The following is a 42,250-nucleotide window of genomic DNA, read 5'->3' as shown; positions in this document are numbered from 1 at the left end:
TTAAGGCTCATATGTGTTAGGTAACAAATTACACCTTACCTAGCTTTGTGGCAAACTCTAAAGTACTTCTATCATTTGCCCACGTATTAAGTTTTACAAAAGACTCTTCAAGTAACTCATATAAATCCGTTTTGAAGTCATCAATTTTCAAAGCCTTTATGGGAGTTTCGTGCTTCCAGAAACGTTCATTAGCTGTATCTTCAGATGCACACAACCATAAATTAAAATATCCACCAGTTTCAGATGAAAGGTAAAGCTGAATTAAGCATCTAACGTTAGTGCCCCAAACAATTGAGCGCTCTGGACAATCTTTCTGATTTTTTGTAATTATTAAACTGTGTTTATTAGCAAATTTTTCGAAGATAGGATCTAGTTCTAAAAGAGGTTTTTCTAATTGATTAAAATCCATAATATAAATTAAACGCTATACGTTCCTTGTTACCTAACATGTTTATAGCGAGCTAATCGCGCGTATTTCTACCATAGCGTAGCTCGTTTTCTTATTGGTTTATTTTTAACAAACTTGCCAACTAATTGCCAGTGTTATTAAAATTCATACATGCGCGTTTTCTTCTCAGTATAAAACGAGCGACTGAGCTATAACTGTATATAAATACAGCACCAATTCAATGGATTGAAAATGAAAACTCGCTCTGCGTATTTAAATTACATTGCAGACTATATGCTCACTCGACAGTATTCACTAAGAACTATTAATGCTTATTTGAGTTGGATCGCAAACTTTATTCACTTTCACAACAAACGCCACCCAAGCTCAATGGGAAATTCAGAAGTCGAAGCGTTTTTGGACCATATTGTATTAAAACGTAACATTTCAGCTAAAACACAAAGTGCAGCTTTAAATGCACTAGCTTTTTTATATAAACATATTGTCAAAAATGAACTTTCGTTAAACTTGAAGTTTGCTCGAAGTAAACGACAACCCAAATTGCCTGTTGTAATGACACCCGATGAGGTCAAACAATTGATGATTCATCTATCTGAGCGATATTACTTAATCGTGGGGTTTATGTATGGTAGTGGCTTGCGAGTGATGGAAGCTGTGCAACTGCGAGTAAAAGACATTGATTTTGATTATAAATGTATTCAAATTTGGAACGGGAAAGGCAATAAACATCGTATCGTTACCCTTGCAACTGAGTTGCTCCCGTTACTTAGAAATCAAATAATGCAAGTTGAAGAATATTTGCGATTAGATTTACAAAACGAACAATACACTGGCGTATGGATGCCAAACGCTTTAGCTCGTAAATATTCGTCAGCTAACAAATCACTCGCGTGGCAATACTTATTTCCTTCTTATAAATTAAGAAGTGATCCAGAAACTGGCGAGATACGGCGTCATCACTTCCATCCAACATGTGTTAGGAAAGCGGTTAAAAAGGCATTAAAGCAAACCAATATTACAAAGATTGTGACCACTCATACCTTTCGCCATTCTTTTGCAACACACTTATTACAAAGTGGAGCAGATATAAGAACGGTGCAAGCTCAGTTAGGCCATACAGATGTTAAACCACGCAGATTTACACTCATGTCTTACAGCAAGGGGCAAACGGTGTTGTTAGCCCATTAAGCAAAATTTTCTAGCGTAAAACCCGCCATGAGGCAAACAAATGGACAAAGCACATATTTTCCAGTAGCAAGAATGTAAATCCATCAAAACCACAATATGCATAAAAACATATCACAAAGTATTTCAATATAGCCATTTAGAATACTGAAACAATATTTGGAGGATATCTATAAAACTTTTTTATATACCTCTTTTTGTTGCCGCGTACTTTTTCGTGCGTCATAATCTAACGCCTTATTTATTAGCGGACTTTTTATGAACTGGCTTGCGCAATTACCGACTCAACGAACACCTTGGCTTTTATTCACTGCGATTGTTTTTATGCTAGAAGTAACCGCATTGTTTTTTCAATATAAAATGGGGTTAGCGCCCTGCATTATGTGTATTTATCAACGTACCGCGGTGTTAGGATTACTTGGCGCGGGTATTGTTGGGTCAATTAATCCACAAAGTAAAATAATGCGTATAGTTGCTTACATTACTTGGGGTGTATCGAGCATTTGGGGGTATTTAATTGCCCGTGAGCACATAGATATGCAAACAACAACAGATCCGTTTGCGTTTAGCTGCGAGTTTGAGCCTAACTTTCCATCGTTTATGCCGCTGCATGAATGGATACCGAGCTTTTTTGAAGCCACTGGCGATTGCGGTAACATAGATTGGGAGTTTTTATCGCTCAGTATGCCGGCTTGGATGGAAATTATTTTTGGGCTATTCGCTCTAACATTTTTTATTGTATTAGGTAGTCGCTTAATACTAAAAAGAACGGTTTAATAATTATGTTTACCTTTTTTTCTAGTCAACTTAAACAGTTGCAACATTTAAAAATACGCGAGAGACAGCTTGTTATAGCACGGTCTTTATCAATGCTGTCACCTACCGACCGTGTATTACTGCGTATTATCAAAATATTGCTATTAAGCCCGTTGTTTTTAATATTTACACTTTTTGAAGGTTGGATAATCATTCCCTTTTTAATACTCGGTGGGCTTTTTTATCCGTTATTAACCTCTCCGGTCGATATAAATTTTGCCAGAAAAAACTTAGACGATGCACTACAACAACATGAAAAGGGCGCTTAGCGCCCTTTTGCTAAAGTTTAACTTTTCCTTCTAACTTAGCCATTACTTTTTTGCCAATCCCCTTCACTTTGGCCAAGTCCTCAAGGCTTGTAAATGAACCATTTTCATCTCGGTAATTTACTATTGCTTGTGCTTTCTTTTTACCAATTCCAGGAAGTTTAGCCAACATTTTTGCATCTGCATCATTAATACTTACCGCTTCGATGGGAGCCATAGATTTGCTCACTTCAGGTAATTGCGCGTAAGAGGTAGTAATGGGTAGGATACTTAGCAAACTTGCTATAAGTAAAAGTTTAAATATTTTCATTTATTCGTCCTTATTGTCCATTTTAGAACATATTTATTTTAATTATTAGGGAAGACCATAAATGACAAACGCGAGGCTAGCCACTTTGGAAGTACCTAAATGCATTATCACTTTTATCCGAAATCCTTAAAATGCAGCTGGTACAACCAAGTGATATATTAAATAAAGTTAAGTTACCGTTTTTTGTCAAATTTAAGACACTTAAAAATTACAACTCTGCGCTTGCATATTTACTTGTAAACCTTTACTGTATATAAAAACAGTAATCTTATGGTTTTTTATAAACCACAGTGCCAAGCAAGTTTGCAGGAGAAATCATGGCTGTTGTTGTTAAATATGTTGTAGAACGAAACGGAGTCGAGCGTATGACGTTTACTACTAAGAAAGAAGCTGATGCCTATGACAAAATGCTAGACATAGCAGAATCACTTGAGCTGATGCTAGAAAAAGTAGACGTGCCATTGAGTGAGCAACAAATAGAATCGCTTGCGTTAGAAATAGCAAAAAGTAAAGACGACTTTATGTCGGTACTTAAAGGTGCCAAAGAGCCTACTACTAAAGCGGCAAGTAAAAATAAAAAATCAGATAACGTTGCATCTATTGACGATAACAACGCTAAACAAGCAAGCTAAACATTTTGCAAATAAAAAGGGAGCAACTTAGTTGCTCCCTTTTTTATAGCTTTTATAAAAACGAATATTAATTAAAGCTCTTTTTCAACTTCATCAAATAACGTTGTTATATCTGAGTTAGGCTCATTGGTTGCTAAACTTACAACTACAATAGCAATACTTGCAAGTATAAAGCTTGGGACAATTTCGTACATTACGCTACTTAAACTTTCACCGTTGATTGTGAATGGGCCGTAAATCCATAGTAAAACAGTAACTGCACCCACAACCATACCTGAAAGCGCACCCGCAAAGTTCATACGTTTCCAGTAAAGGCTAAACAATACAAGCGGGCCAAATGCAGCACCAAAGCCAGCCCATGCATTACTCACTAAGTCTAAAATAGAACTGTCTCTATCGTATGCGAGGTAAATAGCAAGTATTGCCACAATAGACACACTAATGCGCCCTACTAGTACAAGCTCTGCGTCACTGGCTTCTTTACGTAAAAATGTTTTGTAAAAATCTTCAGTTAGTGAGCTTGAGCTTACTAATAGCTGAGATGAAATTGTACTCATTATTGCAGCTAATATTGCCGCAAGTAAAAAGCCAGCAATAAGTGGATGAAACAACAGCTCTGACAGGATCAAGAATATAGTTTCAGGATCATCCACAACTATATTGTTTTCATAAGTGTATGCTGCACCAAAAATACCCGTACCTACCGCACCAATTGCAGCGACAATCATCCAAGACATACCAATACGACGTGCTGTTGGCATATCTTTAACACTGCGCACCGACATAAAGCGAACAATAATATGTGGTTGACCAAAGTAACCCAAGCCCCACGCCATTGCTGAAATAATACCTAGCGCAGACCCTGCGCCTATCCAACTTAGCATGTCTGGATTAACACTGTTTAGGGTTGACTGCAGTGGTTGCTCTAGCAAAGAGTAAGCTACAGCGGGTACTAAAATAAGTGCAATAAACATAATACAGCCTTGCACGAAGTCAGTTAAGCTAACCGCTAAAAAGCCGCCAAAGAGTGTATACAAAACAACAACACCCGTTGTGATGTATAGCCCCATTTCGTAGCTTAAGCCAAATGAGCTTTCAAATAGTTTACCACCGGCAACAACACCTGAAGAGGTATACAGTGTGAAGAACACAATAATTACAACAGCCGACACAACACGGAGTAAATTTGATTCATCGTTAAATCGGTTAGAAAAGTAATCAGGGATGGTAATGGAGTCATTAGCTTTCTCAGTGTAAACCCTTAAACGCGGCGCGACTAAAAAGTAGTTTAACCATGCACCGGCAATTAAGCCAAATGCAATCCATGTGCTACTTAAGCCAGTAACAAACATGGCGCCAGGTAACCCCATTAAAATCCAGCCACTCATATCTGAAGCACCCGCTGAGAGTGCTGCAACACTTGGCGACAAGTTTCTACCACCCAGCATATAACCAGAAACATCACTTGTTGACTGCTTATAGGCATATAAACCAATACCTAACATAACAACAAAATATAGTGACAATGAAATGATCATTCCTGTTTCCAAATTCGCCTCCATAAAACAATTAAAAGTAGCAGGCTTTTGATCCGAATATTGACTCTTAAAATTTTATAATAAAGTCACTATTAGGATAAAAGCATTCCTTTGGACTATATCATGCTTGTAACAAAAATCTCTATTTGTTGCATTTTCTTAGTTTAAAAATAATCATGTTGAAAACAATTGCTAAAAAAACTTTTTTACACGCAAAAAAATAGCCAAACGCTTTTATTTAATAATGATATTTTATTATTTAGTAAAATATACAGCATGCTATTTTGTATGTTTTCTAATATATTATTACAATAGCGACTGACTCGACTGACACGGATTTTTTTATGTATTTTTATGCTGCGCGCCAACCTATTTTAAATCGTGATAAAGAGCTTATTGGTTATGAGCTTTTATTTCGTGATGGCGTGGATAATGTATTTCCCAATATAGATGGTGACGAAGCAACTACACGCTTAATTGAGGGCAGTCAGTTTAACTTTGGTTTAGAAGACTTAACCGATAACAAACCCGCTTATATTAACTTTACACTAGAAACCTTACTTAAGGGTTACCCTACCCTGTTGGGTAAAGACACCATTGTTGTAGAAATACTTGAAACAATTCAACCGGGTAAACGTTTACTTGCGATTGTTAAAAACCTCAAAGACAAAGGCTACACCATCGCGCTCGATGATTACATTCACCAGCCGGTGTGGCGCCACTTTTATCCGTTTATCGATATTATTAAAATCGACTTTTTAACATGTGATTTAGCAACAATAAAAACCATTATAAAAGAGCTAAAGGCGCACCCTCATATAAAGCTTTTAGCTGAAAAAGTAGAAACCTACGAAGCATATAGCTTAGCGTTAGAGCTTGGTTTTGATTATTTTCAAGGGTTTTTCTTTTCAAAACCAGAAATGGTGCAAAGTAAAGCGTTACCACCATCAGAAATGGCACTTGCAGAATTACTTTACCAAACGTCAAGTGTAGAGATGGACCTAAAAAAAATCACCGATGTATTTGAGCGCGACGTAAACCTATCTTACAAACTGCTCCGATACTCAAACTCAGCAGCCTTTACACGACGAGCTGAAATAAGCACTATAAAACAAGCACTTATTGTTTTAGGTGCCCAAGAGATCAAAAAACTTCTCTCTTTGTTATTTGCTGCACAAGTATCGGCTGATAAACCGGTAGAGTTAATTAGGCTATCACTTACACGCGCTCGCTTTTGTGAACTGTTAGCTATTTCACATGGCCAAATGAAAGACACCGGCATGGCATTTTTAACCGGTATGATGTCGTTAATGGACGCTATTTTAGATGAAAGTATGCAAAGTGTGATGCAAAAGCTTCCTTTGTCTAACGATATTAAGGCAGCTCTGTTAGATAACGAGGGGTTATTAGCGCAATACTTAAACCTTGTTAAACATTACGAAAAGGCTGATTGGTCACAAGCAAACGACATTTCAACAGCACTTAATATTGCAGATAAAGTACCTGATGCGTATCACGAGGCACTTAGTTGGGTGAACGAGCAAATGAGTTTGATGGTTAATACCTAATACTTGCCAAGCATTATTCTATAAAAACGCCAGCATTAAGCTGGCGTTTTTATTTTGATTTGGCTTATAAACTTTCTAAAAAGTCTTCATCAAAGTCGGCAGGCTCTTCTTTAATTGGCGGGTTGCCATCGTAAAGTTCGAATAACTGACGCTGAAAATAAATATCTTTTACAAATAAATACGGGTCAAGTGAGTCATTTAAAAGCCCTTCTTGCGCCATCAATGAAGCACGCGCTTCTACCGCTTTTAACGCAAATACTAGCACCGTTTGTGGCGTAGTTAAGGCAATTTCAGGCAGAACAAAGTTGTCTACTACGTCACCGGTTAAGTTTCTTGCTGTAGTAGGCCCCATTGCAGGTAGCATTAAGTATGCACCATCACCAATGCCCCACACACCCATTGTTTGGCCAAAATCTTCATCAACTCGATTTAAACCAAGCGAGCTAGCAACATCAAAAATACCAAAAATGCCCACGGTAGAATTCACTAAAAAGCGCGCAAGGCTTACACTTGCGTTACCCGGTTTACCCTGTAGCCCAGCATTTACTATATCAACCGGTGCAGTTAGGTTATCCGTAAAGTGAACAATGCTTTGACGCACAGGCACAGGAGTCACGGCAACATAACCAACCGCTGCTGGGCGAAGTATGTAAGCGTCTAAAACATCCATATTAAAGTCATACAACGGACGGTTAATACTTTGCAGTGGATCTCTTTCATCAACTTTGCTTTCTGGTACTTGCGCACAACCGGCCAGTATCAAAAAGCTTAAAAAAGCTAAACTTTGTCTTAACATTTTTCGTCCTTAAGGTATTAATGTATCTATTTTAAGTTGGTATTCACTTACACTTTCACGCTTTAATGAGCCAGAATGCCCTTCTAATTCACCTGAACTTGGCATAACAGAGTCATCAAGCGAAATACGCGCCGATATAATAATATCTTCTGCGCTAGACAAGTTCATACCTTCAACCATGGCAGTGCTATCGTTTAACTCAACTGTAACAGGGAATGAATATGAAGTGAGTTTTACAGCAGCAATCGGCATTGGCGAACCATTTGCCGCTTTTGCAAATACAAATAAAGTCCCCTTTTCAGGCAGTTTATTTATAAGCTCACTAGCAACATTAACGGTAACAGCAATGCTGTTGGCTTTAGTTACTGGCATTACCGAGCCTTCGCTTTGCATTTGCAGTTCTATATCTGCAATACGCTGAGATATTAAACCATAGCGAGAATCATTTTTTTCCATACTGGCTAGCAATACTTCAAAGGCGGCTTTAGCTTGAGGCCAGTCTTTTCGCTCGTAAGCAATGAGCGCTAATAACGAAATAGCATCTAAGTTAGTCGGTTCTGCGTTTAACACTTTAGACAACATACCCGCTGCACGCGTCATATTCGCTTCGCTACCCTCAAGTAGCAAGATTTGGCTGTAACTTATTAACACCTGTTTATTATCAGGGTTCATGCGCAGTGCTTTATCAAATGACTGCTGAGCCATATCAAATTCATTCAGTGACATGGCAACACGACCAAGTAACATCCATGCCATTTCATCATCGCCTGAACGGCTTAACTTGGTGCGTAACGCCAGTGCAAATGCTTGTAACTCATTTTGAGTAAGCTGCTCGCCTTTTTGCATCACAGCGCGCTCACCGTATTCGGTCAGGTTATCCATGGCATCGTGCCATGCTGAAATTTGCTGTTGACTACCCGTTAAACTATAAAAAATACCGCTTAGTGCAATAACAAATGCGCCCCCTGTCAGGGCAAAAATACGGTTGTTACCTTTGCTAATTAATGACTTTTCTGGAGAAAGCTCATTAAGCAAACGGCGTTTTAGTTCAACTATCGATTCAGAATAGTTAGCATCATCTATACGTTGATTATCTAAATCGGTTTTTAAATCAACCAAACGTTGTTCGTAAATACTTATAAGCTCGGCATTTGCGTTGTGAGTAATTGTTTTAACACGCTCTTTTTGTAAAAAAGGCAGCATAACAAACGCCAGTGCAATCAGTGTGAGTAAAGCAAAACACGCCCACATTAAAATCATTTAACTTTGCTCCTGACGTTTATTTTGTTCAATTAGCTTATTTAAAAGTACTTCATCTTGGTTGCTCCAAGTCTGCTTTACAGACGCTTTACGCTGACGAATGACAATAAAACCAAACCCAACAATAACAATTAATACCGGCAACACCCAAAGTACTAGTGTTGCAGGTGTAACAGGTGGGTCGTAATGAACAAAGTAACCATAGCGGTCAATCATGTAGTCAATTACTTCATCTTTGGTGTTGCCTTCTTTAACTAGCTCTACCACTCTTTCACGTAGGTCTTTGGCAACAATAGCGTCTGAATCAGCAATGTTTTGATTTTGACATTTAGGGCAACGAAGTTCTTTTGTAAGCTCTTCAAAACGAACCGCTTGCTCGTCGGTATCAAATACGTAGCGATCAGTTTGCGCTAATGCACTCGTAGTTAGTAAAAGGCTGAGTGAAAACAATAGCCACTTCATTATTTTAGCTCCTGCATCATAGGTGCAAATTTAGAACGCCATACTCGTGGATTTATATCACCGGTATGGTGTAGCAAAATAGTGCCGTTTTTATCGATTAAAAATGTTTCTGGCGCACCTGAAACACCCAAATCTAACGACAGCGTTCGATGTAAATCCAAAATATTAAACTGATAAGGGTTACCCGCACGCTCAAGCATATCTTGTACTTCAGTACGTAGTGCTTGCATGTCAAACGGGCCATCAAAGTCGGCGTCGTAGCCTTGCACATAATACAAGCCAATAATTTTAATGCCTTGCTCTCGCAGCTTTGTTAAGTAGCCCAGCTCAGCTAAACAAGTTGGGCACCAAGTGCCCCATACATTTAGTAAATATACCTCGCCTTTTAACGCTTCGTTAGTCCATTGCTTGTTGTCTTGCATTAAATCAGGAAGCGTAAAAGCAGGCATTTCATGGCCTATTCGCCCAGTTTGTATTTCGCGTGGGTTTGCAAATAAACCTTGGTATAAAAACACACATACAAAAGCAAATACTAAAAGAGGCGCTATAGCTAACAATTTACGGTTCATAACACACTCTCCGCTGCTGCTTTTCGAGCTGTTTTTGCAGATGTACGGTAACGTTTATCAAACAAAATCATAAACCCTGCAAGTGAAATTAATACACCACCAATCCATAACCAACGCACAAACGGCTTGTGGTATATGCGGAGCGACCAAGCCCCTTGGCTTAATTGCTCACCGAGAGCAAGGTATAAATCACGTGTAAAGCCAGCATCAATGGCGGCTTCTGTCATAAATTGCATGCCAATATCGTATTTACGTTTTTCAGCGTATAAACGAGTGACTACATCATTGTTTTTTAGCACCGTAACAACACCAGCATGGCCACTGTAATTAGGTCCACGGATTGTTTTAACGCCTTCAAAGCGGTAGTTGTATTGATTAAGCTGCACTATATCGCCTTTCTTCATCGATACATCACGCTCAACAGAGTACGCAGAGGTTAACGCAACGCCCGCAATAACAAATGCCATACCAATGTGGCCTAGCACCATTGCCCAATAACTAACACCTAAGCGTTTTAACCCTTCTTTTAATGTGCCATGCACTGCGGCTTTAGTGTAAATGTCAATCAAGGTTGAAACAGCAACCCACACACCCAGCGTTGTTGCTAATAGCGTAAGTGGTTTCACTTCGTCGTAAGCTGAGAACAACCAAACACAAGTAATCGCCACACTGGCCAAAATACCTACAACAATTTTATTTTGCAAAAACGCCCATTTGTTTTGCTTCCAGCGTAAAAAAGGACCAATGCCCATTAAAATAGCAAATGGCACAAGTAGTATTGCAAACATTTTATTAAAGAACGGTTCACCTATAGAAATACTGCCTAAGCCCATTTCTTTGTGTACCATAGGCAATAAAGTACCCAATAATACAATTAAGGTCGCCACAACTAAAAAGATATTGTTTAGCCACAGTGCCACTTCGCGCGATACAAATTTGTAGCGTCCTTCGCTATGAACTTGCGATACGCGTAATGCGTAAAGCGCCAAACCACCGCCAACAACTATTCCTAAAAAGGCGAGTATAAACAGGCCTCTGTCGGGATCAGTTGCAAACGCATGAACTGATACAATAATACCTGAACGCACAATAAACGTTCCCAGCAAGCTTAACGAAAATGCTGCAATTGCCAGTAATACGGTCCACGATTTAAAAATGCCGCGCTTTTCTGTCACGCTCAGCGAATGAAGTAAAGCGGTTGCAACAAGCCAAGGCATAAGGGACGCGTTTTCTACTGGATCCCAAAACCACCAGCCACCCCAGCCAAGCTCTGCATAAGCCCACCAACTGCCAATAGTAATACCTAAACTTAAAAAGCCCCACGCGGTCATTGTCCATGGACGTGACCATTTGGCCCACGTGTTATCAAGCTTACCTGTTAATAGTGCTGCAATAGCAAACGAAAAAGCAACCGATAGCCCAACATAACCCATGTAAAGTAATGGCGGGTGAATGATCATACCGGGGTCTTGTAAAAGCGGATTCAAATCTCGCCCTTCTACCGGAAAATAAGGAAGTAAACGTTCAAATGGGCTTGATAATAGTAAGGTATACATCATGAAACCAACACCTAAAAAACCAAGCACGCCTAAAACACGGGCACGTAGAACCCAAGGTAATGACTTTGAGCGAGCAGCAACGACGGCAGTCCATCCTGCTTGCATCACTAACCAAAGCAATATTGCTCCTTCATGACCGCCCCAAGTCGATGTTATTTTGTAATACCATGGCAGTGTGCTACTCGAATGATACGCCACATAAGATACGGTAAAGTCGTCAGTTAAACTTGCGTAAATAAGCGCAGCAAACGAAATTAATACAAACGCAAACTGGCCAATAGCTAAAGAGGGGGCAGCACGCATTAAGCGAAGATTTCCTGTATGCGCGCCCCAAAGTGGAAAAATACATAACAAAACGCTCAGCACCATGGCAAGCGTTAAAGAAAAATAACCAATTTCTGGGATCATAGCTAATTACCACTATCTAAGTTGTATTTTGGTTTTTCATGCTTAATACCTTTAACCGCTTCAGCAACTTCTGCAGGCATGTATTCTTCATCATGCTTGGCCAGTACTTCAAACGCTTCAATGACATTAGGCTCAATTAAAACACCTTGCGCAACAATACCCTGCCCCTCACGAAACAGATCAGGCAATATCCCCTGATATCTCACAGTCACTAATGGACCTGTATCAATTAATTTAAAACTCACTTCTAAGCTTTGCTCGTTTCTTTCAACAGTTCCAGGTACTACCATGCCGCCAATACGAAGCTTTTGACCAATAAAAGGTTTTTCTTTGTTTGGGCCTTTGCCATCAATCAATTCGCTTGGGGTATAAAATAGGTTTATGTTTTCTTGTAAAGCATAAAGCACTAAGCCTATGGCAGAACCCAAACCAAATAAAATAGCAACAATCACTAATAAGCGTTTTTTACGTCTAGGGTTCATGATGCTTTCTCCTGCTTGGCTTGTTTTATACGCTCTTCACGCACAATTTGTTGCTCTACTGAAGCCATAATATGCTTAGTATCTCTTAAAGAGCTCACTAAAATACCCAGTAAAATAAGTGCGCATGTGCCAAATGAAAGCCATACATAAAACCCATAGCCTCCCATTGCAATAAAATCAGAAAAAGAGTCAAACTGCATAATTACCCCCTATTAAGCAACTGGCGCACCCATGGGCGATGCTTTTCACGTTGCAAAATTTCATTTTTAAGACGAATTAAAGTGACTGTGCCAACAAACGCTGCAAAGGCTAAAATATTTACCATTAATGGCCAAAACATGCTTGGGTCAACCGCATTGGTATTAAATTTAGTGATGCTTGCTCCCTGATGGAGGGTGTTCCACCACTCAACCGAAAAGTGAATGATTGGTAAATTGATCACCCCTACAATCGCTAAGATAGATGCAGCACGGCCCGCTGATTTTTTATCTTCAAAAGCGTGGTATAACGAAATTACGCCCAAATATAAAAATAATAAAATAAGCTCCGATGTGAGTCGTGCATCCCACACCCACCAAGCGCCCCACATAGGTTTACCCCATGCAGCCCCGGTTATAAGTGCTATTGCAGTCATGCATGCGCCAACAGGTGCAATTGCTATAACGGCAAGTTCTGCGTTTCTGAGTTGCCATACAAGCGCAACAATGGCAGCAATGGCCATAGAGGAATATGCCCCCATTGATAAAATGGCAGAAGGAACGTGAATAAAAATGATACGGTAGCTGTCTTTTTGTTGGTAATCGGCAGGTGCAAAACCAAGCCCCCACACCCAACCAACGAGCATACTAACAACCGTAACTACGGCAAAATAAGGCAGTAACGTATTGCATAACTGGTATGCACGCTCTGCTTTAGCATAGGGATGTAACCACTTCCACATTAACTTATACTCACTTTTAAAGCTGACGATATGGCGATTGGTGCGCTAATAATCGCGATGACTAACATAGCACCAAGGATGGCAAGTTGCCCGCTATAATCCAGCGACATAACACTGGTATCGATAGCCGACGTTGCAAAAATTAGAACAGGAATATACAAAGGCAGTACGAGTAAACTCATCAAAATACCCCCTTTTTGTAGCCCAACAGTAAGCCCAGCACCTATTGCACCAATAAAACTTAATAACGGTGTACCCAATAATAACGTTAAAACAGTGGCCACCAGCGCATTACTATCTAAATTAAGTAATAACGCGAATAACGGTGTCATTAATACAAGGGGCAACCCCGTCACAACCCAATGTGCAGCCACTTTTGCAAGCACTGTAAGTGACAATGGGTACGATGAGGCAATTAACTGCTCAAGAGACCCATCATTAAAGTCATCTCTAAACAGTTTATCTAAGCCCAACATGGTAGAGAGTAAAGCTGCAACCCAAATAATACCGGGCGCCATTCTAGCAAGCAGACCGGGCTCAGGACCTATTGCTAACGGAAACAAAGAAATAACAATTAAAAAAAACAATATTGGGTTTACAATTTCAGCTCGCTGGCGAAAGGCAAGCTTTATATCTTTAGTAAAAACCGCACTGAATAGTAACCAATAAGAGTGTTGACGAGTCATCAGTGGCGGTACTCCAATGTGATTGTTTGTAAATCACTAAAGTGAGCAGTTAGGTCTTGGTGGGTAGTTAATAATATGGCGCCATTATTATTTAAATGTTGAGTAAATCGCTGCTGCAAAAACGCAACACCGCTTTTATCGAGCGCAGTAAATGGCTCGTCTAACACCCATAAATTTGCGTCGCTTAGCCAAAGTCTAACTAATGCAACTCGTCGTTGCTGGCCTGCCGACAGCATTCTAACAGGCACATCTTCAAGACCAACCAAGCCTAGTTTTGCTAAAATTGGGTGTAGGTCGGGCTCATTTGAATAACCGTTGATCCGTAACCAAAAGCGTACATTTTCAACAGCGCTCAACTGAATGTTAACACCCGTTTTGTGGCCTATAAAAAGTAAGTCGTGGGCGAACTCTTCATAGTATTTATTTATTGAGCGTTCTTGATACAAAACTTCGCCTTCATCAGGCGCAGAAAAGCCAGCGATGATACGCAATAACGATGTTTTACCAGCCCCATTAGGACCCGCTAATTGCATGATTTGACCGCTTTTAAGGCTAAAATTAAGGTCCGCAAACAAACAACGTTCTTGCTTGATGCAGGAGACGGACTTAATGTGTAACAAGATGACGATTCTCTCTGCCAAAAATTAGGCGTTAGTCTACCATAATGATAGGGTAATACGAATATTGCTTTAAAATCGATTCACTTAAAATAGAGAAAACTTGATTTAAAATAATGAATACGCCAACGCAAATAACATTATCCAATTCATTGGTTATCAATTCATCAACTAATAACCAAACCAATGAGTTACCACAAATACCAAGTGAAGTACTTGCGGCTAAAAACATTCAATTTTCAAAAGACTCTATCACGCTAGAAGTGCTGGTTAATAAGCAATGGCAAACGCTCAGACTAGGCACAAGCAATGCCCCTCAATCTTTAGATAAAATTGCTAGCGCGCGCATACAACTAAGCGAAGACGGAAAGCAGCTATCTATTTTGCCAAATGTAGCAACAATTAAACTTAACCAGCCTGCCCAATTACAACGCTTATTAAATTTCATTAGTACCGGCGCAGAGGTTGAAAGCAAGCCACTTTCAGTTCAGCTTGCTTTAGCGCCTGCACCAAAGCTAATTATTGATAAGCTCAATGCTAGTATTGCTATTAATAAAGAGGTTGCTCAGCTACTCAGCACAGAGCAACCTTTAAAACTAGTCATAAGTACCAACAGTAAAGGCGCGCAAATTGATGTTATTAACCGCTTTGCTGATACCGTTCATACCCAGCCGTTAAGCCAAACAAAGCTGGTTAAAATGCTAGCAAGCTTGTTACCCAATGCACAACTACAGGCAACGCCTAAATTAGCCATTTTAACGCATCCGCAAAAATCAGGCTCTTTCACCACGCAAGTATCAAACACGCAGCTTGCTGAACTGCCTAACTCGCCCGTGAAAGTGACTGTTGCAAATCAAGCCGATAAGCTTGTAATAACAACACAAGCTCAAAGCGTAAAAGTGATGCTGAGTAACTCTTTTACTAAACCCTTTAATGAATTACTTACTGCGCAACACGCTAATTTACAAACCGCGCCAGCGCAGATTAATAACACCGTTAAAGCAAGCCCGCTGGTGAGTACTCATAGCCCTATAAAGTCTTGGCTGCAAACTAGTTTTAGTGATTTAAAAACACGAATCAATGATGCAGTAAATTATTTTGAAAACAAATCGTTTGCAAACGAAAACAAATCTCAAATCGCACCATCACTCACTTTACAAAAACAGTTTATCGCCCCGTCCTCGCTAACAAGTAGAATTAATTTAATTGAAAATGCAGGTATACAAGTTGCTAATAGCGCGCAAAAGCCTAGTACTGAACTTGTTAATATTTTACCTAAGCACTTCTCTCAATTGCCCCCTATTGTGCAGTTAACACAGCTAATAAAAGCAAATGTTGCTATTTGGCAACCTCCTAGTGCCAAAGTTATCAGTAGTCATTTGCATATACCCAATGCTAATACGACAATTACACCAGAAAATAAGCAGCCACCAATCGAAAAAGTCTCAGCCCACAGTAAAACAGGGGTAGGTACACAATCAGGCGCACTGTTAAGTGCTCAAATAAAGGCAGAACCCGCAACCAAAAATACAGAGCAAGTATTAAAAAACCAAACAGTGCAAGTTCAATCCACCTTGAGTAACGACCTACAAAAACAAACGACAATTAAAGAGTTAAATTCTCTTCCTGTTACAAAAGTGGGGCTTAGCCATGCTCAACAATCTAATGCAGATAATAAACTGGCCACACTCCCTACCCTGAAAGCCAATAGCCCAGCAACCCAACAAACACATGCTGTACCTTCTACACCAGCAAGTAACACCCAATTTAATACAGTATTTAGTAACACAACAACTATTGCCTCACCAAGCCAAATGTTGCAACCTATTGAAGCTAAAATATTAACGCCGCTTTTAAAGCTGCCACCATCGCATGATTCAACTTACAAACTCACTGAAGAAAAAATTTCATTGAGCAGTCAAATAGCCGATATTCAAGTTAAAGCGACTAAGCAAACACCTGACCTTAACGCGCTGGTTAATCAAGCTTTTAATCGTATGGTATCAAGCAGCAACGTTAGCCCGACTGCCGTGCAAAGAGAGATATTAGCGACGCTGCAGCCTCACAGCCTCACGCATGACACCCTGCAAAGTAGCTTTACCAAAGGGCTTGAGCAGCTAGCGGTTAGTATTTTGGCGGCGCCTATTATTAACCAATCTGTAGCCCCAATTACCTTTGACTCAAAAACAGGCATTGATGCATTACTACAGGTGCTTATGCCTACGTTTAAAGCTGGCAAAGCAAGTTCAAAAATACTAGAGCAACTTCAGCAATCACAAGTGCAAGCGCTTGCTGGAGAGCTTACTCAGGTTAAAAACACGCTCACACAGGTAAGTGTTTCAACACCAAATCAGCAACCCGAAAGTAACCCGCTGGCACAGTTTTTACTTCCGATGAAATTACCGCCAGAAGCAGCCCAAACAGAAATAACACTAGGGCAATATAAAAAACCATCGGCCGATAAGCTAGAGCCTAAAAATGTCTGGTTTGTTAGATTAAATTTTGATTATGCTGATCTCGGTCAACTACAAATTACCGCCGAGCTAATGGACAAATCGCTCGATTGCCAATTATTAGCATCAAGCCAAGAAGTGAGTGCCATTGCCCACCCTCACCTTGATAACCTGCGCTCAAAACTAGCTAAACACGGCTTACAAGTTGCTGAACTAAACCTAAAACGAGGGGAGGCAACCCATGCTGCTTTTTATAAATCCCATGCAATTATTAATATTAAGGTGTAGCTATGAGTGATTCCCCTAAGAGCAAGTCGGCAATTGGCCTTTTATACGAAGCAGGAAGCACGCCTTCAGTGAGTGTTAAGGGGTTTGGGGAGTTGGCGGAAGAAATAATCGCTGCAGCAAAACAAAAAGGGATCATGATCCACGAAGATCCCGATTTAGCTAAAACCTTATCGCACCTCGAATTAGGTGAAGAGATTCCAAAAGAGCTTTATTTTGTGATTGCAGAACTGATTGCGTTTTCGTATGTATTACGTGGGCAGTTCCCACCAGGGTGGCAGGACTTTCAAGGTAAGCTAAATATAAAAGCTTAAAATTGAAAAAGGCGCAAAGCGCCTTTTCCATTTACTTTGGTAAATTAGTCATTTTTTTCTGTTCAAGCATTTCTTTCCAGTGCATTACTTCGCTGGGTAAAATAGGAGTTTTACCTTCAAAGCCAGCCACTTCAAGCATTTCTTCAATACTTATAACACCTTTTTTGCTTTTAAATACGCCACGTACGTACGCAATCGCATGCAAACCACGATCAGAATGAAATTTCTGCTCAATGTAAAAATACTTATGATCCCAGCCCACTAACTTAGTGCTAATAGTGTATTTTTGCATGGGTTTAATATCACGAATGTAAGTAATAGCTGTTGCATTAACAATAGGAAACCAACGTCGTTTCATTATTTGTTTTAGCAAACCTACTCGCTCAGTCATCCACGTACGCGACAAGTCCATCATGGCCAAATAGCGCGAATTAGTTAAATGTAAATTAATATCACAATCTGTAGGAAGTGCTTTGTAATCAATATCTACCGTATCGAGTAAATCTTGATAGTGTTTATTACGCTTAATTTTAAAAAATAATAATAGGAGTCGAATATATAAGTTCACAACAAAGGTCTTACCAGCAAAATTTTACTGAGTGTATCACAAGCACTTGCTAAGACGTATGTTCTCCCTTACTCTTTATTACTCATATATATAAAAATAAAATGCTTATGAAACCTCTACTACATATAATTACGTTTATTGGATTACTCGTACCAAGCTATTCAGCGCTCGCTGATTTTTCATTACCCGGCAAAGGCACTATTACCTACTCAACGGGTATACAAAAAGAATTTGACTTTGGTTTTGCTTGGCAACAAAAAGCTGAACAATTTAAAATTGGCGCTAAAAGCTACAATATGCAAAGTATTCCAAGTTCATACTCAGTTGCAATTACACTATCAAAAGATGAAAGCCAGGTATGGGTTCAAGAGTTTAACAATGGTTTTATTGAAGGGTTTAATTGGCAAATTGGTGAGCATACTGTGTCACTAAAAAAACAAAAGTTTAGCGACCGAGTAAAAGGCGACTATGTAATCGAGCTCAACAACCGTAGTTACTTTTTTACCCGTAACAATGCCAGTATTGTTATTAATTTTAATGAAGACGGTATAGAAACGATTGCTATTGATGGTGTTACAAAAAACATGGGGACTAAAAGCTAGTCCCCTGTTTTAATTTTAGAGTCATCTAAACCTTAACGGTTTTTCTGTTTATACCGTAGTCACGCAACTTATTTGCCACTGCGGTATGACTAAGCCCTAAGCGTTTAGCTAGTTGCCTTGAGCTTGGGTAAGCAGGGTAAAGTTTACGCAGCAACGTTGCCTCAAAACGCTTCACAGCTTGATCAAGCGAGCCTTCAAAGTCCGACTCCAAATACCCTAACTCATGTGTAAACGTAGGTAGTTGTAAATGCTCTAAACGCAACTCGCTATCATCTAACAATGAGACTGCGCGGTAAATAGCATTTTCAAGTTGGCGAACATTACCAGGCCATGGATATTCTTGTAAAAAACTCAGGCACTCTTGTGATAATAACGGAATAGCATGGCCATTTTGCTGGGCATATTTTTGGATAAAATGCTCTGCCAGAGGACCCACATCGGCTTTGCGGTCTCGTAATGGAGCAATTTCGAGAGTTAATACATTAATTCGGTAGTATAGGTCCTCTCTAAACACACCTTCTTGTACCATTGCGGGCAAGTCTTTTTGAGTAGCGGCTACAATACGAACATTAACCTTTACTTCGTTCTCATCGCCTACTTTTCTAAACGTTCCGTCTTGTAAAAAGCGCAAAAGTTTAGTTTGTAGCTGGGTCGACATTTCACCCACTTCATCTAAAAATACGGTACCGCCGTCAGCTTGCTCTAGTACACCGCGTTTAGGAGCTGCATTTTCTTCGTAGCCTGCATAACCAAAAAGCTCAGACTCCGCTACATCATCAGGTAACGACGCGCACGAAAGCGCAATAAATGGCTTCACAGAACGGTTTGACGCATAATGACACGCTCGCGCAAGTAGCTCTTTACCTGTGCCTGTTTCACCCGTAATGAGTATGGGTGCTTCTAACTGTGCCATTTTTCGTGCTTCACGCACAACACGGCGCATAGCAGTACTAAAGTTATGAATGGTGGCAAAGCTTTCTTGTCCGTAGCGTCTAAATGCACTAACTTGCTGACCTAAACGACTTTGCGACTTAATGTTAATAACCGCTCCAGCTAAAACATCGCCTTCACTGCCTTGTGGCACGGCAATTGGTAAAATATCTGCAATAAAGTCTTCGCCAGCTACTTCAACCCGAGTGGTTTGGCCTAACACTTCCTTGCCCTCTAACCAACGCGTAAAGTTAAAGCCCTTTAGTAGGTTATTTATGTTAGCGCCAATAACCTCTTTTTCACTTAACTGCAGGTCTTTACAGGCAGCATCGTTGCATAAACGTACCCAGCCCTTAGCATCAATAGAAATAACACCATCAGGTAATGCACGTAACAAGGTATTTAATTCGTTATGCTCTCGCTCAGAAGGGAGAAATGCGGTAGTGCGTACATCATGCACACCATCAATCAGACGGATAGAAGGCATGATTTTTTGAAACTGCTCAAACTCTATTTCTGGAAAGCTCACATACATACGGCAATTGACAGAATCGACCTCAATACCTTTTAAATCAACACTGTAGTTAACTAAAATATTAAGGATTTCTTGGGCTATACCGATCCTATCAGCACAGTGAATATCTAGACGCATACATCCTCAAAGCAGGAAAAACTAAATTAGCCGAATAATACGCTAAGTCGCTTTGATAAGGTAGCTTATTGTAAACATTTTTGGACAAGTCTGCGTTTTAATTAACACACAAGAATAACAACATAAACACGCTACACAGCACAGATAGCCTGCTGCATAGCTAAATTACTTTTAACCTTGAGGGTAAGCAGACCATTCTTCGCCATCAAGTTGTATGTAAGGTCGTTTATTCACATACATCATGATTGTGCCGGCATTTTCAGCAACTTTTGGTGCTTTTGGCAAGTTTTCAACTAAATTGGCAATGCTGTTATTACCCCCAAAAACATTTGTCTCAAGTGTTTTTGCAACAATTTCAGATAAGGCAAAGTAACTAGTCGATTCGTTAATCATAATTTGCGAATAACTTTTAACGTCTGGACCAATAAATTTAATAGCAGCTGGTACAGATACAATAGTAGGGCTTGGTATTTCACGAAGACCAGCAAACTGTACCTTGTCACCTTTTAATGCTGCACCATGTTCGGGTACTACCATTAACATGACATTACGGCCGCGCTTTTCAAGGTTTTGAATAAAACGATTAATATCAGACAGTAAATTAGCGTGCCTTATTGGGTAACTTTCAAGGCTATTCATGCGTTTTTTATTGGCAAGCTGGTTACCATCGTGAAGGCTTGTTGTGTTGTAATACATTGCACACGGCTCACAATCTTGCGCTTCATTTTTAAGCCAACTATCTAGCACTGCACCGTCAGAATAAATAGGACTGTCGTCAAAGCCGTATTGCGCTACTGGAAGTGAATCAATATTAAGTGGTTTATCGTTTAGGCCACCAAAACGATTAACCAAGCCTTTAAAGTCATCGAAGTGGCCATCGTGGTTCATCACAACGCTGCTTTGATACCCTAATTTTTCTAAATTTTTAAATAGATAACATTGCTCTGGTGCATCACTAAATAAAGCTGTTTGGCTTGTTTGCCCACAACTTGCGCGTAAAAGCCTAATAGCTGCAGGCCCACTGTATGATGTTGCTGAGTTAAAATCTGAAAACACCACATCAAAATCATTAAACATATCTTCAACACTAACGCCAATAGCGTTCAAGTCATCAATCGCCATTGAACAAATATTTAAAACGATGACATCGAACAGTTCGCCATTAACTTGCGAAGGAAAATGGCTAATTAAATGGCTTTGTTGTTGATAAAAGTCTGACAATTTTTGATCAGGCGTTTGGCTTTCGCGCGTAATGACTTGTGCTTGATTAGTAGGCTCATTTCTAATTGTTGTATTTGTAGAGTTGGCATTTACTACTGTGCCTGGTTGTTCACCCTCTCCTTGCCATCCAATCAAAAGTAGCCCAACAATAGTAATTGTTGTAAAACGTAACCACTGTGATGTATACCAAAAACATACGGTAATAACGAATAATGCCAATAGCATATCTACACTAATTACACGTGCTAAAAGTTCAAAAAAATAACCAAAGCTGAAATCTTGAACATTACCAGCTTGCTTTGTCAGCCTATTTATTGGCGGCAACCAAGAGTCTTGGTAAAGTATGATAATCGCAAAAATACCACCAAGTACATGTTTTAACTTTTCAAAAGTCGATTTATTAAATTTGATAGCTAAAAGTGCTGCAAGGGCTGCATTGGTTAATACATTAAAATCAATTGCGCCGTAATAAAACAAGGCAAATTTAGCTAAGAAATAAAGATTCCACACTCCTAAACCTGATAATTTCACTGCTCATCCTTCTTTTTTTTATTCGGTGTATAAGGTTCAAGTACTTCGTGTTTAAAAGTAAGCTTGTAATAATATGTTTTTACTCTGGCCAATATTTGAGTTGCCGACATACAAAGCACAATACCGACTATAATTGCCAAAATAACGGTAATAAAAAGCTGATTAATACTCATTGGTTAAGCCTTTAATCTCATTACAAATGACACAGCATCGGGGCGCGCATCATTTGTAAACTCAGGAGTGTCTAACGACTCAGTAATCCCTTTTGACACACCGGGTTCAAACTTATAGCTATCATTCTCTGTTAACTGTTTAGAATAATCAGTAACATGTTTACCGCTATAAAGCCGCCTTAATTGCTTACATTCTTGCTGTATATGAAAATGATCTGAAATAACATTTTGCTGCACAAAAAAGTCACTCGTTTGTAGCTTGAATAAATGCTTAATTGCATTATTTACGTCGTTCTCTCTACACGCATGCAAGTACAAATACACGGTGTTATCTGCAAGGCTAAATACATCCCCTTCACGCTTAATATGAAACAAGTGTAAAGGGTGGATGGGCTCTATTCGGGGTAGTAACTCAAGCTTAACCAACACGCCGCTAACACCTAAATTAACAGCCGAGTCACTATGAACCTCTACTTGGCGCGTAAATTCATCAAAAGGTAAATAGCCTTTAGAAAACGTATTTTCAGTATATTTCAGAACGTGCTCGACTGATGGCGGTAACGGTCTAGAAAATTGAAACCCTTGAATAGATTGAATTTGAGATAATAATCGCGAAGGTTCAGAAAAGCTATACAAAATAAGGTTAACGCCTAAAGTTAAAAATAAACATTCATCTTGATGGCGAATAACGCCATCAACATTTTGTACTACCAATTTCAACCAACGACCGCAGCTTTTCCTCAGTTCAAAGCACTGTTTACCAAGCTGTGCTAAATCTGTGTAACGCGTCACAGCAAACACCAGTGTTGCTGCTTTTAATTTGGGGCCTTTGTCAAACAGCTCATTATTGTCTTTTACGGTATAATAATGCGTAGGCAATTTTGTACCGATTGGCACCGCGCTTTGCACTAACCAGACATCGTCTTCATCTGGAAAATGTGAGCCATTGAATACTTTTGGATCGTTTACAGTTCCCTCTTGTACCAAAAACTTATTATCTTCAAGCGACAGTTGAAACTGCATATCAGCAAATACACCCGTAGTGTGGTGCCAGTAATCGTACTCTAACACGCGGGTAGCGGAGTCATTATCTACAAAAATTAATCCATCAAAAGATTTATTAAGCTGCCTTATTAAAAATCGATAGTGTGTTACTTCTGGACCAGATAGCAAAAATAATAAGGTAACCCCTGTTTTTTTTGCAAACTCACTGTAATCGTTCATTATTGTTTTTGTGCTAGCTTCGGTTGCTGCACTAAGTAGCTCTGTGTTGAAGTGGATAAACACTAGCGCATTTTTTAATTTTTTATACGCGCCTATCTCTTTAATTATACCTTTGTTTATTCGCTCTATTGAGTAATGCTGTGTCTCAGATGAGAGAGAAAATGGATGAACTTTACTACGTTTGTACGCAGTATTAATTGCTGCAGAAAATGACGACTCAAAGAAAGATTCAACGTCTTGAGAAACAATGTAAATATCGTTTGCGAAATTTTGGTTAATTGCATGTAAAGCAAATTCAATTACAAAATTATCTAAAGGGGCTAAAACAGCATAACTTGAAGCCGATTTTAACTCTTTTGCAGCCGGCTCTAAACCCGTTATGTTAAAGTTATGCACTTAAAAAGCCCTCAAAAAAATACTTTTTTACTAGTTTTGCCTGCTATTCTATATATAATAGCCAAATATTGTCCACTTTTAATAAAAATAAATATTACGCTTACAAAGGTTGTAATGAATAATTTAGCTACAAAAAGCTCACAAATACTCACATCAAGTGACATAGAAAACCTAGCTCGCCGTTTTGGTGGGAAAAGTGACGACTATATAGAAATTATGAATACACAAAAAAATCAAAAAACAATTAACAAGTATGCGCTATTGAAAGAAATTGATGACGCATTAAAAACTTCTAAAGAAAAAAAATAAAAAAGGTAAACTCCATTGCAAAGGATTTTTATTAAAGGTATCAAAGGCGGCATAGGTAGCACATCAGTTGTTGCAAACTTAGCGTGCGTTTTGAAAAAATCTGATGTTGATGTGGTTGCCATAGACCTAGATGTTAAAAGTGACCTTGGTTTGCACTTTGGACTTAAATGGACAGCCACAAAAGGTTGGAGCAACGAGAGTACTTTTGACGATGCATTATTACATTTTCGTAAAGATAGCGATGGCGTTCTTTTTTTACCCCATGGCGATAATGAATCAACTTTAGATGAAATTATAACCACAATTAACAATTGCAAAAATCTGGATTATAAAGAATCTGCTTGGATAATATTCGATTGCCCTTCACATATTAATATTTCTCACTACCCGTTAGAAGAAAACGATATTGTTATTGAGCTAGTCACTTGCGATGCAATTTGTCATAGCCTCATATACAAGCGCCTTCAAACTCTTAAGTCAGTAGAGTCAACTTGGAAACACTTTTTTGTCGTTAATCGTTACAACGCAGCCTCAGTGTTAGAATTTGATCTATTTTCTCTTTGGCAATCTACATTGCCATTTATGGCGCCGTTTTTTATTAACAGCGATGAAGTTATTAAAGAGGCCACAGCTAATCGTAATGTAGCCCTTAATTGCGCTCCATACAGTGTAGCGAACGATGACTTTGAAACACTGGCTGGTTGGCTTGTAAGTAAGGCGGCTAACTGACGATGAGCTTTACTCTTTTTTACAAAAGGCCCATACACAGCACATTGTATATTCTATTGAGTATATTATTCACTGATAAGCTTGTGCGTTACATTTTATTTAAATTTCATAGTTACTTTAACCAGCACAAGGTTAATGTAATTGAAGCATTTTTAATGCCCTTTATAACTTTGTTCGGTTCATTATTTGTAAATATAAAAAAGAACAAAGAAAACTTTGAGTTAGCGTTATATAACTATTATCCACACTTAAGGTTGCCATACAGAACTTATATCTATTCTAATATTATACGCTTTGTTATTCAGAGCATATTTTTGCTTTTTGCTGTTCATAAACCCAAAAAAAAATCAGTGTCCATAAAAAAGCATGCTGTAAATTATTTTTATGACGGGGTCAGTTACAGCCTAAGGCAACTTCGTTGGTACGACCTTAAATTAGGCCGATTAATAAGGCGCCTTTTTTCCAAAAACAACAAGCCTAAAAAAAGTGCTTTTAAAACAATGGCAGACGCTCGTATTTGGCAGAACAAACTTATTAAATACATCGTTGTTGCACTGATATTATTCTTGCTTGCCATATTTGTTACCATTCCCTTTAGCCTTGAAGCGCAAGCAGTGTTTATTAGCTTTATTTTACTGGTTGCTTACGCGCTCAAACGCGTAAAAGGCCATATGGCCACGATTGTAATGATTACCTTATCTGTCACTACATCTTCGCGGTACTTGTGGTGGCGATACACTGAAACACTTAATTGGGATGACCCTTTAGCACTTACATTAGGTGCAGGCTTGTTACTAGCAGAAACATACGCATGGATGGTACTTATTTTAGGTTTTTTTCAAACTATTAACCCACTTGAAAGAAAACCTGTCATGTTGCCAAAAAATACTGACTTATGGCCAACGGTAGATATTTACATTCCTACTTACAATGAACCTTTAAGTGTTGTAAGGCCGACTACCCTTGCCGCATTAAGCATAGATTGGCCAGCAGATAAGCTGAAAGTATATATTTTAGATGATGGTAAACGTCCTGAGTTTGGTGAATTTGCTAAACAAGTGGGTGCGGGTTATTTAACAAGACCAGATAATAACCATGCAAAAGCCGGAAATATGAATAGTGCTATGCGCTACACAGATGGTGACTATATTGCCATTTTTGATTGCGACCACGTACCTGCTCGTTCATTTTTGCAAATGACCATGGGACAGTTTTTAAAAGACAGTAAAGTGTGTTTAGTACAAACACCACATCATTTTTTCTCCGCAGATCCATTTGAGAGAAACTTAAATAACCACAGTCAAATTCCAAACGAAAACATGTTGTTTTACGGGCTTATTCAAGACGGAAACGATATGTGGGATGCTACGTTCTTTTGTGGTTCGTGTGCGGTACTCAAAAGAGAAGCGCTTGATGAAATAGGTGGCTTTGCTTTTGAAACCGTCACCGAGGATGCTCATACTGCACTGCGAATGCAACGCGCAGGTTATAAAACTGCCTATATAAATATTCCTCAAGCTGCTGGCCTTGCCACTGACAGTTTATCGGCTCATATTGGCCAGCGAATTCGTTGGGCACGGGGCATGGCGCAAATATTTAGGCTCGATAACCCGCTGTTAGGCAAAGGCTTGAACATCCCTCAGCGACTTTGTTACTTAAATGCTATGCTGCATTTTCTATCAGGTATTCCGCGCATTGTATTTTTAACCGCGCCCCTGGCACTTATATACTTTAATGCATACATTATTTACGCGCCATTTTTAGCTATTTTTATCTACGTTGTACCTACACTTATTCAAATAAAAGCAACTAACTCACGAATACAAGGTAAGTATCGCTATTCGTTCTGGGGCGAAGTTTACGAATCTGTGCTTGCTTGGTACATATTAAAGCCAACAACAGTTGCTTTGTTTAATCCAAACAAAGGTAAATTTAACGTTACCGAAAAAGGTGGATTAAACGATAAAGAGCATTATGACTGGGGTATTTCTAAGCCATATTTGGTTTTACTCGCTATTAATTTAGTCGGTATGTTAGTTGGTATTTTGCGCCTGTTTTTTGGCGACCCTACGCAAGTTGGTGTACTGCTGATTAGTATGGGGTGGGCGCTTTATAATATTATCATTTTGGGTGCTGCGGTTGCCGTGGCAGCAGAAGCACGCCAAGTGAGGCATTCACACCGCATTAAAGCAAACTTCCCAGCGGGAGTTCGTTTAGCAAATGGCCACACATTAAAAGTAAAAATTACAGATTACTCCGATAACGGCGTAGGAATAGAAACCGACCATGCACATGCTTGTCGTGTAAACGATAAAATAGAATTATTAATGAGCCGCGGTAATAAGCAATTTTCGTTTACTACCCATGTTTGTAATACTCGGGGTAACCAAATTGGCTTAACCATTAAAGATTTATCTCTTGAAAAACAGCGCGCGTTTATACAATGTACATTTTCACGAGCTGATGCGTGGCTTGACTGGCAAAATAACTTTAGACATGACCGCCCATCTTACAGTTTTAAAGAAGTGCAAAAAACAAGCCTCAGAGGGTTTAGTAACTTGCTCTTCCACGCACCAAGAGTGCTTCAACCTATCATTCAGTTTATGACTAATTTAGTTGTATACGTAAACTCATTTACTCCAAAAAGACCAATAGTGCATAATAATTATGATTAAAAAGTTGCTTAATATATCCCTAACATTGTCGCTTATTTGTTGCGCTTACTTTGCGCATGCAATTGAGCCATTACAAAATAAATCAATGTTCATTAATGGATACCCTGAGAGCGCTCAGGTGTCGAGTTTACGCTTAGAGTTTGAAGCGTTAGGCTTTACAGGTTTTAGGCTCAACGGGGTAAATAATAACTCCCGCGTTGACTTTACAAACCGAATAGATAAATTGAGCACCAATTTAAAGCTTAACTTTTCGTATACTAACTCGCCTTCATTAATCGCGAATGTTTCTCACTTAAAAGTATACTTTAATGATAATTTAGTCACTGTTTTACCTATTAACGAACAACTTAGTATTGTAAAGAACACAGTGCAGCACAGCCTCGATCTTAACGCTAAATACATTCAAGATTACAACCAAGTTCGCTTTGAATTGGTTGGTTATTACGACCTTAGATGTCAAGACTACTTCAGCCGTACTATTTGGACAGAAATAAATAAATCAAGCAACATAACGCTCGATCAAAAGCAACTCGCTATCGATAGCCGTTTAGAATACCTCCCAGAGCCGTTTTTTGATGAAAAGGATTACAACAAGCTTAACCTTCCATTTGTATTTGCTAAAACACCCAATACCCAAGCTATTGAGGCAGCAGCAACGCTATCGAGTTGGTTTGGAGCCCAAGCTGATTGGCGTGGATTTAATTTTCCCGTAACGTTAAATAAATCGCCTGATCAACACAGTGTGGTTTTTATTACTAATGATTCAAAACCTGATTTTTTGAAAGATTACCCAGATGTTGAAAAACCAACAATTGAAATCATTTCAAACCCATTTAATCGTTATTATAAAATGTTACTCATATTGGGCCGTGATGAAGCTGATTTAAAAACAGCGGTGACTGGCCTTGCATTTGGCCACAAAGTAATGACAGGAAGAAGCGCAAGTATTGAAGCCATAAATCAGTTGCCACTTCGAAAAGCGTATGATGCACCACGCTGGCTTAGAAGCGATCGTCCAGTTCATTTTGACGAGCTTATTGACTACCCTACGCAACTACAGGCGCAAGGTCTTAATAATGGTCCAGTAAAACTAAACATTCGCTTTGCACCTGATCTATTCACGTGGCGTGAAAGAGGAATACCTATTACTCTTCAGTACCGTAGCACGCCAGAATCAGAAGCCATCGACTCTCGTTTAAATATGCTAATAAACCAAGAATTTATAAGTGGTTTTTTACTAGATGAAAACAACGATTTACTACAAACAACACAAGCGTTGTTGCCACTAGTTGCCAATACTGACACCACACAAAGCACAGAAGGCTTTTCTGTAAATGGCATTAATTTAGCTAACAGAAATGAGCTTAACTTTGACTTTAGGTTTGGTGTACTCAAAAAAGGTGAATGTGCTGTTGCACCTCCTGGCGGTGAGTTTGGTGTTATTGATGGCGATTCAAGCATTGACGTAAGTGAATTTGATCACTATATCGCATTACCAGATCTGAACGTATTTGCTAATAGTGGCTTTCCTTTTACCAAATATGCTGATTTACAACAAACACTGGTGCTTATTGATGAAAACCCAACACCAAATGCTTTAACCGTTTTATTTAACTTAACGGGGCACTTTGGCGCGATCACCGGTTACCCAACCCATAGAATGAGTGTTGCTCATTTAAATGAGGACGCTGATTTAGATGATAAAGACATACTCGTTATTGCTAAACCTAACAGTATTGCTAATGACTTAGATGAAGATGCACAAACAAATGTTTTGCTTAACAATAATCAGCGCGCAATTAAACAAGCAATTTATAATGGTGCATACGACGAACAAACGACCGATAAAGTAGAGGTTAGTATTAAAAGTAGTGGCGATATGGCTGTTATAACAGGGTTTCAATCACCGTTTGACTCAGACCGCTCTATCGTCTCGTTGAGTGCTACGACGCAAAATGCATTTACTATACTTGACGATGTTCTAATGAACTCAGAAAAATTAGCTCAAGTAAAAGGTAGTGCAGCCATTATCAACTCACAGGGTATTAAAACCATTCAAGTAGATGAGCAATACTTTGTAGGCCATATCCCAGTCCATACATTAGTGTGGTTTCACTTATCTGATCATCCATTTATTTTGGCATTACTGTCTATTTTAACGCTATTGCTGATCTCATTTATCTTATGGCGATTATTACAAGCATTAACTTACAAGCGTTTAGCTGAAGGAGACGAATAATGAAATCACTCGTTAATATGTTTTTTACCGTGATGGCACTATTTGCTTTCAATGCCAACGCACAAGTTGAACAGTGCGAACCTTGGCAGTCGTGGCAAGTGTTTAAAAATCATTTTATAAGCCAAGACGGCCGCGTTATTGACTTGGGCAGTGATCAAAGTATCACAACCTCTGAAGGCCAATCATATGCACTATTTTTTGCGCTTATTGCCAACGATAAAGCCGCTTTTGATTCTGTTTTAAATTGGACCCAAGAGCATTTATCAGAGGGCGATTTAAGTACGCGTTTACCAGCATGGAAATGGGGACTAGATAAAAACCGCGTAGGGGGGATTTTAGATTCAAACCCTGCGTCAGATTCAGACCTATGGATTGCCTACAGTTTATCGCAAGCGGCAATTTTATGGGATGAACGCCGCTATAGTATTTTAGCCGCAGTGCTTGCTCAACGTATAATCAGAGAAGAAACCGCCTACATAACGGGCCTTGGCCTTTCTTTACTCCCCGCACCTGCCGGTTTTGAGTTTGACAATGAGCGCTATAAGCTAAATCCTAGCTACTCGCCGTTATTTATTTACCAGCAATTTAAAAAGCTTTATCCACATTCACCGTGGCATCAACTGCACGAAGGATCAGCTAAGTTAATTTTAGATACCGCACAGCAAGGCGTTAGCCCTGATTGGGTTATGTTTGATTCAAACCGCGGTTTTTACTACGACAGAAAAAATACAGATTTAGGTAGTTATAATGCAATTCGTGTTTACCTTTGGGCAAGTATGATGGCAAAAGATTCACCCTACAAACAAGAGCTTCTTACTCAGTTTGCACCGTTTATGGACACTATTGAAGAGCGCGGCCATGTTCCTTTAAATACGTACGCTCAATCAGGTAAATCTGAAAAAAGAGGGCCTTTGGGCTTTAACGCTGCCCTGTTGCCTTTGTTAGCAGAGCAAGGTAATGATGAGCTAGTAATGGCCATTCAGCAAAAGCTAATGATTGATAAGTCTTTTACGCAAACACGTTATTACGACAGTGTATTGCATTTATTTGGTGAAAGTGCTGTAAACAAGCGCTTTAAAATAACGGCTGATGGAACGCTACAACCTACTTGGAGCACTGAATGTCGTTAAGGTTGGCCTTAGCTTGTACATTGGCACTAAGCACTAATTTAAATGCCGCAACAATAAATGATATTGATACACAATCGGTTGATTGGTTATTAAACCAAATTAGTATTGGTGAAGCACAACAAAACAAAAGACTTGTTGAAGATAGCCTGCAGAAGTTGGTTGCAATTGCCCCTACCCGAATAGAAACGCAATGTGCGCTTGCACATTACGACTTTACGAATGGCAATACAGACCAGGCAAACTTGTTATTAAGTAAGCTTGATAACCAACTAACACAACAAACACCTTGCGTAAAAAAACTCAAGGTTATGTCTCGTATTCAAGGTAAAGACAAGGCAGTAATTCAAGAAGCAAAGCTGCTTGCTCGTGCCGGCAGGTATGAACAAGCACGTCAAATTTACAATAAAATATTTAATGATGTTTATCCTACTTTAAACTTTGAGCTTGAGCATTTAAGCTGGTATGCCCAGGACAGCGCTCAATGGCAAGGGGTTAAAAATGGTTACAAACAATTATTAAAACGCTATGACAACCTAGGCACTATAGAAGTTGCTTATGCCAGACATTTACTAAGACGTAACCCACGCGATAAAGCAGCTATGCGTATTTTAAGTAAGTATGGATCGACATCGGGTTTTAGTGATGAAGTTGAAAGTATTTGGCTCTCTGCATTAAAAAATATGCCAATAAACAGTAATACTGACAAGCAATTTCAGCAATACTTTATACTTTACCCGTTTAGTAATAAGGGAGAGTTACAGTATCAAGACTTTAAAAAGCAATTAAAAGCACGCCAAAAATTATTAGCCGACCCGGCTTATCAGCTCTGGTTAAAAGGCAATAATCTACTCGAACAAGAAAAGTTAAAAGCAGCAGAACCTCTTCTGTTAAAAGCCTTAAAAGGCCGCCCTACTGACGGCGAAATCATGAACAGCTTAGGCATACTTTACCTACAACTAGGTGAAAATGGTAAAGCCTATAATTATTTTACACGTGCACAAAAATACACTGCCGACTTTGCAGAGCGAAATACCCTTAAAAGCATGGCTAAAACAGCTAAGTTTTGGCTGTATATTCGCCAAGCAAGAGACGCTATAGATAGCAGTGAATTTAGAGTTGCTAAGCTAAAACTCGATTTAGCCGCCGCATTAGAAGAAGAACCTAATACCGTATTGGCGAATCGTGGCACCTTACAATTTACCCAAGGGCTATATTCACAAGCTGCGCTTACCTACCAAGTGGTGCTTAAAAGCGAGCCTTTAAACGAAGGCGCCCTATTTGGCTTACTTGAAATTGCAAAGCTTGAACAAAGTGAAAAAACGCTCACATCTTTTTTTAATCGACTTTCATTTTCACAAAAAGAAATATTAAGAGCGTCATATTTAAGCTCATTAAGTAGCGTGTATAGAGCTAAGGCAACAAAGCTAACTGAAGCTGGTGAATTAGAAGAGGCTGAAAAAATATTAAAAGAGGCTATTCAAGCAACACCAGAAGAGCCTTGGTTATATTACGACTTAGCGTTTATATATCAACAAAAAGGACTCACCGACAAAGCCCGCTCATTGTTTAATAATGTATTGTGGCAATTTCCGCTAAATTCACAGCTTAGGTATAGCCATGCACTGTTTTTGCGTGCTTTAGACGATTACCAAGGTGCGCTTGCTACGCTTCAGTATATTCCATTTAAATCTCGCGATGCTGACATTGTATCTCTTGAACAACAGTTACAACTTAATGAGTCTTTAGCTCAAAGCGAACGTTTTATTAATTCTCAAAATAAAGCGGCTGCTATTTATCACTTAAGTGCGTTAGAAGCACAAAATTTAACGCCACCAATGAAAGCTGAGCTAGCACGAAGCTGGTTTAGCATAGAAGAACAAAACCACGCTTTAAAACTCATGCGTGACGCATTAGCTGAAGACCCCTCATTATCAGCCTATTGGCATATGTTGTATGGAGAATGGCTTTTAGCACAGGGTAATAAAGCTCAGACTACGGATTGGTTTAATCGTTATCGGCTTCCTGAAAATGCCTCTGAGAGTGAAATAGATCAGTTTGTGCAATTACAAAATGCCTATTATTCTGAGTATTTTAGTGGCAGTGATCTTATTGCGAAGCTAAATCAGCTCGATCGAAAATACCCAAGTTCAGCAGCAACAACAACTGCGCTAATAAATGCAAACTTAGCACTTGATCAAAACCAATCAGCGATTATTTTATACGAACAAAAACTAAAAAATAATCAGTTAATTGAACCCCAAGCTTTAATGGCAATATCCAAAGCCTATAGAGCACTTGGTGATGATTTCCAAGCAAAAGAGGTCACACAGCTCGCCATTGAACAAAGTACAACGCAAGAAAGTTATTTTCAGCGTCAAATTATGGAATCGTTAAACGATTTTAATTACGCAGGTGATGCCCTTTACTTAGCCGAGCAACTTATTCAAAAAGCACCTAATGATTTAGAGCTTCGTTATTTAGGCGCGCAAGTTGCTGCTAATTTTAATGAAACAGAGCAAGCACAAACGTGGTACGCACAAACGCTTTCACCTAATCGTCAACTAAATGAAAAAGAACTCTACGCATCACTTTCGCGCATTAATGAAAACGACGAGTGGTATATAAACGGTGCCAAACGAGAACTACTCAGCCAACAAAACAAAAACCAAGCCTACATTGCTGTTGGTGTAAATTTTAGCGGACAAGTAAGTACTGAAAGTGAGGCTACATTGGGCGCTGGTTTAGTCCCTATTGAAGCGTACTTTCCGCTTTGGCAGGGGCAAGGCTTTGTAAAAATAGATCCTACAAGTATTAGCGCGCAAACAACACGATTTGACGAGCAATTTGCTGGCAGTCGATACGGTCAAGGCGCTTTGTGTATATTTACCTGTGGTATTGACGAGGTAAGTCCTGAGCAAGATGGCGTTGATATTGGCATTGGTTGGCAAAACGAAAACTGGCGCGTAGATATTGGTACAACACCACTGGGCTTTTTAATCGAAGACATTGTATGGGGTATTAATTACTCGGACGACTTTGGTGACTTTGGTTATAGCCTTGAATTAGAAAAACGACCAGTAACCAGCTCAGTACTGGCCTATGCTGGTCTTGAAGACGTTAATACCGGTAAAATTTGGGGGGGGGTTCGCTCAACCGGTTTAACCGCTAATGTTTCTCATGATTTAGGCGGCGATTGGGGGTTTTGGTCTAGTGCTGACTTTACATTATATAAAGGTCAAAACGTAAAAGATAACCAGCGCTACCGCTTGATGGGCGGTACCTATTATCGTGTAATAAGTAATCAAGATCGCGAATTTACAGTGGGTGCAAGTTTATTGCATTGGGCGTATAAATTTAATTTAAGTGAAGAAACCTGGGGCCACGGCGGCTACTACAGCCCACAGAACTATATTGGGTTATCGGTTCCTTTGACCTACGATGCACGATGGGGTGATGACTTTGTATACCGCGTAAAAACAGGCGTGTCGTATTCGCAAACTAAAACGCAAGCCATCGATTTTTTTCCTAATGATCCTGACCTTCAAGCTGAAGCCTTTGTTCGCCAACTTGAAACCGGTGTAGACCCTGCCTTTGATTCAGATACCAGTGCGGGCGTATCGTACAACTTAGAAGGCAGCTTTGAATACAGAATAACCCCACATTGGTTCTTTGGTGGTTATTTAGCTATTGATCGTTCTGACTTTTACGAACCTAATTTTGGCCAACTGTATATCCGTTACTACTTCAATCCTGTTTACGGGACCCTAGAGTTTCCGGGTACACCTATTATCCCTTATGCTGAGTTCTAACTTAGCATAAGGTGATACACCGCTCAGTACTTCCCCTCGCCTTGAGGTATATGTATACTTATGCGCAATTGTAGCTAGGATAAGGGTGTGTCTCTTACCTTGTGGTGTTACAGCCATACAGCAAATCATTATCTTAGATACAAATAATATACTGGTGGTCGAGCACTTTAACCTTATAAACAGGCTAACTGAGCTAAAGCAAAAAATTATAAGGCCATCACAACAATTCTTTAAGTTAGGAAGTAAATATGAGTTCAGCTCCAGATAGTGGCTGGTTTGGCCACCCTAAAGGACTTTCGACATTGTTCTTCACTGAAATGTGGGAACGAATGAGTTATTACGGTATGCGAGCTATGCTCGTATTATTCATGACAGCAAGCTTACAACAAGAAGGCCTTGGCTTTACGGTTGCATCAGCGGCTGCAATTTATGGTTTGTACACAGGTGCGGTATACTTTTTAGGCTTACCTGGCGGTTGGTTAGCAGATAGATTATTTGGCGGCCAAAAAGCGGTTTGGTACGGTGGTATTATCATTATGTGTGGCCACATTATTTTGGCCGTTCCACATGAATATTCATTTTTTATTGGTTTAATTTTTGTTGCAACAGGTACGGGCTTACTCAAGCCAAATATCAGTGCAATGGTAGGCCAGTTGTACAGCGATGCTGATGAGCGTCGTGATGGCGGTTACGCTATTTATTACATGGGTATTAACTTGGGTTCTTTAATAGGCTACTACGTATGTGGTTACTTTATGGAGAACGTAGGTTGGCACTGGGCATTTGGTGCAGCAGCTGTTGGTATGGCCATTGGTTTAGTACAATACAAACTTACCCTTGATAACTTACCAGAGCACAGCGCTTTACCTGCTAATCCATTAAGCGCTAAAGGCACTTCACGTACTTGGGGCGCTATCGCGTTGTTTGTGGCTGTTGTTGCGGGTGTTACCATAGCCGCTATGACTGGTGCTATCATTATAAACCCTTCAGTTGTAGCCGGTTATACAGCTGTTATATTTACTGTTATATTCTTTGTGTACTTTGGCCTTATTTATTTTAAAGGCAAATTAACAGGCGAAGAAAAACAAAGAATGTGGGCGTTATTTTTAGTGTGTGTTGCCTCTGCATGTTTTTGGTCTGGTTTTGAGCAAGCCGGCTCTTCGTTAAACCTATTTGCCCGCGATTACACCGACCGACTAATTGGTAAGTTTGAAATTCCAACTACGTGGTTTCAATCTTTAAATTCAATTTTTATTATTGTTTTATCACCTTTTTTCGCTGCGCTTTGGATAAACCTGTCTAAAAAAATGATATCGCCTACTTACAGCGTAAAATGTGCATTTGGCTTAATTATTATGGCCTCAGGCTTTTTAGTCATGTTTATGGCAGCACATTATGCAGCAGAAGGCTTAAAAGTAGCGCCTTACTGGTTGGTAACTACGTACTTTTTACACACAGTGGGTGAGCTTTGTTTAAGCCCTGTTGCATTAAGTGCAGTAAGCAAGTTATCGCCTCGTCGCTATACGGGCCAGTTAATGGGTGTGTTTGTTTTAACTTACTCTATTGGTAATGTTATCTCGGGCATACTTGCTGGTAACTTTGATCCTAATAACGTTCAAGAAATCCCTACCCTATACTTACAAATTGCATTATTTAGCATTGGTGTAGGTATTGTTTTAGTGCTTATGAGTTTTAAAGCGAAAATATGGGAAAAACAAGGATTAGAGACCTAATTCGGTTAATCCTTTTGTACTAATAATTATTTACTGCATATTCCAAATGTAGTAACAAATAAAAAATGCCCCCATAATTGTTATGGGGGCATTTTTATACAGCTATGCTCCCATACTTTTAACTGATATTATGCATTAATAAATTGTTAAATTAGACACCCGAGGACTGCTGTATATGTTATTGGACAAGTTATTAAAAATAGCTGCAATACCATTTTTGCTCTTTATGTTAAGTGCATGCGGTGGTGCGAGTGATGCAGTAACGGTTAATCCAAATGATCCTGTTGAACCCGAGCCCACCCTACTTTCTTTAACTGCTGCTAACGGCTTAAACTCAACGTTAGATAACGGGGGGTTTGAATTAATTATCCCTGCAAATATAGCTTCATCAAATAGCGAAATCACTTACGAAAAAACAACGCTAGATGATGCCAACGCACAGTTAAACATTATCTCTGATTTACACACCCTTATACCCGACCCTGACATTTCATTTTCAGACTCCTTTACTATTAGAATAAAAATACCTGAAGACTATGTACTCGGTGGGCAATTATTCATAGCCAGACAGTTAGGTCTAAATAGTTGGGAAACGATTACTAACTCAACCGTAAGCGATGATTATGTCAATGCACAAGTGAATCAAGTAGGCACTTATGCAATTCAAATGCAGCGTAAAGAAACATTCGCCGATATTGGTCCAACATGTGAAGCGAGCGCAACAACACAATCGGTACGCTTTGTTCATGTAGCAGACTTACATGCTCGTTTTGGGTATGAGGAACAATACTTTAGCCGTATTAAAGCCTATTACAATCAAGTCGCCAACCAAACACCACATACCCTATTTACCAATGGTGGTGACGATTATGAAAAAGGCACGGTAGCAGAGCAACTTTCACAAGGTACAGCAACCGAAGAAGCCATTAAAGCGATGCAGTTTGACATTCGTGTTGTGGGAAACCACGACTATGCATGGGGACCAGAAAAACTACTGAGTTATTCGCAAGATGATAAAGCAATTGTGCTTGCAAGTAACACTCGCTATGAAGGGGAGCAACTTCAAGATTTTGCCGCTGTGAGCTTTGCAAAAGTGCAAGTGGGCTGTGTCACCTTAGGTGTATTTGGCATGACGTCGGTGCCATGGAATGAACTAGATGAGCCACAGCAAGACGATCCAATTCCTGATTTTATAAAACAATTTAAAATGAGCTGGGAATGGCAGCAAGTTGCACAAAGCATTGTAGACCAATACCGTGATGATGTTGATTACATGGTAATGCTAAGCCATTTAGGAGTAGGCCTAGATACAGATATGGCAACTGAGGTTGCAGGTATTGATTTAGTATTAGGGGGCCATACCCATGGCGGCGAAAGCTTTGATACACTAGAAAATGGCGCCATTGTTATTCAACCTGACTTTTATGCAAAAGGGATAACCGACTTAACACTTGAGTTTAATTTAGCTGATAAAACATCACCTGTTGTGAACTATCAAACGATTGCAACTGAAACCATCACTGAACGTGATGAACCAACAAAGCAAGCCATTGATGAAATTATGGGCCGTTACGCGCCTGATGCACAAACCGAAATAGCTATTTCAGAAAACTACCCTAGTGCAATTGAGTTAGCTGAAATAACAGCATTAGCCGCGCAACACGAAAGCTCAATCACAGCTGCACTTTTAAACCCCGAACTGGTTCAAAAGCGTTGGACACCCGGCACGCTCACACAAGAAGATTTTCACGAAGCATTTTACGTAGAAAGACAGCCTTCAAATACACCCGGTTTTAACGCAATATATAAAGTGACAGTAACAGGTACAGACTTAACGTCTATGTATGCAAGCCAACCTGACTGGTTTTTACTCACACCCGAAAACATTCAAGCAACCAGCAATTATGATGTCGCTTTATTTAAAGGCGCAGCGCTTAACCCTGAATTATTTTTTAATGGTGTTACATTTTCAAACGTAGAACCCATTGCCGAAGCATGGTGGTTACTAGATCAGTACGCCCGATTTAGAACAAGCCAGTGCTTATACCTAGATACCAACAGTCAACTGTTTTCATGTACAAACGAAGAAAACATAACGGTATGGAATTTTGATAATACAGCAAGCCCACTGACAGCAGATTTTGGACCTTCAGTACTCAGTTACTTCGATCCTGAAGAAAAAGACTGGGGCCCAGAAGAAACTCAATATAAAACCACTACCGAACTCGGCATTAGTGATTTGAGTGATGGGCCGTCAGGTGTAATGGCATTTTCAAGGCATGCACCAACCGAAGGCCTACATATTAACTTAAACACACCCGCTAACGGCGATTATGCCGCTGATGGCATGATTTCAGACTACACACTTGTAATGGATTTATACTGGCCAGCAGAAGGCCAAGATATTTACCGTGCGGTTGTTCAAGCGGATACCGTTAACTACTTAACCGACGATGCCGACATATTTATTGACCCAAGTGGTGGTTATGGTAAATCAACCAGCGACAGCGGCTATTTTGGCAATACACAACCCGACTCTTGGCATCGTGTCGCTTTAGTATTTTATACTGCACCTACCAATGGCGTATTTGAAGTGTACATAGATGGCGAACTAGTGGGTGTAAAGGAAGATGGAGAAATAAACAACCGCTGGGCACTCAAAGACGCAGTGCTGCTGTTTAATGATGACAACTTTGAAACCGAGCCTGGCTACTTAAATGCCATGCTTTATGCCGGCCGTGCAATGAGCCGCGACGAAATAAAAAGCTTAGGTAATGCGCAGCAAAAACTCACTTATGAGCAAGCAACACGCGTACTTAATCAAACCATTGAACGCCATTACCAAGCTGCGCCTGAAATAAAACCAAACTTATGGTTACAACAGCGTAGCAAGTTTTTTGGTGAACACGTCAAAAATGTAAACAATTAATTACACTTACCCCTGTTTCATACCACTTCAAAAAAGAGAGTTTAGCTACTTAAACTCTCTTTTTTATTACTATAATTCATAAGCTTAATCAAAAAACAGCCACTAAAACTGCTTACTTTTACAACGTAAAAAATTTTCTACTGTATTGACTCAAAACAACTTGGCCACAAGCGTCCTATAAAATTTACACACCACTCAATTACTAAATACCTGGCTGCTCTTCCCCTAAATCTAATTCTGGTTAATTATCTTGCCATTAACACAACAACAAATAATCACAGTGCTTACATTGTGGGAGTAATTAAAATGAGTGAAGTAAATAACTATTTAGGTTTAGTCGGTATTGAGTTTACTGAATACGCCACACCTGATGCAGATTACATGGATAAAGTATTTACTGACTTTGGCTTTTCAAAGCTTAAAAAGTTTAAAGGTAAAGACATTGTTTATTACAACCAAAACGACATTCACTTTTTACTGAACAACGAGCGTGAAGGTTTTTCTGCTGAATTTGCTAAAAGCCATGGTCCAGCAATTTGTTCAATGGGGTGGCGTGTAGAAGACGCACAAAAAGCATTTGAAACAGCTGTAGAGCGCGGTGCAAAACCAGCAACAGACTCTACACACAAAAACCTTCCTTACCCTGCAATTTACGGTATTGGCGACAGCCTAATTTACTTTATTGACCAATTTGGCGATAAAGGCACCATTTATGAAAGTGACTTTGAAGATTTAGCAACGCAAACGGTTGTTGAAGACAAAGGCTTTAAGCGCATCGACCACCTAACTAATAATGTTTATAAAGGCACAATGGAAACATGGGCAAACTTTTATAAAGATGTGTTTGGTTTTACAGAAGTACGTTACTTTGACATTAAAGGTCAAAAAACGGCGCTAATTTCATATGCGCTTAAATCTCCATGTGGCACCTTCTCAATTCCAATCAATGAAGGTAAAGGCAACGACAACAACCAAATTGACGAATACTTAGGTGAATACAATGGCCCAGGCGTTCAACATTTAGCATTTTTAACTGATGATTTAGTTAGCTCGCTAGACAAGCTAGATAAATCAACTATTGCAACGCTCGATATTATTCCTGAATACTACGACACCATTTTCGACCGTGTGCCGTGGGTAAAAGAAGACAAAGACAAAATTCGCGAACACCAAATACTGGTTGATAGCCAAAGCGAAAATTGTTACCTACTACAAATTTTCTCTAAAAACTTATTTGGCCCAATTTTTATAGAGATGATTCAACGCGTTGATGATGGCGGTTTTGGTGAAGGTAATTTCCAAGCGTTATTTGAATCAATTGAACGCGATCAAGAGCGCCGCGGCGTTTTATAATCTTTTTGAGTAAATTAAAAGCAGCGACCTTCGCTGCTTTTTGTCGTTTTAATATTTAAAATGTATGGCTTAAAGTGCAAGTATGCTTAAATAAATACTCCATTGTTGCCATACAGTTAAACCAAAGGAAATGTAATGAGCCTAATTAACGAAACCCATGATATTAATTTAACAAGCTGGGTAGAGTCAGCGAATGTCGCCAATTGCGACTTCCCTATTCAAAACTTACCATTTGCCGAGTTTCGTCGCAAAGGCACTAACGAAGTATTTCGTGGCGGTGTTGCGATAGGTGATCAGGTCATAGACCTTGCAAAACTAAATGAGCTAAATGTATTTACAGGCGACGCTAAAACAGCACTCGATGCAGCGAGCGAGTCAACGCTAAATACATTTATGGGTTTAGGGCAGCAATATTGGTCAGCACTTCGTTTAGCCCTTTCAAAAGCATTACGCGAAGGCGCTGAATGTCAAAAAGATATTGCGAGCGTATTAATATCGCAAGCTGATATTGAATTTTCATTACCATGTCGTATTGGTGACTATACCGACTTTTATACCTCTATTTATCATGCTACGGCAGTAGGTAGTTTATTTCGCCCTGATAACCCACTATTACCTAACTATAAATGGGTACCAATTGGTTACCATGGCCGCTCTTCATCTATTGATGTGTCTGGGCAAACATTTCACCGTCCTAAAGGACAAACTAAAGCACCCGATGCAGACGCTCCCTCGTTTGGTCCATGTAAACGCCTTGATTACGAGCTAGAGCTTGGCATTTACTTAGGTAAAGGAAATGCGCTAGGCGATGCAATTGCAATTGAAAATGCAGAAAACCATGTATTTGGTTTTTGTGTATTTAACGACTGGTCTGCCCGCGACTTACAAGCTTGGGAATACCAACCATTAGGTCCGTTTTTAGCGAAAAACTTTGCATCAACAGTGTCTCCTTGGATTGTTACAACAGAAGCACTCGCACCGTACAGAACAAGTTGGACCCGTGATGAAAACGATCCACAACCTATGGAATATCTAGAGTCTGCCGCTAATCGCGAGCAAGGTGCATTTGATATTCAAATGGATGTAAAAATTCAAACCGAAAAAATGCGTAGCGAAGGGCACTCTCCTACCCGCGTATCTACCTCTAGCTTTAAGCACTCTTACTGGACTGTAGCTCAAATGGTCACTCACCACACAGTTAACGGGTGTAACTTTATGCCGGGTGATATGCTGGGTTCGGGTACGCAATCTGGCCCAACACATGAAGAAGCGGGTTCTTTACTTGAACTTTCTCGTGGCGGTAAAGAAAAAATAACGCTAAGCAATGGCGAACAACGCAGCTTTTTAGAAGATGGCGATAACGTTATTATGCGCGGCTGGTGTGAAAAAGAAGGCTTTGCGCGTATTGGTTTTGGTTCAGTTGAAAGCACGGTTTTAGCCGCAAAATAATCTCAATCAAACATACTTAAATGAAAGGGCTGCTTTTAAAAGC

Annotated in this window: 35 protein-coding genes and 1 pseudogene; 18 read left to right on the top strand and 18 right to left on the bottom strand. The window is 39.5% G+C overall.

What is annotated here, in order from left to right:
- Nucleotides 1–28 precede the first annotated feature (28 nt).
- Nucleotides 29–409, bottom strand: coding sequence for a hypothetical protein (locus CWB65_RS09545; protein WP_138740470.1), 381 nt, complete (start codon nucleotides 407–409; stop codon nucleotides 29–31).
- Between the two features lie 231 nt (nucleotides 410–640).
- Here CWB65_RS09545 and CWB65_RS09540 point away from each other — a divergent pair.
- The 3 genes and pseudogenes from CWB65_RS09540 to CWB65_RS09530 all read left to right on the top strand — a co-directional run bounded on the left by CWB65_RS09540 (nucleotide 641) and on the right by CWB65_RS09530 (nucleotide 2,679).
- Nucleotides 641–1,611 (top strand): annotated as a pseudogene (locus tag CWB65_RS09540) (integron integrase).
- A 241-nt stretch (nucleotides 1,612–1,852) separates the two neighbouring features.
- Nucleotides 1,853–2,371, top strand: a complete 519-nt coding sequence (dsbB, locus tag CWB65_RS09535; protein WP_138740469.1) for a disulfide bond formation protein DsbB — start codon at nucleotides 1,853–1,855, stop codon at nucleotides 2,369–2,371.
- Nucleotides 2,372–2,376: 5 nt separating this feature from the next.
- Nucleotides 2,377–2,679 (top strand): DUF6170 family protein, encoded by a 303-nt coding sequence (locus CWB65_RS09530; RefSeq protein WP_138740468.1) that lies wholly within the window; start codon nucleotides 2,377–2,379, stop codon nucleotides 2,677–2,679.
- Nucleotides 2,680–2,689: 10 nt separating this feature from the next.
- Here CWB65_RS09530 and CWB65_RS09525 read toward each other — a convergent pair whose 3' ends face one another.
- Nucleotides 2,690–2,986: a ComEA family DNA-binding protein gene (locus CWB65_RS09525; RefSeq protein ID WP_138740467.1), complete on the bottom strand. Its 297-nt coding sequence runs from the start codon at nucleotides 2,984–2,986 to the stop codon at nucleotides 2,690–2,692.
- A gap of 317 nt (nucleotides 2,987–3,303) precedes the next feature.
- Here CWB65_RS09525 and CWB65_RS09520 point away from each other — a divergent pair, with 317 nt between their 5' ends.
- Nucleotides 3,304–3,618, top strand: coding sequence for a YebG family protein (locus CWB65_RS09520; RefSeq protein WP_008127619.1), 315 nt, complete (start codon nucleotides 3,304–3,306; stop codon nucleotides 3,616–3,618).
- A 71-nt stretch (nucleotides 3,619–3,689) separates the two neighbouring features.
- Here CWB65_RS09520 and putP read toward each other — a convergent pair whose 3' ends face one another.
- Nucleotides 3,690–5,168 carry a sodium/proline symporter PutP gene (gene putP / locus CWB65_RS09515; RefSeq protein WP_138740466.1) on the bottom strand — a complete coding sequence of 493 codons (1,479 nt, stop codon included), beginning with the start codon at nucleotides 5,166–5,168 and terminating at the stop codon, nucleotides 3,690–3,692.
- Between the two features lie 332 nt (nucleotides 5,169–5,500).
- Between putP and CWB65_RS09510 the strand changes: the two genes are divergently transcribed.
- Nucleotides 5,501–6,724, top strand: a complete 1,224-nt coding sequence (locus tag CWB65_RS09510) for an EAL and HDOD domain-containing protein (RefSeq protein WP_138740465.1) — start codon at nucleotides 5,501–5,503, stop codon at nucleotides 6,722–6,724.
- A 64-nt stretch (nucleotides 6,725–6,788) separates the two neighbouring features.
- Here CWB65_RS09510 and CWB65_RS09505 read toward each other — a convergent pair whose 3' ends face one another.
- The 10 genes from CWB65_RS09505 to ccmA are packed head-to-tail and all read right to left on the bottom strand — an operon-like array spanning nucleotide 6,789 to nucleotide 14,506.
- The gene (locus CWB65_RS09505) at nucleotides 6,789–7,520 is read right to left on the bottom strand and encodes an MlaA family lipoprotein (protein ID WP_138740464.1); all 732 of its coding nucleotides are present in this window, start codon (nucleotides 7,518–7,520) and stop codon (nucleotides 6,789–6,791) included.
- A 9-nt stretch (nucleotides 7,521–7,529) separates the two neighbouring features.
- Nucleotides 7,530–8,780 (bottom strand): c-type cytochrome biogenesis protein CcmI, encoded by a 1,251-nt coding sequence (gene ccmI, locus CWB65_RS09500; protein ID WP_010557078.1) that lies wholly within the window; start codon nucleotides 8,778–8,780, stop codon nucleotides 7,530–7,532.
- Entirely contained in the window at nucleotides 8,781–9,242 is a 462-nt protein-coding gene (locus CWB65_RS09495; protein ID WP_008127607.1) for a cytochrome c-type biogenesis protein, read from the bottom strand.
- Entirely contained in the window at nucleotides 9,242–9,811 is a 570-nt protein-coding gene (locus tag CWB65_RS09490) for a DsbE family thiol:disulfide interchange protein (RefSeq protein WP_138740463.1), read from the bottom strand. The genes CWB65_RS09495 and CWB65_RS09490 overlap by 1 nt, the downstream gene beginning before the upstream one ends.
- Nucleotides 9,808–11,778 carry a heme lyase CcmF/NrfE family subunit gene (locus tag CWB65_RS09485; protein ID WP_138740462.1) on the bottom strand — a complete coding sequence of 657 codons (1,971 nt, stop codon included), beginning with the start codon at nucleotides 11,776–11,778 and terminating at the stop codon, nucleotides 9,808–9,810. Before CWB65_RS09485 ends, CWB65_RS09490 begins: the two co-directional genes overlap by 4 nt.
- Before the next feature lie 2 nt (nucleotides 11,779–11,780).
- Entirely contained in the window at nucleotides 11,781–12,260 is a 480-nt protein-coding gene (gene ccmE / locus CWB65_RS09480) for a cytochrome c maturation protein CcmE (protein WP_138740461.1), read from the bottom strand.
- Nucleotides 12,257–12,460, bottom strand: a complete 204-nt coding sequence (gene ccmD, locus CWB65_RS09475; protein ID WP_138740460.1) for a heme exporter protein CcmD — start codon at nucleotides 12,458–12,460, stop codon at nucleotides 12,257–12,259. The genes ccmE and ccmD overlap by 4 nt, the downstream gene beginning before the upstream one ends.
- 2 nt (nucleotides 12,461–12,462) lie before the next feature.
- Nucleotides 12,463–13,200, bottom strand: coding sequence for a heme ABC transporter permease (locus CWB65_RS09470; protein ID WP_008127600.1), 738 nt, complete (start codon nucleotides 13,198–13,200; stop codon nucleotides 12,463–12,465).
- A complete protein-coding gene (gene ccmB, locus CWB65_RS09465) occupies nucleotides 13,200–13,886 on the bottom strand; it encodes a heme exporter protein CcmB (RefSeq protein ID WP_006791396.1) in 687 nt (228 codons plus the stop codon). Before ccmB ends, CWB65_RS09470 begins: the two co-directional genes overlap by 1 nt.
- Nucleotides 13,886–14,506, bottom strand: coding sequence for a cytochrome c biogenesis heme-transporting ATPase CcmA (gene ccmA / locus CWB65_RS09460; protein WP_138740471.1), 621 nt, complete (start codon nucleotides 14,504–14,506; stop codon nucleotides 13,886–13,888). The genes ccmB and ccmA overlap by 1 nt, the downstream gene beginning before the upstream one ends.
- 113 nt (nucleotides 14,507–14,619) lie before the next feature.
- Between ccmA and fliK the strand changes: the two genes are divergently transcribed.
- Together fliK and CWB65_RS09450 are read left to right on the top strand one after the other, a co-directional pair.
- The gene (gene fliK / locus CWB65_RS09455; RefSeq protein WP_138740459.1) at nucleotides 14,620–17,244 is read left to right on the top strand and encodes a flagellar hook-length control protein FliK; all 2,625 of its coding nucleotides are present in this window, start codon (nucleotides 14,620–14,622) and stop codon (nucleotides 17,242–17,244) included.
- Between the two features lie 2 nt (nucleotides 17,245–17,246).
- Nucleotides 17,247–17,555 carry an EscU/YscU/HrcU family type III secretion system export apparatus switch protein gene (locus tag CWB65_RS09450; protein ID WP_008127583.1) on the top strand — a complete coding sequence of 103 codons (309 nt, stop codon included), beginning with the start codon at nucleotides 17,247–17,249 and terminating at the stop codon, nucleotides 17,553–17,555.
- A 31-nt stretch (nucleotides 17,556–17,586) separates the two neighbouring features.
- Here the strand turns inward: CWB65_RS09450 and CWB65_RS09445 are convergent, their stop codons facing one another.
- Nucleotides 17,587–18,123 (bottom strand): thioesterase family protein, encoded by a 537-nt coding sequence (locus CWB65_RS09445; protein ID WP_006791400.1) that lies wholly within the window; start codon nucleotides 18,121–18,123, stop codon nucleotides 17,587–17,589.
- Nucleotides 18,124–18,230: 107 nt separating this feature from the next.
- On the opposite strand from CWB65_RS09445, the gene CWB65_RS09440 reads away from it, so the two are divergent.
- Complete coding sequence (locus tag CWB65_RS09440; RefSeq protein ID WP_008127581.1) at nucleotides 18,231–18,725, top strand: hypothetical protein; 495 nt, start codon at nucleotides 18,231–18,233, stop codon at nucleotides 18,723–18,725.
- Nucleotides 18,726–18,750: 25 nt separating this feature from the next.
- On the opposite strand, the gene tyrR is transcribed toward CWB65_RS09440, so the two are convergent.
- From tyrR to bcsE, 4 genes are all read right to left on the bottom strand, one after another.
- The gene (tyrR, locus tag CWB65_RS09435; RefSeq protein ID WP_006791402.1) at nucleotides 18,751–20,307 is read right to left on the bottom strand and encodes a transcriptional regulator TyrR; all 1,557 of its coding nucleotides are present in this window, start codon (nucleotides 20,305–20,307) and stop codon (nucleotides 18,751–18,753) included.
- Nucleotides 20,308–20,478: 171 nt separating this feature from the next.
- A complete protein-coding gene (bcsG, locus tag CWB65_RS09430; protein WP_138740458.1) occupies nucleotides 20,479–22,059 on the bottom strand; it encodes a cellulose biosynthesis protein BcsG in 1,581 nt (526 codons plus the stop codon).
- Entirely contained in the window at nucleotides 22,056–22,232 is a 177-nt protein-coding gene (locus tag CWB65_RS19870; RefSeq protein ID WP_006791404.1) for a hypothetical protein, read from the bottom strand. The genes bcsG and CWB65_RS19870 overlap by 4 nt, the downstream gene beginning before the upstream one ends.
- 3 nt (nucleotides 22,233–22,235) lie before the next feature.
- Complete coding sequence (gene bcsE, locus CWB65_RS09425; RefSeq protein WP_138740457.1) at nucleotides 22,236–23,852, bottom strand: cellulose biosynthesis protein BcsE; 1,617 nt, start codon at nucleotides 23,850–23,852, stop codon at nucleotides 22,236–22,238.
- Nucleotides 23,853–23,966: 114 nt separating this feature from the next.
- Between bcsE and bcsR the strand changes: the two genes are divergently transcribed.
- The 10 genes from bcsR (at nucleotide 23,967) to fahA (ending at nucleotide 42,207) form a co-directional block, all read left to right on the top strand.
- A complete protein-coding gene (gene bcsR, locus CWB65_RS09420) occupies nucleotides 23,967–24,161 on the top strand; it encodes a BcsR/BcsP family cellulose biosynthesis protein (RefSeq protein WP_006791406.1) in 195 nt (64 codons plus the stop codon).
- 15 nt (nucleotides 24,162–24,176) lie between these two features.
- A complete protein-coding gene (gene bcsQ / locus CWB65_RS09415) occupies nucleotides 24,177–24,890 on the top strand; it encodes a cellulose biosynthesis protein BcsQ (protein WP_008127570.1) in 714 nt (237 codons plus the stop codon).
- Between the two features lie 2 nt (nucleotides 24,891–24,892).
- Entirely contained in the window at nucleotides 24,893–27,565 is a 2,673-nt protein-coding gene (gene bcsA / locus CWB65_RS09410; RefSeq protein ID WP_006791408.1) for a UDP-forming cellulose synthase catalytic subunit, read from the top strand.
- Complete coding sequence (bcsB, locus tag CWB65_RS09405) at nucleotides 27,558–29,804, top strand: cellulose biosynthesis cyclic di-GMP-binding regulatory protein BcsB (protein WP_008127562.1); 2,247 nt, start codon at nucleotides 27,558–27,560, stop codon at nucleotides 29,802–29,804. The genes bcsA and bcsB overlap by 8 nt, the downstream gene beginning before the upstream one ends.
- A complete protein-coding gene (gene bcsZ, locus CWB65_RS09400) occupies nucleotides 29,804–30,934 on the top strand; it encodes a cellulose synthase complex periplasmic endoglucanase BcsZ (protein WP_008127560.1) in 1,131 nt (376 codons plus the stop codon). Before bcsB ends, bcsZ begins: the two co-directional genes overlap by 1 nt.
- Nucleotides 30,925–34,743, top strand: coding sequence for a cellulose synthase subunit BcsC-related outer membrane protein (locus CWB65_RS09395; RefSeq protein WP_008127558.1), 3,819 nt, complete (start codon nucleotides 30,925–30,927; stop codon nucleotides 34,741–34,743). The genes bcsZ and CWB65_RS09395 overlap by 10 nt, the downstream gene beginning before the upstream one ends.
- A 248-nt stretch (nucleotides 34,744–34,991) precedes the next feature.
- Nucleotides 34,992–36,476, top strand: a complete 1,485-nt coding sequence (locus CWB65_RS09390; RefSeq protein WP_008127557.1) for a peptide MFS transporter — start codon at nucleotides 34,992–34,994, stop codon at nucleotides 36,474–36,476.
- A 175-nt stretch (nucleotides 36,477–36,651) separates the two neighbouring features.
- Nucleotides 36,652–39,405 (top strand): metallophosphoesterase, encoded by a 2,754-nt coding sequence (locus CWB65_RS09385; protein WP_138740456.1) that lies wholly within the window; start codon nucleotides 36,652–36,654, stop codon nucleotides 39,403–39,405.
- 306 nt (nucleotides 39,406–39,711) lie between these two features.
- Entirely contained in the window at nucleotides 39,712–40,758 is a 1,047-nt protein-coding gene (gene hppD, locus CWB65_RS09380) for a 4-hydroxyphenylpyruvate dioxygenase (protein WP_010557063.1), read from the top strand.
- A 135-nt stretch (nucleotides 40,759–40,893) separates the two neighbouring features.
- On the top strand, nucleotides 40,894–42,207 hold the full coding sequence (gene fahA, locus CWB65_RS09375; RefSeq protein WP_138740455.1) for a fumarylacetoacetase: 1,314 nt from the start codon (nucleotides 40,894–40,896) through the stop codon (nucleotides 42,205–42,207).
- The last annotated feature ends 43 nt before the right edge of the window (nucleotides 42,208–42,250 follow it).

Source organism: Pseudoalteromonas sp. S554, assembly GCF_005930865.1.
GTDB lineage: Bacteria > Pseudomonadota > Gammaproteobacteria > Enterobacterales > Alteromonadaceae > Pseudoalteromonas > Pseudoalteromonas marina.
This window is presented reverse-complemented; position numbering and strand designations above follow the sequence as displayed.

Bases quoted from the DNA above. Each gene is read 5' to 3' on its own strand.
- CWB65_RS09545 (WP_138740470.1), bottom strand. From the start codon at position 409: ATGGATTTTAATCAATTAGAAAAACCTCTTTTAGAACTAGATCCTATC.
- dsbB (WP_138740469.1), top strand. From the start codon at position 1,853: ATGAACTGGCTTGCGCAATTACCGACTCAACGAACACCTTGGCTTTTA.
- CWB65_RS09530 (WP_138740468.1), top strand. From the start codon at position 2,377: ATGTTTACCTTTTTTTCTAGTCAACTTAAACAGTTGCAACATTTAAAA.
- CWB65_RS09525 (WP_138740467.1), bottom strand. From the start codon at position 2,986: ATGAAAATATTTAAACTTTTACTTATAGCAAGTTTGCTAAGTATCCTA.
- CWB65_RS09520 (WP_008127619.1), top strand. From the start codon at position 3,304: ATGGCTGTTGTTGTTAAATATGTTGTAGAACGAAACGGAGTCGAGCGT.
- CWB65_RS09510 (WP_138740465.1), top strand. From the start codon at position 5,501: ATGTATTTTTATGCTGCGCGCCAACCTATTTTAAATCGTGATAAAGAG.
- CWB65_RS09505 (WP_138740464.1), bottom strand. From the start codon at position 7,520: ATGTTAAGACAAAGTTTAGCTTTTTTAAGCTTTTTGATACTGGCCGGT.
- ccmI (WP_010557078.1), bottom strand. From the start codon at position 8,780: ATGATTTTAATGTGGGCGTGTTTTGCTTTACTCACACTGATTGCACTG.
- CWB65_RS09495 (WP_008127607.1), bottom strand. From the start codon at position 9,242: ATGAAGTGGCTATTGTTTTCACTCAGCCTTTTACTAACTACGAGTGCA.
- CWB65_RS09490 (WP_138740463.1), bottom strand. From the start codon at position 9,811: ATGAACCGTAAATTGTTAGCTATAGCGCCTCTTTTAGTATTTGCTTTT.
- CWB65_RS09485 (WP_138740462.1), bottom strand. From the start codon at position 11,778: ATGATCCCAGAAATTGGTTATTTTTCTTTAACGCTTGCCATGGTGCTG.
- ccmE (WP_138740461.1), bottom strand. From the start codon at position 12,260: ATGAACCCTAGACGTAAAAAACGCTTATTAGTGATTGTTGCTATTTTA.
- ccmD (WP_138740460.1), bottom strand. From the start codon at position 12,460: ATGCAGTTTGACTCTTTTTCTGATTTTATTGCAATGGGAGGCTATGGG.
- CWB65_RS09470 (WP_008127600.1), bottom strand. From the start codon at position 13,200: ATGTGGAAGTGGTTACATCCCTATGCTAAAGCAGAGCGTGCATACCAG.
- ccmB (WP_006791396.1), bottom strand. From the start codon at position 13,886: ATGACTCGTCAACACTCTTATTGGTTACTATTCAGTGCGGTTTTTACT.
- fliK (WP_138740459.1), top strand. From the start codon at position 14,620: ATGAATACGCCAACGCAAATAACATTATCCAATTCATTGGTTATCAAT.
- CWB65_RS09450 (WP_008127583.1), top strand. From the start codon at position 17,247: ATGAGTGATTCCCCTAAGAGCAAGTCGGCAATTGGCCTTTTATACGAA.
- CWB65_RS09440 (WP_008127581.1), top strand. From the start codon at position 18,231: ATGAAACCTCTACTACATATAATTACGTTTATTGGATTACTCGTACCA.
- tyrR (WP_006791402.1), bottom strand. From the start codon at position 20,307: ATGCGTCTAGATATTCACTGTGCTGATAGGATCGGTATAGCCCAAGAA.
- CWB65_RS19870 (WP_006791404.1), bottom strand. From the start codon at position 22,232: ATGAGTATTAATCAGCTTTTTATTACCGTTATTTTGGCAATTATAGTC.
- bcsR (WP_006791406.1), top strand. From the start codon at position 23,967: ATGAATAATTTAGCTACAAAAAGCTCACAAATACTCACATCAAGTGAC.
- bcsA (WP_006791408.1), top strand. From the start codon at position 24,893: ATGAGCTTTACTCTTTTTTACAAAAGGCCCATACACAGCACATTGTAT.
- bcsB (WP_008127562.1), top strand. From the start codon at position 27,558: ATGATTAAAAAGTTGCTTAATATATCCCTAACATTGTCGCTTATTTGT.
- bcsZ (WP_008127560.1), top strand. From the start codon at position 29,804: ATGAAATCACTCGTTAATATGTTTTTTACCGTGATGGCACTATTTGCT.
- CWB65_RS09395 (WP_008127558.1), top strand. From the start codon at position 30,925: ATGTCGTTAAGGTTGGCCTTAGCTTGTACATTGGCACTAAGCACTAAT.
- CWB65_RS09390 (WP_008127557.1), top strand. From the start codon at position 34,992: ATGAGTTCAGCTCCAGATAGTGGCTGGTTTGGCCACCCTAAAGGACTT.
- CWB65_RS09385 (WP_138740456.1), top strand. From the start codon at position 36,652: ATGTTATTGGACAAGTTATTAAAAATAGCTGCAATACCATTTTTGCTC.
- hppD (WP_010557063.1), top strand. From the start codon at position 39,712: ATGAGTGAAGTAAATAACTATTTAGGTTTAGTCGGTATTGAGTTTACT.
- fahA (WP_138740455.1), top strand. From the start codon at position 40,894: ATGAGCCTAATTAACGAAACCCATGATATTAATTTAACAAGCTGGGTA.